The 57671-nt window shown below is 67.4% G+C and carries 49 protein-coding genes, 2 tRNA genes and 3 pseudogenes (1 of these 54 running past the window's edge); 19 read left to right on the top strand and 35 right to left on the bottom strand.

Annotated elements, in window-relative coordinates; genetic code table 11:
* Nucleotides 1-1309: the 3' portion of a bifunctional proline dehydrogenase/L-glutamate gamma-semialdehyde dehydrogenase gene (locus M3G03_RS06650; RefSeq protein WP_259808905.1), read on the top strand. 2093 nt of this gene lie to the left of the window's left edge; only the last 1309 of its 3402 coding nucleotides appear in the window; its start codon lies beyond the left edge, outside the window; its stop codon occupies nucleotides 1307-1309.
* 185 nt (nucleotides 1310-1494) lie between these two features.
* Here the strand turns inward: M3G03_RS06650 and M3G03_RS06645 are convergent, their stop codons facing one another.
* Nucleotides 1495-1998 carry a DUF3253 domain-containing protein gene (locus tag M3G03_RS06645; RefSeq protein WP_259808904.1) on the bottom strand — a complete coding sequence of 168 codons (504 nt, stop codon included), beginning with the start codon at nucleotides 1996-1998 and terminating at the stop codon, nucleotides 1495-1497.
* A gap of 98 nt (nucleotides 1999-2096) precedes the next feature.
* Here M3G03_RS06645 and M3G03_RS06640 point away from each other — a divergent pair, with 98 nt between their 5' ends.
* The 4 genes from M3G03_RS06640 (at nucleotide 2097) to M3G03_RS06625 (ending at nucleotide 5579) form a co-directional block, all read left to right on the top strand.
* Entirely contained in the window at nucleotides 2097-2264 is a 168-nt protein-coding gene (locus M3G03_RS06640; protein WP_259808903.1) for a hypothetical protein, read from the top strand.
* A 60-nt stretch (nucleotides 2265-2324) separates the two neighbouring features.
* On the top strand, nucleotides 2325-3521 hold the full coding sequence (locus M3G03_RS06635) for an NAD(P)/FAD-dependent oxidoreductase (RefSeq protein ID WP_259808902.1): 1197 nt from the start codon (nucleotides 2325-2327) through the stop codon (nucleotides 3519-3521).
* 74 nt (nucleotides 3522-3595) lie between these two features.
* A complete protein-coding gene (locus tag M3G03_RS06630; RefSeq protein ID WP_259808901.1) occupies nucleotides 3596-4309 on the top strand; it encodes a class I SAM-dependent methyltransferase in 714 nt (237 codons plus the stop codon).
* Nucleotides 4310-4322: 13 nt separating this feature from the next.
* Nucleotides 4323-5579, top strand: coding sequence for a glycosyltransferase (locus M3G03_RS06625; RefSeq protein ID WP_259808900.1), 1257 nt, complete (start codon nucleotides 4323-4325; stop codon nucleotides 5577-5579).
* On the opposite strand, the gene M3G03_RS06620 is transcribed toward M3G03_RS06625, so the two are convergent.
* The 5 genes from M3G03_RS06620 to M3G03_RS06600 all read right to left on the bottom strand — a co-directional run bounded on the left by M3G03_RS06620 (nucleotide 5576) and on the right by M3G03_RS06600 (nucleotide 10645).
* Nucleotides 5576-6322 carry an ABC transporter permease gene (locus tag M3G03_RS06620; protein ID WP_259808899.1) on the bottom strand — a complete coding sequence of 249 codons (747 nt, stop codon included), beginning with the start codon at nucleotides 6320-6322 and terminating at the stop codon, nucleotides 5576-5578. The two genes, M3G03_RS06625 and M3G03_RS06620, sit on opposite strands and share 4 nt — an antisense overlap.
* On the bottom strand, nucleotides 6319-7074 hold the full coding sequence (locus M3G03_RS06615) for an ABC transporter ATP-binding protein (RefSeq protein ID WP_259808898.1): 756 nt from the start codon (nucleotides 7072-7074) through the stop codon (nucleotides 6319-6321). Before M3G03_RS06615 ends, M3G03_RS06620 begins: the two co-directional genes overlap by 4 nt.
* Complete coding sequence (locus M3G03_RS06610) at nucleotides 7067-8329, bottom strand: glycosyltransferase (protein WP_259808897.1); 1263 nt, start codon at nucleotides 8327-8329, stop codon at nucleotides 7067-7069. The genes M3G03_RS06615 and M3G03_RS06610 overlap by 8 nt, the downstream gene beginning before the upstream one ends.
* Entirely contained in the window at nucleotides 8326-9831 is a 1506-nt protein-coding gene (locus M3G03_RS06605) for a deoxyribodipyrimidine photo-lyase (protein ID WP_259808896.1), read from the bottom strand. Before M3G03_RS06605 ends, M3G03_RS06610 begins: the two co-directional genes overlap by 4 nt.
* Nucleotides 9832-9919: 88 nt before the next feature.
* Nucleotides 9920-10645 carry a CPBP family intramembrane glutamic endopeptidase gene (locus M3G03_RS06600; protein ID WP_259808895.1) on the bottom strand — a complete coding sequence of 242 codons (726 nt, stop codon included), beginning with the start codon at nucleotides 10643-10645 and terminating at the stop codon, nucleotides 9920-9922.
* A gap of 123 nt (nucleotides 10646-10768) precedes the next feature.
* On the opposite strand from M3G03_RS06600, the gene M3G03_RS06595 reads away from it, so the two are divergent.
* The 3 genes from M3G03_RS06595 (at nucleotide 10769) to M3G03_RS06585 (ending at nucleotide 14525) form a co-directional block, all read left to right on the top strand.
* Nucleotides 10769-12205 (top strand): tryptophan-rich sensory protein, encoded by a 1437-nt coding sequence (locus M3G03_RS06595; RefSeq protein WP_259808894.1) that lies wholly within the window; start codon nucleotides 10769-10771, stop codon nucleotides 12203-12205.
* Nucleotides 12206-12282: 77 nt separating this feature from the next.
* Complete coding sequence (locus tag M3G03_RS06590) at nucleotides 12283-14034, top strand: hypothetical protein (RefSeq protein WP_259808893.1); 1752 nt, start codon at nucleotides 12283-12285, stop codon at nucleotides 14032-14034.
* A complete protein-coding gene (locus M3G03_RS06585) occupies nucleotides 14031-14525 on the top strand; it encodes a hypothetical protein (protein ID WP_259808892.1) in 495 nt (164 codons plus the stop codon). The genes M3G03_RS06590 and M3G03_RS06585 overlap by 4 nt, the downstream gene beginning before the upstream one ends.
* A gap of 258 nt (nucleotides 14526-14783) precedes the next feature.
* Here the strand turns inward: M3G03_RS06585 and M3G03_RS06580 are convergent, their stop codons facing one another.
* From M3G03_RS06580 to M3G03_RS06505, 16 genes and pseudogenes are all read right to left on the bottom strand, one after another.
* Nucleotides 14784-16097, bottom strand: a complete 1314-nt coding sequence (locus M3G03_RS06580; RefSeq protein ID WP_259808891.1) for a DUF6884 domain-containing protein — start codon at nucleotides 16095-16097, stop codon at nucleotides 14784-14786.
* An 82-nt stretch (nucleotides 16098-16179) separates the two neighbouring features.
* Entirely contained in the window at nucleotides 16180-16410 is a 231-nt protein-coding gene (locus tag M3G03_RS06575; protein ID WP_259808890.1) for a hypothetical protein, read from the bottom strand.
* Nucleotides 16411-17246: 836 nt separating this feature from the next.
* Nucleotides 17247-20816, bottom strand: coding sequence for an SIR2 family protein (locus M3G03_RS06570; protein WP_259808889.1), 3570 nt, complete (start codon nucleotides 20814-20816; stop codon nucleotides 17247-17249).
* Nucleotides 20817-20991: 175 nt separating this feature from the next.
* Nucleotides 20992-21594: a hypothetical protein gene (locus tag M3G03_RS06565; RefSeq protein ID WP_259808888.1), complete on the bottom strand. Its 603-nt coding sequence runs from the start codon at nucleotides 21592-21594 to the stop codon at nucleotides 20992-20994.
* A 214-nt stretch (nucleotides 21595-21808) separates the two neighbouring features.
* A tRNA-Ala gene (locus M3G03_RS06560) sits at nucleotides 21809-21884 on the bottom strand.
* Between the two features lie 128 nt (nucleotides 21885-22012).
* Complete coding sequence (locus M3G03_RS06555) at nucleotides 22013-22660, bottom strand: histidine phosphatase family protein (protein WP_259808887.1); 648 nt, start codon at nucleotides 22658-22660, stop codon at nucleotides 22013-22015.
* 57 nt (nucleotides 22661-22717) lie between these two features.
* The gene (rsfS, locus tag M3G03_RS06550) at nucleotides 22718-23194 is read right to left on the bottom strand and encodes a ribosome silencing factor (protein ID WP_259809048.1); all 477 of its coding nucleotides are present in this window, start codon (nucleotides 23192-23194) and stop codon (nucleotides 22718-22720) included.
* 59 nt (nucleotides 23195-23253) lie between these two features.
* Nucleotides 23254-23937, bottom strand: a complete 684-nt coding sequence (gene nadD / locus M3G03_RS06545; protein ID WP_259808886.1) for a nicotinate-nucleotide adenylyltransferase — start codon at nucleotides 23935-23937, stop codon at nucleotides 23254-23256.
* Between the two features lie 143 nt (nucleotides 23938-24080).
* Complete coding sequence (locus M3G03_RS06540) at nucleotides 24081-25376, bottom strand: glutamate-5-semialdehyde dehydrogenase (protein WP_259808885.1); 1296 nt, start codon at nucleotides 25374-25376, stop codon at nucleotides 24081-24083.
* Nucleotides 25377-25419: 43 nt separating this feature from the next.
* Entirely contained in the window at nucleotides 25420-26028 is a 609-nt protein-coding gene (locus tag M3G03_RS06535; protein WP_259808884.1) for a PQ-loop domain-containing transporter, read from the bottom strand.
* A 16-nt stretch (nucleotides 26029-26044) separates the two neighbouring features.
* Complete coding sequence (gene proB, locus M3G03_RS06530) at nucleotides 26045-27217, bottom strand: glutamate 5-kinase (protein ID WP_259808883.1); 1173 nt, start codon at nucleotides 27215-27217, stop codon at nucleotides 26045-26047.
* Nucleotides 27207-28835, bottom strand: coding sequence for a GTPase ObgE (gene obgE, locus M3G03_RS06525; protein ID WP_259808882.1), 1629 nt, complete (start codon nucleotides 28833-28835; stop codon nucleotides 27207-27209). Before obgE ends, proB begins: the two co-directional genes overlap by 11 nt.
* 130 nt (nucleotides 28836-28965) lie before the next feature.
* A complete protein-coding gene (rpmA, locus tag M3G03_RS06520) occupies nucleotides 28966-29226 on the bottom strand; it encodes a 50S ribosomal protein L27 (RefSeq protein WP_259808881.1) in 261 nt (86 codons plus the stop codon).
* A gap of 11 nt (nucleotides 29227-29237) precedes the next feature.
* Nucleotides 29238-29546: a 50S ribosomal protein L21 gene (gene rplU / locus M3G03_RS06515; protein ID WP_259808880.1), complete on the bottom strand. Its 309-nt coding sequence runs from the start codon at nucleotides 29544-29546 to the stop codon at nucleotides 29238-29240.
* 455 nt (nucleotides 29547-30001) lie between these two features.
* A pseudogene (locus M3G03_RS06510) lies at nucleotides 30002-32976 on the bottom strand (Rne/Rng family ribonuclease).
* 230 nt (nucleotides 32977-33206) lie between these two features.
* Entirely contained in the window at nucleotides 33207-33959 is a 753-nt protein-coding gene (locus M3G03_RS06505; RefSeq protein ID WP_259808879.1) for a TIGR03936 family radical SAM-associated protein, read from the bottom strand.
* A gap of 81 nt (nucleotides 33960-34040) precedes the next feature.
* Between M3G03_RS06505 and M3G03_RS06500 the strand changes: the two genes are divergently transcribed.
* From M3G03_RS06500 to M3G03_RS06495, 3 genes and pseudogenes are all read left to right on the top strand, one after another.
* Nucleotides 34041-35231 (top strand): CynX/NimT family MFS transporter, encoded by a 1191-nt coding sequence (locus M3G03_RS06500; protein WP_259808878.1) that lies wholly within the window; start codon nucleotides 34041-34043, stop codon nucleotides 35229-35231.
* Nucleotides 35232-35735: 504 nt separating this feature from the next.
* Nucleotides 35736-35906: pseudogene (locus M3G03_RS12935) on the top strand (helix-turn-helix domain-containing protein); the annotation flags it as partial.
* Nucleotides 35907-36023: 117 nt separating this feature from the next.
* Nucleotides 36024-36500 carry a hypothetical protein gene (locus M3G03_RS06495; protein WP_259808877.1) on the top strand — a complete coding sequence of 159 codons (477 nt, stop codon included), beginning with the start codon at nucleotides 36024-36026 and terminating at the stop codon, nucleotides 36498-36500.
* 49 nt (nucleotides 36501-36549) lie between these two features.
* Here M3G03_RS06495 and M3G03_RS06490 read toward each other — a convergent pair whose 3' ends face one another.
* The 4 genes from M3G03_RS06490 to M3G03_RS06475 form a co-directional block, all read right to left on the bottom strand.
* The gene (locus tag M3G03_RS06490; protein ID WP_259808876.1) at nucleotides 36550-38529 is read right to left on the bottom strand and encodes a TIGR03960 family B12-binding radical SAM protein; all 1980 of its coding nucleotides are present in this window, start codon (nucleotides 38527-38529) and stop codon (nucleotides 36550-36552) included.
* A gap of 255 nt (nucleotides 38530-38784) precedes the next feature.
* Complete coding sequence (ndk, locus tag M3G03_RS06485) at nucleotides 38785-39234, bottom strand: nucleoside-diphosphate kinase (protein WP_259808875.1); 450 nt, start codon at nucleotides 39232-39234, stop codon at nucleotides 38785-38787.
* 85 nt (nucleotides 39235-39319) lie between these two features.
* Nucleotides 39320-39661, bottom strand: a complete 342-nt coding sequence (locus M3G03_RS06480) for a DUF4233 domain-containing protein (protein WP_259808874.1) — start codon at nucleotides 39659-39661, stop codon at nucleotides 39320-39322.
* Nucleotides 39658-41085 (bottom strand): folylpolyglutamate synthase/dihydrofolate synthase family protein, encoded by a 1428-nt coding sequence (locus M3G03_RS06475; protein ID WP_259808873.1) that lies wholly within the window; start codon nucleotides 41083-41085, stop codon nucleotides 39658-39660. Before M3G03_RS06475 ends, M3G03_RS06480 begins: the two co-directional genes overlap by 4 nt.
* A gap of 127 nt (nucleotides 41086-41212) precedes the next feature.
* Between M3G03_RS06475 and M3G03_RS06470 the strand changes: the two genes are divergently transcribed.
* From M3G03_RS06470 to M3G03_RS06455, 4 genes are all read left to right on the top strand, one after another.
* Nucleotides 41213-41749 (top strand): DoxX family protein, encoded by a 537-nt coding sequence (locus M3G03_RS06470; RefSeq protein ID WP_396121908.1) that lies wholly within the window; start codon nucleotides 41213-41215, stop codon nucleotides 41747-41749.
* Nucleotides 41750-41774: 25 nt separating this feature from the next.
* Entirely contained in the window at nucleotides 41775-42677 is a 903-nt protein-coding gene (locus M3G03_RS06465) for a DsbA family protein (protein ID WP_259808872.1), read from the top strand.
* Between the two features lie 216 nt (nucleotides 42678-42893).
* The gene (gene valS, locus M3G03_RS06460; RefSeq protein WP_259808871.1) at nucleotides 42894-45464 is read left to right on the top strand and encodes a valine--tRNA ligase; all 2571 of its coding nucleotides are present in this window, start codon (nucleotides 42894-42896) and stop codon (nucleotides 45462-45464) included.
* Nucleotides 45465-45569: 105 nt separating this feature from the next.
* Nucleotides 45570-45980: a hypothetical protein gene (locus M3G03_RS06455; RefSeq protein ID WP_259808870.1), complete on the top strand. Its 411-nt coding sequence runs from the start codon at nucleotides 45570-45572 to the stop codon at nucleotides 45978-45980.
* A gap of 69 nt (nucleotides 45981-46049) precedes the next feature.
* On the opposite strand, the gene M3G03_RS06450 is transcribed toward M3G03_RS06455, so the two are convergent.
* From M3G03_RS06450 to M3G03_RS06415, 8 genes are all read right to left on the bottom strand, one after another.
* Nucleotides 46050-47921 (bottom strand): long-chain fatty acid--CoA ligase, encoded by a 1872-nt coding sequence (locus M3G03_RS06450; protein WP_259808869.1) that lies wholly within the window; start codon nucleotides 47919-47921, stop codon nucleotides 46050-46052.
* A 137-nt stretch (nucleotides 47922-48058) separates the two neighbouring features.
* On the bottom strand, nucleotides 48059-48856 hold the full coding sequence (locus M3G03_RS06445) for a carbon-nitrogen hydrolase family protein (protein WP_259808868.1): 798 nt from the start codon (nucleotides 48854-48856) through the stop codon (nucleotides 48059-48061).
* An 11-nt stretch (nucleotides 48857-48867) separates the two neighbouring features.
* A complete protein-coding gene (gene clpX / locus M3G03_RS06440) occupies nucleotides 48868-50172 on the bottom strand; it encodes an ATP-dependent Clp protease ATP-binding subunit ClpX (RefSeq protein WP_259808867.1) in 1305 nt (434 codons plus the stop codon).
* A 142-nt stretch (nucleotides 50173-50314) separates the two neighbouring features.
* Nucleotides 50315-50965 (bottom strand): ATP-dependent Clp protease proteolytic subunit, encoded by a 651-nt coding sequence (locus M3G03_RS06435; RefSeq protein ID WP_311197497.1) that lies wholly within the window; start codon nucleotides 50963-50965, stop codon nucleotides 50315-50317.
* Between the two features lie 17 nt (nucleotides 50966-50982).
* Nucleotides 50983-51591 carry an ATP-dependent Clp protease proteolytic subunit gene (locus M3G03_RS06430; protein ID WP_259809045.1) on the bottom strand — a complete coding sequence of 203 codons (609 nt, stop codon included), beginning with the start codon at nucleotides 51589-51591 and terminating at the stop codon, nucleotides 50983-50985.
* 145 nt (nucleotides 51592-51736) lie between these two features.
* On the bottom strand, nucleotides 51737-53062 hold the full coding sequence (locus M3G03_RS06425; protein ID WP_259808866.1) for an AI-2E family transporter: 1326 nt from the start codon (nucleotides 53060-53062) through the stop codon (nucleotides 51737-51739).
* A 164-nt stretch (nucleotides 53063-53226) separates the two neighbouring features.
* Entirely contained in the window at nucleotides 53227-54888 is a 1662-nt protein-coding gene (gene tig / locus M3G03_RS06420) for a trigger factor (protein ID WP_259808865.1), read from the bottom strand.
* Between the two features lie 323 nt (nucleotides 54889-55211).
* Nucleotides 55212-55285, bottom strand: a tRNA-Gly gene (locus M3G03_RS06415).
* A 444-nt stretch (nucleotides 55286-55729) separates the two neighbouring features.
* Here M3G03_RS06415 and M3G03_RS06410 point away from each other — a divergent pair.
* From M3G03_RS06410 to M3G03_RS12930, 4 genes and pseudogenes are all read left to right on the top strand, one after another.
* Nucleotides 55730-56098 (top strand): hypothetical protein, encoded by a 369-nt coding sequence (locus tag M3G03_RS06410; RefSeq protein WP_259808864.1) that lies wholly within the window; start codon nucleotides 55730-55732, stop codon nucleotides 56096-56098.
* Between the two features lie 37 nt (nucleotides 56099-56135).
* Complete coding sequence (locus M3G03_RS06405) at nucleotides 56136-56447, top strand: hypothetical protein (protein ID WP_259808863.1); 312 nt, start codon at nucleotides 56136-56138, stop codon at nucleotides 56445-56447.
* Nucleotides 56448-56596: 149 nt separating this feature from the next.
* Nucleotides 56597-57025 (top strand): hypothetical protein, encoded by a 429-nt coding sequence (locus M3G03_RS06400; protein ID WP_259808862.1) that lies wholly within the window; start codon nucleotides 56597-56599, stop codon nucleotides 57023-57025.
* Nucleotides 57022-57228, top strand: a pseudogene (locus tag M3G03_RS12930) (hypothetical protein); the annotation flags it as partial. The gene M3G03_RS06400 and the pseudogene M3G03_RS12930, both read left to right, overlap by 4 nt.
* A 194-nt stretch (nucleotides 57229-57422) precedes the next feature.
* On the opposite strand, the gene M3G03_RS06395 reads toward M3G03_RS12930, so the two are convergent.
* A partial coding sequence (locus tag M3G03_RS06395; RefSeq protein WP_259808861.1) for a cadmium resistance transporter occupies nucleotides 57423-57671 on the bottom strand: 249 nt, incomplete at its 5' end.

Genomic DNA, 57671 nt, shown 5'->3' with positions numbered 1-57671 from the left:
CCGCAGCGTCCGCCCCGGTCTGGAGGTGCTCGCCGAAACCAGCGGCAAGAACGCCATCATCGTCACCCCCAGCGCCGACCTGGACCTGGCGGCCGCCGACGTTGCGGCATCCGCGTTCGGCCACGCTGGTCAGAAGTGCTCGGCAGCCTCTTTGGTGGTTTTGGTGGGACCGGTGGCACGCTCACGACGCTTCCGTGAGCAGCTGCTGGACGCGGTCACCTCGCTGCGAGTCGGCTGGCCGGAGAATGCGTCCAGCCAGATGGGTCCGCTGGTGACCCCGCCCGGGCAGAAGCTCCGTCGCGGCCTCACCGAACTGGGTGAGGGCGAGAACTGGGTGCTCCAGCCGCAGAAGCTGGACGACACCGACCGCCTGTGGTCCCCCGGTATCCGCGCCCACGTACAGCCGGGATCGGAATTCCACTGCACCGAGTACTTCGGGCCGGTGCTGGGGGTGATGAGCGCGCGCGACCTTGCCGAGGCGATCGACATCGTCAACGGCACCGACTTCGGCCTCACGTCAGGCCTGCATTCCCTCGACAGCGCCGAGATCGAGCAGTGGCTCGCCGGGGTCAAGGCGGGCAACCTGTACGTCAATCGCGGCACCACCGGCGCGATCGTGCAGCGCCAACCCTTCGGCGGCTGGAAGAAGTCGGCGGTGGGCCCGACCGCGAAGGCCGGAGGCGTGAACACGCTGGTGCCGCTGGTGCGTTGGTGTACTGCCGAGGCGGCCGCTGACCCTGCCCTCGTCCTTGACCAGCGGGTTCGCCGTGTGGTCCGCGCGCACCCCCACCCCATGCTGGACCGCGCCGCCGCCAGCGACGAACGTGCCTGGCAGGCCGAGTTCGGCATCGCACGGGATGTGCAGGGCCTGGCCGGGGAGCGCAACATCGTGCGCTACCTGCCGTGGGATGGCCCGGCACTCGTGCGCGCATCCGACCCGGACGCGACGGTGAGGGCACTGCGCAGCGTGATCGCAGCGCTCCGTGCGGGGGTCACGCCAGCGCTCTCGGTCAGCTCCGAGCTCCCGGACGCCACTCAGCAGGCGCTGCGTGCTCTTGGCGTGGAGGTTCGAATCGAGAGCCGGGACGAGTTCCTCCGGCGCGTGGGGAAGCTGACCGGTCGCCTGCGCCATGTCGGCGCGGGAGGTGACGCCGTGGCTGCTGCGGCGTCCCAGGAATTGACCATCTACCGGGGTGAACTGGTCGAGGCAGGGCGCGTGGAGATGCTGCCCTGGTTGCTGGAGCAGGCCGTCTCGATCACTGCACATCGGTTCGGAAGCCCGGACCACCTGACGGACGCGCTGCTCTGAGCCGGTGCCCCGCTGCGCTCAGCGGAGTTCCAGCACCAGCTTCAGCGTTGCCTCGACGGTATCCAGCTCGGCTCGGGTGAGTTGACCACACCATTCCCCAGCCGGGTTGGATCCACAGCTGTCGTCTGTTCCACCAACACCAGGGTTTCTCGGCCACGCACCGAGACAGGCTCGCCCGAACGGTCTCAACGTCCCAAACAGGGACCCGGAGCCAGCCTGATCGGCCCCTTGGCATCGGCCAGCTGCACCTCAGCGCCCTGCTGCTGTACCACGACCTCACCGGCGGCGACCAGGTCGCCGGTCACCTCGAGGGCCACGTTCATCAGGTCACGCCATCGCTCGCCCCCGACGACACGGGCGGCATCGCTGGGGCAGATGGTGCTGCCACTGCGGTGGCGCAGCAGCGTGCGCATCGTCGCCGCCAACCTCACCCTGGTACCTTGAGGCGTGCCCTCCCACCACGGGTCGCCGCGCTCACCCAGGGCCAGTTTCGCGTCGTGCACGTATGGCCTCACCGCATCGCCGCGGGTACGCAACTCGCGGCGAGCCCGCATCAACTCCGCCACCAGCTCGGCTCTCAGCAACGGGGGGATGCGCGGGTCGCTGGCTCGCCACCTGCGGCCGTCAACCACGATGTGGTGCCCGTCAGGCGTGGTCTCGACGGCCTTGCGGGGCGCTGGTTCAGCCATGACAAAAGTCTGCCCCATTGAATCGGCCGACTGGTGCATGATGTCCTTGACACGCTCACCGCGCCAACTGGGTGCGTCCGAAGCCATGAGGAGTTGCGATGGACGAGCTGGCCGACCACCAGAAGGTGCATGACCTGGTCAGGGACATCCGCTTCGCGATGATGTCGAGCTCAAGAAGCAGCTGTGGAGCGTTGCCACGAGAGTGCCTACACCGAGAGCGGCCCGGAAGGCCCCAGGCCGGGGAACACGACACCGTCGAGCTGTGACCCATCATCCACCACGAACCGACCCGACCAACCTCCCCAACCAACCCCTGGAGGACATTCATGACCGCTCACGACGTGATTGTGGTGGGAGCTGGCCTGGCCGGCCTCGCCTGCGCCCGAACGCTGCGCGCCCGTGGGCTGCGCCCCGTGGTGCTGGAGACCGAGCGGCAGGTCGGCGGGCGTGCCACCAGCGAGGAGGTGGACGGGTTTGTGGTGGAACGCGGCTTCCAAGTGCTCAACCCTGCCTACCCGCACCTTCGCGCCACCGGTGTGCTGGAGCAGCTGGGGATGAACGCCTTCCCCCGTGCGGTGCGGGTGCGACACGACGGGCGGCTGGACGAGCTCGTTGACCCGACACGCCACCCCACCGCCCTACCACGCGACCTGCGCACCGGCCTGGTGGGACCACGCGACGTGGCGGCGGCCCGCTTCGTTACCAGCCTGGTGGGAGCCGACCGTCGTCGCGGTGATGCTTTCGACGCGGCCGGATTCACCGGACCGCTGCGCCACAAGGTCGTCGATCCCTTCTTGGCGGGCGTGGTGTGCGAGGACGAGGGTTCCACCTCGGCGCGCTTCACAGCCTGGCTCGCGTCGATGTTCCTGCTGGGCACCCCCGGTTTGCCGACCGGTGGCATGCGTCGGCTGGGTGAGGCGCTCGCCGGGGGTCTCGATGTCCGTCTTGGGCATCCGGTGACCGCTGTCGACACCGATGCAGGCCGGGTCGAGACCCCGCACGGCAGCTTCACCGGCCGCGCCGTGGTGCTGGCCGCCGGGCCGGTGTCCTCCGCCGAACTGGCCCGCCAAGGCCGCCCCAGCACGCACCCCACCACCACTTGGTGGTTCGCCACCCACCAGGCGCCCAGCCCGAGCGGGGCGATCCACGCGGACGCAGAACGACGCGGGCCCATCGTCACCACCGCGGTGGTCAGCCACACCGCCCCCGACCATGCCCCCGCCGGGCAGCATCTGGTGGCGGCGCTCACACTGGCCGACGGCGAAGTGGACGAGCAGGCCGTGCGCGCCCACGCCAGCCACATCTACGGCACCGAGACCGAGGCTTGGCGCACCCTGGCCGTGCACCACATTCCCCACAGCCTGCCGGCCGTGGCCCCCGGCCAGTTCGCCCGGGGCCGCATCGGCTTCCAGGGTGAGGCCGTGCTGTGTGGTGACCAGTTCGGCAATGCCTCCGTCGATGGGGCGCTCGGTTCTGGCCAGGCGGCCGCGGCCGAGGTAGCGCGTCGACTCGGTGGCCGCTGAGCAGGCCCCTCCACCACATCCCCGCCCCAGGCCACTCCACGACGCCCCCTGTAGGCACCCTGCCAAGGAGTCCCATGCGCGACACGCCCTTCAGCCTGTCCACCGGCTTCGACCAGGCCTCAGCCCGATATGACCTGATGGTGGCGCTCAACCCGGGATACCGTCGTCATCTGCGCCTAGCGGCGGAGGCCGTCGTGAACGAGGTGACCGATCCGATGCCCACGCTCTTCGACCTGGGATGTGGCTCGGGGTTGAGCACCCGGGAACTGCTGCGAGCCGCCCGTCGCCGGGGCCTCACCCCTCGCATCATCGGTGTGGATGCCTCCGAGGGGATGCTGGACCGGGCCCGCGCCAAGCACTGGCCCGAGGGCGTGGTCTTCGTCCAGGGGCGCGGCGAGGCCTTGGACGAGCTGGGGCTGCCGCCGGGCGACGGGGCACTGGCCTGCTACCTGCTGCGCAATGTCGACGACCTCGACGCCACCCTGGCCGGGATCCGTCGCGCACTGCGCCCCGGGGCGCGCCTGGTCGCCGAGGACTACTCGGTGCGCGAGTCCCCGGCCGCCGCCCGACGGTGGGGACGCGTCAACCGCACGGTGATCGAACCCCTGGCCGCCCTGGTCGGTGGTGAACGAGAGTTGTATCGCTACCTGCACCGCTCCGTGGAGGACTTCTGCGGTGTCGGCGAGCTCGCCGCGCGATTCTCGGCGGCGGGCTTCCACGACGTCGCCGCGCGCACCGTGGACGGCTGGCAACGAGACATCCTGCACCTGGTGCGCGGCCGCGCATGAGGGAAGTGGTCAGGTGAAGTGCTGTCTGGTCGCCCTGGGCTCCCGCGGTGATGTGGCCCCCTTCGTCGCCATCGGTGCGCGACTGGCGGCGGCTGGGCACCAAGTCCGCTTGGTCGTGCTCGCCGACTACGCCCACCTCGCCGAGGGCACCGGCATGGTTGTGCACCCGGCGTCGGCCGGATCATCCCGGGCCCTGTGGCCCGAGAACTCCTGGCTGCGACGGGCCGCGCTGGCCCAGCCGGGGATCATGTACCTAATGATGCGCCGCAACCTGTCCGTGACCGCGGCGGCACTGGCGGATGCGGTGGTCGAGGCCTCTGAGGCCTGTGAGGTCATCGTGGCCGGCACTGCCTCCCGCCGGATGGTGCGACGTCTGGCGGCGGCCCGCGGCAGTGCGATGGTGACGGTGCTGATGGCGCCGTTGCGTCCCTCGACCCGGGCTGACCAGTCCGTTCTGGCGCCAAGGCTCGCCCCACCGGCGGCGGCTTGGCTGGTCTCGACGGTGATGTGGCGACTCACCTCGGGCCTGGGCGCCGGGCCCGACCAGGCGATACGCAGCCGCCTGAGCCACAGCAGGCAGCGCACCAACCGCCACCGTGACCTCGTCGAGTCCCTGGTGTGCGCCACCAGCACCACGCTCTCGGCCGGCGCCGCCGATGCGGGCTGGATCGACACCGGCCCCGTCACCCCCCAGCCGCTGGACGCGGGCCTGGCGAGCTTCCTCGACAACCATCCCGACGCGGTGCTGATGGGTTTCGGCTCCTGCCCCTCCCCGGATCCGCAGGCCGACGTGTCGCTCTTTCGACGCGCCGCGCGCCGCGTGGGGCGTCCGCTGGTGCTGCAGACTCCGTTGCTGCCAACCGGCCGGGTTGACGAAGTGACCTGGAATGCGCCGGGTACCGACCACCGTCAGCTGCTGGGACGTGTGGCGGCCGTAGTTCACCACGGTGGGGCCGGCACCACCCTGACCACGCTGGCCTCGGGCACCCCGGCAGTGGTCGTCCCCCATCTGGGCGACCAGGCCTGGCATGCCCGACGGGTGGCCGAGCTGGGCGTCGGGATCTCCGCGCCGCCCCGCTGGCGCCTCACCTGCCGCGCCCTTACTGCCTGTCTGAAGCGGGCGCTCGAAGAACCCATCCCTGACACCGCATCCCGGCTGGCCCCCGTGATCGCCGCCGAGGCGGGAGGCGCCGACCAGCTCGCCGAGATCATCATTGAGGCCAGCCACACCCGGCCAGGAGCGCCTGACACCGAGGGCGCAGGAAGCTAGCCGCGCTCCCGGGAGCGCGCCACCTGCCGCACTGCAAGCAGGGCAAAGATGGCCCCCCAGGCCACGGCCACCAGCAGTGACTGCCACCAGGGATCGGCGAGTTGGCCGTCGAAAAGTGGCCGTCCCCGATCGATGGGAAAGCGTGCAAGCTGCACCGAGCCGTACATCGGGCTCAGCCGGCCAAGCTGCTGCATGACCCCGGACAGGGGCAGGAAGACGTCTCCGACGAAGGCGAACAGCACCAGTCCGGCCGAGGCGGCGGCCGTGGCCGACTGGGTGCGTCCGGCCAGCCCGACGGCCATCCCGTACAGCGCCCATGGCCAGGCCCCCAGGACCACGAGCGCGCCGCTGAGCAGCCATGCCGTCGGCGACATCCGGACCCCGGTGAGGGCTCCGGTCAGGTAGACCACGACGGTGGGCAGCAGTCCCGCCCCTGCCGCGGTAGCGCCTCTCACCAGGACGTGGTCCACGTCTCGTAGTCGGGTGAGTGCCAGCTGGCGGCCCCATCCTTGCACCCGGTCGACCGCCGCCTGCCCTGCAAGGGAGGAGGCAGCGGTGGCAGCCCCGTAGGAGGCCATGCCCACCATCAAGTTGGCCCGCACCACCGCCCGGTCGGCGCCGGGGGACGGCACCCCGAGGGCGAAGCCAAGGTAGAAAACCACGGGGAGGGCGATGATCACGAGCAGGCCCACCGGGTCGCGCCGCAGTCTGAGCAGCTCGACCCGCAGCAGTGCACGCCTCATGACCGGTGACCTTCGGTGCGGGCTGGCTTCTGGTCGCTCAGCCTGTGCCCGGCCAGGGCTGCGAGGCCGGTGAACAGCCCAGCTCCTCCCACTTCCTGGGTGCCGGCTGCGCGGACCTGGGCTGGGGTGGCGAGCGAGACCAGCCTTCCGGCTTCGAGCTGTGCTACCAGGTCGGCGGTGCCGTCGACCTCGTCGGCGTAGTGGGTGGCGTAGAGCACGGTGGTGCCGAGGTCGCGGTGATGGCGCACCTGCCTCCAGAAGCGCAGCCTGCTGTGCCAGTCCATGCCGGCGGTGGGCTCGTCCAGGACGAGCAGCCGGGGGTTGCCAAGGATGGCGAGGGCCCATTTCACGCGTTGGCGTTCTCCGCCGGAGAGGGCACCCACGCGTCGGTCGGCCAGTGGCAGGAGGTCCTCGTCCAGCGTGGGGCGGGGCACGCGATGGAGTGCGGCGATGGTGCGGATGGTCTCGGCGACGGTCAGTTCTGGCAGCAGGCTGCCGCCTTGCACCATGGCGCCGATCCCGCCGGCACGGATCGCCGCGCGGGGTGGGTGGCCGTGGATCGTCACACGGCCGCTGGTGGGGGTGGTTAGACCACAAACCAGGTCGAGCAGGGTGGACTTGCCGGCCCCGTTGCCGCCCATCAGCGCCATCATCTGCCCGGCTTCCAGGGTGAGGGTGACGTCGTGAAGGATCACGGTGCCGTCGTGGGTGCGCTTGCCGACCTGTTCCAGGTGCAGGGCGGTCTCAGCCATGCCGGCTGTCCTCCAGCAGGGACAGTAGGTGGTCGGTGAGCAGTTGGCTGGTCGGGTGCTCGGCGAACTCCTCGGCGATGCGCTGGCGGGCCTGCCGACGCTGCGGGTCGTCCAGGCAGCGTCGTATGGCCCGGCGCAGCAGCCAGCGCGGCGGCCGGACCAGGGGTATGGACTCTCCGGCACCGGTGGCGGCCAGCCGCCTGCCGATGTCGGCCTTCTCCTCGGTGGCACCGCACTGCACCACGGGGGTGCCGGTGGCCAGTGCCAGGGTGACGCCGGTGTAGCCGCCGTTGGTGACGAACAGCTCCGCCTGGGGCATCGCGTCATGGTAGTCCACCCGCGTCATGGCGTGGACGCGGGAGTGCTGCACTCTGCTGGGGGTCACCCCGGCGACGAGTACCTCGAAGCCCTCTGCGAGCAGCACGTCGATGGCTGGGTCCACAAGTTCGCGGGGGTCGTCGCGGCGGGTCCCCTGGCTGACGAAGGCGAGCCGGCTTCTTCGGCGGGGTCGGCGCAACGCCTCGGGCAGTGGCGGAGCGGCACCCGGCCCGGGTCCCAGGGCGCCGACGAAGTGGATGTGCTCGGGCCATGGATCGCGGGGCTGTTCGAATGACGGTACACAGCCCTGCAGGTGCAGCTGGCGGGAGACGCCAGCGGTGAGCAGGTCGGCGGCCGGCCACAACCCGAGCCTGTGCCGCGTCCGGTTGAGAATGCCCAGGGCTTGGGAGAACAACACCGCGTCGATGGCGCGTTTGACGTTGCGGTTGCGGTGCCGACCGGCAGGGCCGTGCATCGGCGGCAGTCCGGTGCCAAAGGGGGGCACGTCAGGGTGGGGCCACTGCAGTGGGCCATCGCCAATCGTCGCCCACGGCAGGCCCAGGCTCTCGGTGACCAGGCCTGCCGCCAGCATCAGCGTGTCGGAGACCACCAGGTCGACGTCATGCGTGACGACCAGCTGGTGCAGTATCGGCAGGTGGTCGTCCACGGGTGCCACCAGGGCGTCGCGGTAGAGCCGTCTCACCCCTGCCAGCGATCCCATCACTCCCCGCGATGCGGGGTCGTGTTCGGCCAGGGCCGCCACGCCGTGGTCCATCACCACCACGTCGTCGGTGACGCGGCGGGCGTGCGCCGCGAATGCGGGTGCCACGTACCAGACCACCCGCACCCCGGCTGCGACCAGTGCCTGCACCACTGGCGTCGCATTCAACGTGTGGGCGACGATCGGTGAGCTCGCCACCAGGGCGGTGCGGGTCACGCCTGGCCCCTGGTGCCAGCGGAGGGAAGGACGGGTTGGGTGGCCTGCTTGGCGTGGCTGCCGCCCCTGCGTATCTGCTGGTAGGCGGCCAGGGCCACGGCGCGCGAATTCTTCAGGTCCACCACCGGCGTCCGCGGGCGAACCGTTCCCTGAGGCAGCCAGCGGCTGGTGTAGCTGGCCCCGGGATCGAAGCGTTCGCGTTGGAGCTCGGGATTAAAGACCCGAAAGTAGGGTGCGGCATCGGCGCCGCAGCCGGCCACCCACTGCCAAGAGACGGGATTGTTGGCCTCGTCGGCGTCCACCAGCGTGTCCCAGAACCACTGCTCGCCCTCCTGCCAGGGCAGCAGCAGGTTCTTGGTGAACAGTGAGGCGGCCAACATCCGCACCCGGTTGTGCATCCAGCCGGTCTGCCACAGCTGCCGCATGCCGGCATCGACGAGGTCGATGCCAGTGGCGCCCTCCCGCCAGGCCCGTGCCAGATTTTCGTCGTGCTGGTAAGGGAAGCGGGCGAAGTTCGGTCGCATCGGCACAGTGGAGACGTCAGGGCGGTGGAAGGCCAGGTGCCAGCAGAACTCCCGCCAGTAGAGCTGGCGCACCCACGCGGCCGCATCCGCGGCCCCCACCCGGCCCTCATCCCGGGCGGTGCGGGCCACGTGCAGCAGCTGACGGGGTGACAGTTCCCCGGCGCGCAGATGCGGCGACAGGCGGCTGGTGGACTCGGGATCGCCAGGGCGATCACGCGAGCTGCGGTAGCCGACCATCCACTGTTCGAGGTGATCGAGCCGCTCGCTGGCCGAGGGCTCCCCTGGTATCCAGTGCCGCTCGACGGTCTCGGCCCACCAGGCGGGATGCCGGTCCAGCAGACCCAGGGCATCGAGGTCAACCAGCAGGCCGTCACGACGCATGGCCTCCAGGGCCGGGGCCAGTGAGCGTGACTGAAGGACCACTGGGTCTGGGGCGAGCAGTGGGGCAGCCACCGGGATGTCGGACGCGGCCCGGTAAAAAGGGGTGAAGACGCCATAGGGCTCACCGGCGTGGGTGGTGAGCATCCACGGTTCGACGAGCAGGGCCCCGGCATGGCTGTGGGCCTGCAGGCCGTCGTTGAGCAGGGCTGCCTTGACCTGGGCGTCCAGTGCGCGCGCGGCGGGGGCATGGCGACGCTGCCAGCGAACGACCCCCGCCCCCAGCCGGTGCGCAACCGCGGGGATGATCATGCGGGCATCTCCCCGGGCGAAGAGCAGCGGGATGCCGAGCTCCTCGAGCTGGCCGGTCAGCGCCTCCAGGCTGCGGTGGGTCCACCAGCGAACGGCAGCACCTGGTGGGCGTGGGCCCACGACGTCACCACCGGGCCCCCGGGCGCATTCCTCCCGGATCCACAACGCCACCACCGGACCACCATCGGCGCAGGCGACCATCAGGGCTTCATGGTCCGAGGTGCGCAGGTCCTCTCGCAGCCACAGCAAGGTGGGCGAGGGGTCGTGGACACAAGAGGCGGGTGTCATCGGCTTTCCTGGGGCGGCGTGCGATGTTCTATCGTCTCATGCGCCACCCCGGCAGAGGCCGCCCTCCGCAATGGCCCAGAGATGGAACTCACGACAGCAATCGTGCCCCCATCGCCAGTGCGCCGGGCAGCAGAAAGAGCATGCCGAGCGACCAGACCAGGTGAGTGACTGTGGGGACGAGGTAACCGCCCGTGGCGCGACGTTGCAAGCCGACGAGTGTCCCAAGGATCGCGGCAGCGAGAACCAGCAGCGGGATGCCGCTGAAGGAGGTCACGACGGCGTAGAGGACGGTGCTGGCCCCCACGCGCCAGCGCGACGGTAGCGCCTGGAAGAGGGCTCCACGGAAGAAGTACTCCTCGGCCAGCCCGTTGACGGCGGTGAGCAATGCCACAAGCGGCAGGGAGCCGCGGCGGGCGTGGTCGAGCAGACCCTGCACCGGGCCGGCCAGTGGGGGGATGCGCGACACCACGACGGCACCGACGAGGAAGAGCACGAGCAACAGCCCGCCCCACAACACCGACTCCGCAATGCGGTGGTTCTCGGACGCACCGTCGGCACGGCGGTCGGCGCGCCGGGTGACTGGCCCCGACAGTCGGCCTCCCACCAGCCACACCAGGGCCAGGGCCGACGTGGCCGGGTAGAACAGGGGGTCACCGGGGGGCACCCGGAGCGACCAGCGCAGCGTCAGGGCCCCGGCCAGCAGGGTGAAAGCGCACACGGTGGCACGACGAGCGCGATTTTCGCGTGGTTCGGCGTTGGCCGCTGGCTGCAGCAACGACGCGTAGACGAAGCGCCGCACGGGAATGGGGACCATCGGGGTCACCTCTCGTCGGGGTGGTCTTCAGGCTATCTGGGCAACGCCATGGAGCAGGCCATCCGCGCTCCTTCGAGGCGGAAGTGCTGCGGGTCGGGGCCCAACCGGGGCAGGATGGGGTATGTGAGCTCTGACGACACTTCTGACCGTTCCTCTACCGGCGTCCGCCACCGGCAGCGCACCGCCCTGGTCACTGGCGCCTCCGGTTACATCGGCGGTCGCGTCACCGAACGACTTCTCGGCGAGGGCTGGCGGGTGAGGGTGCTGGCTCGCAGCCCGGAGAAGCTGCCCGATGCCTGGCGCGAGCGGGTGGAGGTCGCCGAGGGTGACGCGAACTCCGCCGCCGACCTGGCCCGCGCCCTGGAGGGCGTCGACGTGGCCTGGTTCCTGATCCACTCCATGGGCGGTGATGACGACTTCGCCGCCACCGACCGCCGGATCGCCACCGCTTTCGCCGACGCCGCGAAAAAGGCGGGCGTGCAGCGCATCGTCTATCTCGGTGGTTTGCACCCCGAGGGGGAGCAGCTGTCCCCTCATCTCGCCAGCCGGGTGGAGGTGGGCCGGATCCTGATGGACAGCGGGGTTCCGACCGCCGCCGTTCAGGCCGGGGTGGTGCTGGGCAACGGCTCGGCCTCGTTCGACATGCTGCGCACGCTCTCGGAGAGGTTACCCGGCTCGGTGGGGCCGCGCTGGTTGCAGAACCGCATCCAACCGATCCACGTCGATGACATCATCCACTACCTGATCCGAGCTGCCGACCTGCCGCGCGAGCTGACCCGCTCCTTCGATGTGGGCGGTCCCGACGTGCTCAGCTACGCCGACATGATGAGCCGCTATGCCGCCATCCAAGGCCTTGGGCCGCGGCCATCGGTCACTGCGCCGGTGTGGACCCCGAGGCTGGCCTCCTATTGGATCAGCCTGGTGACGCCCATAGCGGCGAACATGGCCCGGCCACTGGTCGAGTCGCTGCACCACGACAACGTGGTCCTCGAACGCGACCTCGACAAGCTCGTGGGAGCCCCCCAGGGCGGGACGATCGGTTTCGATGAAGCCGTACGCCGGGAGACCGTCGGCGTTGACCAGTACCGCTTCTGGAAGCTCCTGGGCGCCACGGGGGCCGCGGTGGCCGTCACGGCTGCCGCCGGTGTCGCCGCAACAGTGCCTGCCACCCGCTGGTTCAAGAGCTTGGACAAGCCCGTCTGGCAGCCGCCGAACCAGGTTTTTGGGCCCGTATGGACGGCGCTCTATGCCGACCTCGCCTTCGTCTCCGCCGTCCACCTCGCCGACCTGCTCGACGAAGAAAAGGCCGACGAGGCCAGGGAGTATGCCGCAGCGCTCGGCGTAAACCTCGTCCTCAATGGCGGATGGTCGTGGGTGTTCTGGCAGTTGCGTTCGATGCCGGCCGCCACCGGCGTGGCCGCGGCCCTAGCCGCGAGCTCCGCAGACTTGGTGCGACGGGTCGGTCGACACAAAGAGCGTGGGTTCGTCCTTGCGCCCTATGCCGCTTGGGCCGTCTTCGCCACCGCTCTCACCGCCGAGCTGTGGCGCCGCAACCGCTGACCTCCTCGCCACCGCACCATTTCCACCGACTTCGTGATCGTCCCGGCAATGGCCCCTCGAGGGGCGAGAATCGTGACGTGCAATACAACATGGACTCCCCCGCAGCGTTCCGGCTCCGCGCGACCGGCACACCGGGCACCGACACCTACGTCGCGAGTGGGCCGCGCGGCAGCCGGGCCACGTTCGACGGGTTCCGCGACGGCGAATTCCTATTCGTCGTGCCGTATGCAGGCCTGTCCGCCCTGGGCGCAACGGCCCGAACCGAAGCGCTGCGCTACTACCTGTCGATCGCCCTGCAGCAGGTCTGGGCCTCAGCCGGCAGCCGGATCGCCTGGCTGTTCCAGAGCGCCTCGGACGCGGACGTACTGCGTGACCACGTCATCTCTCTGGTGGCCTCCCAGCGCAAGCACTTCCCCGAGGCATCGATCGACATTCGCGTCCCCGAGGTGAGCGGGCTGCTCGGTGAGCAGACCTCCCCCGGCCGCCGCACGGTACGCGCCGAGGAGCTGTTCGCTGCCGCCGGGGAGTTGACCGATGCCGACCTGGCGCCCACCATGCTGTTGCCCCTGGGCCGTCCACTCGGGTACCTGGACGCACAGTGCGAGCGTTACAGCGTCGAGTTCGGTGGGCGCTCGCGCGCGATCCCGGCACCCGCGGCGCGCATCTGGCTGGCCCTACGGCACCGACCGGCCGACCTGGGACGCCCACTCGGTGCGCTCGACCTCGAACGGCTCCCGTGGCCGTACGAGGTGACCCGCGAGGACGCGGTGGAGGACCTGACCCGTCAGGGGCTCGTCGTCCAGGCGTGGGCCCAGGACACCACCCTGGGCGACCAACTGTCCCGGCTCCGCCTGCTGCCCCTGCGCACCTTCGCCTCCGACACCAGTTCACCGACCGGCATCGTCGCCAGGGCTCGAGCCGCCCGCGGTCTCGATCACGCGACCACTCCGGTGAGCCAGCTGATCCGAGACGTCCTGGCATTGGGCCCGACCCATGACGGCCTGTTCGACGCCATCGGGGCCGCCTGGGTGGAGGGTGCCACGACAGAGCGGTCCACCCACCGGACCGCCGACCGGATCGCCGAAGAGCTGCTGCCATTGCTTGCCGAGGATGTGGCCTACCTCGACGTGCCGGCACAGTCCTGCGCCCCGAACAATGTCGTCGACCCGGCACGGCTCACCCTCACGGCCGGCGCTGACACCGATCTGTGTGTGCTGCCGATCGGGTTCCAGGTCGATGCGACCGACGACGTCCCCACCATGGTGCGCGTGGCCGGACGTCCGGAAGTCCTCGATGCCGATGAGGGGGCGTTGTGGGCCCTCGTGCGCGACCTCGACACCCTCGCGCCCTCCGGTGAGCGCCAGGTGCAAGAACTGCTGGCCGCAGCCCGGGAACGGGGGCTGCGCAACACCGAATACGCCCTGGACCGTCTCGAACAGCGCGCACTGGTGCACCGGGTGCGCGGCCCGAGCGCCCTGCAGGACCTGCGGAGGCTTGTGTTCCGCCCGCTGCTGGCCGGGTTGTCCACCACCGAGATGCTGAGCCGTTCGGGCCCGGCACCCCTGCGCAGCCTGGGCGCGGCTCGTGATGGCTCCGGTCGGCCACAACACGGCATCACCCAGATCGACATCGTTGCCACCGCACTGTGGGGTTCGGCCGGGGCGGAACTGCCGACGCTGGCCCACGCCGTCGCGCTGCTGTTTCCGCCCGGTGGTGACCTCGGGGCAGTCAGGTTCGTGCTCGACCGGATCCGCGATCATGTCCGGGACGGGGCGGCCTATCTCGATGCCCTGGAGGCCGACCCCACCGGAACGGGGGCAACACCATGACCGGTCGTCCGCGCACGGTGTCCCCGATGCGCTACGTGACCGCGCTCACCGGGATGTACGGCGACACCCGGCTTGAGGTCTCGGATCCCGACAGCGCCGCCAAGTACGTCTTCGACGGATTACGCGGGGACGCCCTGGTCGTGGCGTTCCCCTCCCTCGGGCCCACGCACGCCATGGACCCCGGACGCTTGGACGAGCATGGACGCCTCACCCCCGAGGCCACCTCGAAGCTGATCGGGGACGCCCACGCCCAGGTGTCCGTCGCGAACGGTCGGCACATCCTGTGGGCCTGTGCCCGTGCCGAGGATGCCGAACGACTGCAGGAACTGGTGTCCGGTCCGCTGGCGGACCTGCGTACCGCCGGCGGGATCGTCGGCATCGAGGTGGCCCACCTTCCGGTCAACCTGCTGCGCCGGCAGTGGTTGGAGCGCGCCGAGCGGGGACAGTGGACGCCCCCACTTGGTCAGTTGCCCGAACCCGAGGACGAATAGGCGCCAGCATCCGCACCTCCACCGGCGCCCGGACCCGCACCGACGCCGGGCCTTGTTCGCGTCTACGGCGGTGCCCTCGTCGATGAAGACCTTCGTGCAGAACGCCCGGTTGCACCCACCGGTCTGGCGTCAGTTCCCATGACGCGTCACCGATAGCAAGCAGACCCTCCGTCTGTTTCGCCGCCAGCTCTTGCTCGGATGCGGAGGACACCGACAGAGTCACTATTGACATCCCGCACCGGCGCTCATGCCGTCACGTCACTCCCTGGCGGGGGCCTCCGCAATCCTGTCCGTTGACGAGTATTGCTTTCGCAGCGCCGATATCCGAGCACGCAGCGGAGTCTTCGCGACCTTGGCCAGGTTGAGCGGTGGGTCGAGTGCCACGAGCAGCTCCGTCTCAATCTGATCCAACGTGTCACCATCAGCGACCGGAATCGCCACAACCTTGAGATGCGCGTGCATCCACCGCGACAGTTCTGCCTCGTCGATCGCTACCAACCCATGGGTTTCCGCGAGAATAGATCCGAGGGTCCGACGCAGGGTCGAGAACTCATGTCGGGTACCAAGGTGCATGGTGGCGATCCGGCCCCACAGCGTGTTCGACGATGCGGCTCCGCCGCTCCGAGTCGCGCCAGCGAGCCCGGCATAGACAAGCCCCGCTGGAATGTGGTGCCCCAGACCCCGGCTCAGGTCGTCGGCGCCCATCTCGTCGACCCACCAGCTGTACATCCCTGCGGAGCGCAATCCGTCGCCGTTGGTTGCAAGGAACGCTGGCAGCGACCATGCCCGCAAGGAGTCTTTGAGTTGCTCCGCGACCGCTCCCACGCTCACCTCAGTAGTCTGCCCGCGCTGCAGGTACCAGGAGAGTCGGCGGCCGAAGGACAGGCCCTTTCGATCGTCGATCACCACAGCTCCAAGGGCGACGAGGGCCGGTTCAGCCGAGTCGACGTAGGTCGAGCCTGCATGGATATCGATGACCAGACCCCCCAGCGATCCGATAGTCTGGGACAGCTGGGCGGCCACGCGCTGCCCCCAACTGCGGCGGTACTCAACGCTCATGTCGGGTAGGTAGCAATCGTAAGGCTCAAGCCACTCTTCCGGGGTGACCAGCCCATGCTCGGCCGACAGGATGAACCACGGCCGACCCATGCGCTCGGCGTACGCACGCATCTTGGCGAAGTAGTCAGACGTATAGAGATCCTTCGCCAACGCCCCCTGTGACCGCTTGCTCTTGACGCACCCGACCAGCACGACGTCGGCTGTTTGGCTCTCCCATGGCGGAAGCTGTCGGCGGCAGCGCTCAGCCTGTCGCTTCGGCGCTGGCACACTCAGCGGCGAACCGCCCTTGCCGATCGTGAAACCGAGCTTCGCGAGGAGCCGTCGACAGTTCTGTGACTGAAAATCGCCCTTGCTGAGACCAGTGGCAACTGCCATGACCTGCTTGACCGGCCAGCGGACTCCGTCGACGTCAACCCAGTACTGGTGGATAGAGTCGGGCTGGCAGCCAACAAGCCGATCCCGCACGTCATCGGCCGTCAACTCAAACTGCTGACGAGCCAGAGTGAACCTCATGGACCCTTCCTATCGCGATGCACCGACACCGATACGCAGTTGAGTGGGGACACCAGCCCGCGTGACCCATGTCGAGCGGGAACTACAACGGCTGGTTCGAGGCGCAGTAGTAGCCACCACTTTCAAGCTTGATGGTGAAGGTTCCCACGGGCCCAGTTCCTAGGATGTCAACGATCGTGCCGTCAGTGCCGCATCGAGCCCAAAAGCCATAGGCAATATCACCACGCTCGATTGAGCCCTGCTTCATCCAGGAGATCAGTCGATACGGCTCGCCCGTGCTGGGGTCGGCATGGTCATCAACGTAGGTACTCATGAAGGTGTCCATGGCGACCTGAGACGATGCTTGGCTGTTGTCAGGCAGGAGTGCTCGACGCGTATTCACATTCCGCTGCTCGAATACGGCAATCAACTCGAGGCTCGAGGCAGAGCTCGACGCCTTGGAGCGTGCGGGCATTGATACCCAGGCCACCCTCGACGCCGTGCTGGCACTCATCACCGATCCCGTGCCCACCTGCCAGCAACTGAGCGACGGAGACCGCCGCCGGTTTCATCACGCATGGTTCAGCCGGATCTACATCGATGCCGTACCGGAGTGCCCCAACGAGCCTCCGCTGACCGAGGCAGAGCGCACCGTATTCGCCGAGGCGATCCAAGCCGCGCGGAGCTTGCCGAGCACAGACTGGAGGAAGAAAACGCAGAACCGCCGGACTCGACTGAGTCCGGCGGTTATGACTATCTCGGGTCTTGCCACCCAAGCGGTTCCAGTAAGAACCCTTTGGTGGCCTCCGGTGGACTCAGCCCGAACACGTGGCAGCGGTTGGAACGGCTGAGTTCCGCTTGGGAACAGGCGAAACGGGATGACGCGAGCAAGGAGCGGCCGGCTGCCGAGCCGGATCCTGGGGCGTGGCGAACCCAACGAGACGGTCACGAACACCATTGGCTCCGGAAGAAGTGAACGCAATCCGAACCGCCCGCGCAAACGGAGAGGAAGAGGCTGCCGACGGTTCAATATTCACCGAACAACCGTCTGGACGAACACATAAGGCTTACACGATCCGCGACAGGAATCCACACAAACCGTCTACTGGCAAGAAGGACAGGCTCCAGACAAACGCACCAACGGCCAACCTAATCCATTCGAGGTTTTGCTCACCTGTTCGAGTCGAGGAAGCCCATTTCTTCCGCGGCTTCGACCAGCGGTTGTGCAACTGCAGCGCCGACCGCGCTCTGTATCGTCTCAGCCAACTGCTGCACCCGGAACCTCACCATGTGTTCAGAGCTGATCGTGTTTCGAACACGCTCGGCGAAGAAGGCAACGAGCTCAGGGCCATAAGCGGCGAGAACTCCATCCGGAAACTCTCGATTGAAGAATCGCTCACCCAGACCGATACCGTGTCCGCCGAAAAGGATCGCTGCGGCAGGGACGAATTCACCCACGACAGGAACGACGTCCGCCCAGCATGCAAGCTCTTCTGCGGATGCGACCCGCGGCTGCCCGCTGAGTCGGCGTTCCAGATGCTCGCCGAGCCACCGGCGCCAGACATCGGCCCCGTCGACGCCATCTTCGCGGAGGAATCGGGCGACCGCTTCAGCGAAGCCATCGGCGTGCGAGCCGTTTGACGCGAGCACTGTCTGATCAAGCAGGCGCTTCCGGTCGGTACTCGTGATGCCTGCGTATGACACCACGGAGGTTATGAACCCTAGGAAGATGTGATGCAGTTGTTGGTCTGGCAATTCGTCGATACGGCTGAGTTCGGCGACCATGCTGTCAAACAGCCCGGCCGCGAGGAGCCGGTCGTTCCACCGAGGATGGTGCAGGAACGGGTACCAGCCAAAGGCGTGTCGCTGCGGGTCGTTGAAGAGAGGGAGCAAATGCGCCGCCGCGAAGTCAGCGTCCGCGGCAAAGTAGAAGAACACCTGACCAGCAATCGCGGGTTGTGTAGCGTCCAGTGCATCCTCGTTGCCGTTCAGCAGCGCGACGAGCGCCTCCGACTCCTCGTCGTTGAGTCCAGCCCAATCCTCACGTGAGTGTCGCCAGCGACGATCGACCTCGCTATTCCAGTACTCGGCCACGAAGCCCGGCCAAGAGTTCAAGTAGAGCGGTGCGAACGACAGGGGGGGCGAATCTTCTCGATGCTTGAACCCTGCGCCCTGCTCACGCCAGAGTGCTCGCGCCAGATCGCGCATGGCCGCGAGCACCGGCGACTCATCTGCGTCGATCTGCTGTCGAATCTGCTCAAGCAGGAACCGCCCTAATGCATAGGCGGAGTTCTTGTCCGCAAGCAGCGTGGTGAGGCGCTGGAGAGCCCTGAGGCCAAAATCTCGCAGCTGGGCTTTCCCCCATCCCTCGGCGATCGCGCGCCATAGGTCGACCTGCTTCTCGTCACGCTCGTCGCGGCTGATGACGGCGTCCCAGAGTTGAACGCCAAGGTCCGCGCGTTGCTCGACGGCCTGTTGCACAAGCCCGAGCGCATCTCGCCAGTCGGGCTGATCGAAGTGGCGTTCGGAGTAGTCGTGGGACAGCAGCTCATCGAGTGCAGCACTCACGTTCTGATCGAGCGCCTGGATAAACTCCTCGATGTCCATCGGCGGCTTCCCACCCCAGGTTCCGCTCGTCATCCACGTGTCGAAATCAGGATGTTCTCGCACCCTGAAACCAGAGTTCTCAGCTTGGATCGCGTCGAACGCGGCCTGCGCCTCCGCCCAGTCAGGGTCGGCTTGCGTTAACCATGCGAGCAAGTTGTACTTCGCGTACGCGAAGTGACGGTCGCGGTCGGGAATCTCTTCGGGATAGTCGGGTCCAGCGTCGGCAGCGTCTAAGACTCGCTGTTTGAGCGGTGGCGTCGCAGTACCGGCTGCGGCGGCGAGTATCTGATAGGTCTCATGTTTCAGATCGTGTGCGTATAGTCCAGTTCGATCGAGGAGCCACGAGAGCTTGTCATCCCCACTCCGTTCCGGGTCGATCGCTACCAGATGCAAGGCCAGGCGCTGCATGAGCGCACGGTCGAGATTCCACCATCGATCGGGCAGGTCTGGCCAGAGGGGCAGCGCCTTGATCCCGTATTCGCGGAGGCCGTCTATGACTGCGTCAAGCGGCTCCCGGAATGCATCTTGGGGGTGTGGTTCGATTGCAGATCGGTGATGCGTGAGGGGGTCCCAATTTCGGTCGCCGTGATACGCATCGAGCAGGTCGTACGCCGCCGCGATGGCATCTTCCAGGACACCACCGAGAGAGCGATCTGCCGGGGCAGATTTCTGCAAGATAAGCATGATGTGCTGGGTCAGCGCGTACTCTTCCGAGTTCCAGGTGACCCTTGCATCGGGAAGGACCGTGCGTTCCGTCGACTCATCGACGAACCAACGCCGTTCCAGCTTGAGGAACGGCCGCAGCGCGGCACGCAGCACAGCCGTGCTGCGTGCCGTCGAATCGGGCAGGAACGGCATGAGGAACTCGGTTCCTAGCGGAGCCGACTGTCCGTGTATCGATGTAGCCAGAAGCACTTGCCACCGTTCTCCGGCAGACGAGTCTTGTTTGCTGAGATCGTCAGCGAGCCAGCAGGCGGTCCGGTAGAGCGAAGCCGTCATCGATTGCCCGAGTCGTTGCATGGTCTGGAGTGCCGCACCGTTCAGCGTCGTTGACTCGATGAAGGTCCGTGCGAGCCAGTTGCCTAGCACCGCCGTCGCGGCAGGCACGTCCCGCGGCGAGAATAGGCCCTTGAACTCAGGGTTGTCCTCCATCCAAGTCAGCCATTCGAGCTTGGTCTCGTCGGGCAGCGATTCCGTCGCAAGCGCGAAGTCGCGGGCGCCGTCTGTCGTCCGGAGACGACCATGGAGGTAGTCGCGGTCGGGCAATGGCATTGCAGTACCGCCGCCAACGATCTCCTGGACACGCGACCGGTGGTCAGTCTGCCCCATCTTCGCTCGATCCGCCCACGCGGTAAGCGCCGCCACGAGCGCATGATGATCGCGCCCGACCACCGGGTATGCGATCGGCCGTATCCCCAGATATCCCCACTTGCTGTTCGTCGGGTCGCTCGTAAACGCGAACCGCCTGGAGGGCTTGCCGTTGCCACTGGAGGGCAGCCCGAGCGCGAGGTACCGCATGATCACGTCGTCATGGCTGTAGCCGACGAACACCACTGTGAATCGATCGAACATGGGAAGGAGGAACCGTGCTGCCCACGCATCGGTGATGTATGCATGGCCGAAGTCACGGTCGGTGAGGATCATCTCCTCCTTCGGGCGCCGTATTGAACCATGCAGATGCACGAGCCCAGCAAAGTCATGTCCGAGAGGCAACGCCGGGGCGTACCAGGTGTCAGGTACCGCGATCGATTCGCTTCTTGCAGCAGAGGCAAGGTGATCGTCGTAGTTAGTGGTCACCACGCGGAACGCTCCTCCGATTGCCGCGAGGTCCACAACCGCACTATGTAGCGAATTGAATCGTGACCTCGGATCAGAAATCAGCGTGTGGGCGTGCTGATGGGCGTCGAATCCCTGAGGGAGCGACTCCAGCTGCCCAATAAAAAAGTCCAGCCCGCCGCTCCCTGAGAATGGGTGCGAAGCCAGTCCCGCAAGTTCCTCCGCGAGGCTCTCAAAGAGTGGAAGGTTCGACGGTTTGCCCACCGAAGCCCCTGCACCGACGAAGAACACCAGCTCCCCATGCTCGTGGGCATCGAGGATCTCGTCAGGTAACTCGACGTCGCCAGTAATCCACATCAGGCCACAAACTCTCGATAGCCACTCGACGCGCCCACCAACCCACCCTGAAGGCGCAGTAGAGCGAATCCAAACGACAGTTCAACGGCCGCGTGGGCTAGATTCCTTGTAGCGGTGCAGGCTAATGACATCTTGTCTCCTTGCGCTCTACCGACGAAGCGCCCTGATGCCGCGCTCAGATACAAGTATCCTGCAGCCCAGCGCCGACAAGCGAGATGAACCCGCCCATTCGCATGACAAGACCCCCACCCACGGGCCACGTACCGCGGTGACGTGACCTCAACTTCGTGGCTGGTTGAAACGTACTGAGTTTGTTGGAGACACCTGGTCTTGGAAACGAGGATGGAGTCATGCCGAAGGAACAGGTGCTGGTAGGAATCAAATAGGGCGAGTCTCCATCAAACCCAGTGCGGTTCACTACTACATCTGCACCGGCCGAGCCACCAAACGCACCCGCTGCACGAGGAAGGCTGTGCCCGTCGGCATCGCCGAACAACTCGTCACCGACTGCTACCAACAGATCGCCACCACCCCGACCACCTACGCACAGCTCGCAGAACGGGTCGAAGCGGCCTTCGATGAGCGCCTGGCTGAACGGTCCCAAGCCATCGACGACCTCACCGCCACCAAACAGCGGCTGGAAGCCGAAGCAGACAAACTCCTCGAAGCCCACTTCGCCGACGCCATCGACCTCGACACCCTGAAACGACACCAGGACCGGATCAGGATCGCTCTGGCCGATGTCACCCGCCGCCTGGAAGCTGAGCGGCACGACCACGACGGCCCCCGCCAGCACCTCGCCACCGCACTACGGCTGCTGGCCGACTGCGCCACCATGTACGAGCGCACCGACGACCTGGGCAAGCGCCTCGCAAACCAAGCCTTCTACCAATGCGTCCTCATCACCGAAGACGAAAAAGCGGCGATCCAGCTCAACGAGCCGTTCGCCGCCCTCGCACCCAACGATGTCAGGTGTTCTACTACGTCCGATCTGGTGGAGCTAAGGGGATTCGAACCCCTGGCCTCTTCCATGCCATGGAAGCGCGCTACCAACTGCGCCATAGCCCCAAGCCTTGCGGCGGGTGGCCCCTCGTTTCGGTCTTCCGACCTCCGCTTGGGACTAGAAGAGATTAGCGCACTCCGAACCGGTTTGTGAAATCGAGCCCGGAACCACCCGCTGACAAGGTATTCAAGCCCTAGGCTTGTTCCGGGGACGGGTCGTCCATGAGCGCCATCATCGAGGACACGTTTTCGTTGTAGGTGGCCAGCCGCCACCGGCCGTGACGATCCTCCAGCGTCGCCCACGAGCAGTTGTCAAAGCTGCCCAGCTGCTGGCTGACCTCCCAGCTCCAGCCCAGGAAGGCGCAGACGCCCTGCCGCAGCGCCAGGCCGTGGCTGACGACCACCACCAGCTGGCCCTCATGCGCTGTGGAGATGTCGCTGATGGCGGACGCCCAACGCAATCCGGTCTCGGTGGCGGTCTCCCCCTGCGGTGAACGGCGGTAATCGCGAGCCTCCGCCAGCGCGCGTCGGAACCCGGGGTCGACCTGGTCGACGGTCTCCATCGTCAGCCCCTCCCAGCTGCCGACGTGGATCTCCTTGAGCCGGTCGTCGTAGCTGACGGGCAACCCGGTGCGTTGCGCCAGTGGAGCCATGGTCTCGCGCGTCCTGGTCAGCGGTGAACACCACAGGGCATCGGGATTCATGGCCGCCAGCGCGCGGGCCGCCACAGCAGCCTGTTGGTGCCCGGTGGAGTTGAGCGGGACGTCCTTCTGGCCCTGGAAACGGCCGGAGGCGTTCCAGTCGGTCTGGCCGTGTCGGAGCAGGAGCAGGGTGGTGGTCATGGGCGTCCTATCGCTTGTGGCCAGTGGTGTGGGAGCCGAGTGGGCGGCGGGGCTGGATCAGTGCTGCGGGGTTCCCCAGCCCCAGGCGCGGGCCTGCTCGTCGTCCATCGTGTCGGGCTCGGGTTCGGCCTCGACGTCGTCCAGGTCGAGTTCGATGCGGGGGCAGTCACGCCACAGGCGCTCCAGGGAGTAGAGCTCGCGCTCCTCGTCGTGCTGGACATGGACCACGATGTCGATGTAGTCCAGCAGCACCCAGCGGTTCTCGCGGTCGCCCTCGCGGCGGGTCGGCTTTCGTCGCTCGGGAGCCTTGAGAAGCGCCTCCTCGATGGCGTCCACGATGGCACCGACCTGGCGCTCGTTGCTGGCCGACACGACCAGGAAGACATCGGTGATCGCCAGGTGCTGGCTGACATCGAAGGCAATGACGTTCTTGCCGCGCTTGGCTGCTGCCGCTCGGGCAGCAACCTGCGTGGCGGCGATCGCCTCAGTGGCAGCCCCGGACGCTGGCGCCGCCGGTGCCTGCCCATCGGTCACCGCAGGCTCGTGGGCCGGATGCGTGGGTTCGGTGATGTCAGTCGGCTCGGTCATGGCTTTCAGCTCCTTGTGGCGCCGGGATCGGTGTCGTCATTGTCGGGGTTGGCGAAGCCCACCTTGTAGAGGCCCCGCTTGGCGATGTACTGCACGATGCCGTCGGGCACCAGGTACCAGATCGGCAGCCCTTCGCTGACGCGTTCGCGGCAGGCCGTGGAGGAGATCGCCATGGCAGGAATCTCCACCAGGGTGACCTTTTCGGCTGGCAGGTGCGAGATGTCCTTCTCCCCCAGGTCCACCCCCGGCCGCGACACCCCGACGAAGTGGGCGAGGTCGAACAGCTCCTCCGCGCCATGCCAGGTCAGGATCTGGGCCAGGGCGTCCGCACCGGTGATGAAGAACAAATCAGTGTCGCGACCGCGCAGGGCATGCAGGTCCCGCAACGTGTCGACGGTGTAGGTGTCACCGGGGCGGTCGATGTCCACCCGGCTCACCGAGAACTGCGGGTTGGACGCGGTCGCGATGACCGTCATCAGGTATCTGTCCTCGGGTCCGGACACCGTGCGCCCGGCCTTCTGCCAGGGCACGCCGGTGGGCACGAAGACGACCTCGTCGAGGTCGAAACGGGCCGCCACCTCACTGGCGGCGACCAGGTGACCGTGGTGGATGGGGTCGAAGGTGCCACCCATGACGCCCAGACGACGGCGTCCGGGCCGGGTGGCGACAATCGAGGTGTCGCTGACCACAGGCTCAGGAATGCGGCCGGCTGGAACCGACGTAGAGCACGATCGACAGGCCGATCATGAGCAGGAGCAGGGCGATGCCCGCGATCACGAAGGGCATGTACTCAGTCTCAAGGGCAAGTAGCATGTCGACAGCCTAGCGAACCTCAGCCCCGCACCTGCCCTCGTCCGGTCACCACGTACTTGGTCGAGGTCATCTCCTCCAGCCCCATCGGCCCGCGCGCGTGCAGCTTCTGGGTGGAGATGCCGATTTCGGCGCCGAAGCCGAACTCTCCCCCGTCGACGAAGCGACTGGAGGCGTTGACCAGGACCGCGGCGGCATCGACGCGCCCGACGAACTCCTCGATGGCCCTGGCATCCTCGCTCACGATGGTCTCCGAGTGCCCCGTGGTGTGGGCCTGGATGTGTTCGATGGCCTGGTCGATCGAACCCACCACGCGGGCGGACAGGTCCAGTGACAGCGCCTCGGCCAGATAGTCCTCCTCGGTGGCCGCGACTGCTCCAGGCACCAGGTCGACGGTTCCCGGGTCGGCATGGACGGTCACCCCCGCCCCGGACAGGGCCGGCCCGGCGGCAGCCCAGAACTCCCCGGCCACGTCCTGGTGGACCAGAACGGTCTCCAGGGCATTGCACACGCTGGGGCGCTGGGTCTTGGCATTCAGCGCGATCTCCAGCGCCATCTCCAGGTCGGCCGACGCGTCGACGTAGAGGTGGCAGTTGCCGGTGCCGGTCTCGATCACCGGGACCTGGGAGTTCTCGACGACGTGGTTGATCAGCCCTGCTCCCCCTCGAGGAATGAGCACGTCGACCAGACCGCGTGCTCGCATCATCGTGGTGGTGACCTCGCGGCCGCCCTCGACCAGGTTGACGGCATCGGCGGGCAGCCCGGCAGCCTCCAGGCCAGCACGCAGGGCGGCCACGATCACACGGTTGGACTCCAGGGCCGAGCTGGAACCGCGCAGCAGGGTCGCATTGCCCGACTTGAGGCAGATCCCGGCGGCATCGGCAGTGACATTGGGCCGGGCCTCATAGATGATGCCGACCACGCCCAGCGGGACGCGCACCTGCTCGATGCGGACACCAGCACCTGTCTTCCAGCCGCGCAGCACCTCACCGACAGGGTCGGGCAGCATGGCCAGGTCACGCAGGCCCTGCGTCATCGCCTCGAGGCGGGCATCGGTGAGGGCGAGCCGATCGACCATGGCCTCGCTGGTGCCCTGCTCACGGGCGGTGGCGACGTCGCGACCATTGGCTCCCAGCACCTCCCGACGCGCTTCGAGCAGGGCGTCGGCCATCGCGTGCAGCGCCGCGTCCTTGGTTTGGCGGGAGGCGGTGGCCAGCTCGCGCGCTGCTCGGCGTGCACCCTGCGCCTGGGCCTGGAAGGGCGTCACCCCGGCGGACTGGTCGCCGGTGTGGGGAACGTGCGTGGCTGCGGACTCCATGCGTCCCAGACTAGTGCTGCCGTCCGCCTCGACTGGACGCTGCTCAGACCGTGCCACCCAGCGGCATCGCACGCAGCAACCCGGCGCGACGCAACAGGTACCAGAGGTAGGTGACCAGCACCACGGCACCATTGCAGGTTGCCGAAACGACCACCGATACTTCTCCGGCGAGCGCTCCCCAGATCAGCCACAGGGCTTGCACCACGACGGAGAACCCGAGGAAGACCACGCTCACCCCGGCAATGTCGATGCTGCGGATCACGTCCAGCAGCTGGGCCGCAGCACCGATCACCTGTGGAATGGAGGTGGCGATGCCGTAGGCGAGCGCGCCGAAGGTCAGGTCGATGCCGATCAGCACTCCCGAGAGCACCAGCGGCAGGATCCACACCGTGGATCGCAGCCCGCGGTCCTTGGCGAGGAAGCGGACCAGCAGGGCGCTGGTGATCGCTGTCGCCAGGTTCGGCAACCAGATGTTGGGTCGGTGGGTGACCAGCAGGCCGTGGTGGGTCCACCCGATGCTGGCGGCCATCAGCAGCTGCCAGAGCAACAGCGAGAGGCCGGCCGAGGTCTTGGCACGCAGGATGCGCACCAGTTGCGGCAACGACAGTGCGCTGCCGCAGGCAGCGGCGACCCATCCCAGCACGGTCAGCATGATGCCCTCCCGAGTCTCAGGAGGCAGCGCGCGTCCGCGCGCCCCGCAGCAGGACGAGGGCGTCACGGTGGACGACCTCACGTTCGTATTCCGCGCCCAGCTTGTCGGCCAGTTCCCTTGAGCTGAGCCCCAACATGGTGGGCAGTTCCTCGGCGGAGAAACCGACCAGCCCGCGGGCAATGGTGCGTCCGGTGGGAGCGACGATGTCGACCGGGTCACCGGCCACGAAGTCCCCGTCGATTCCGGTGATGCCGATCGCGAGCAGGGACGCCTTCCGTTGGGTCAGGGCCCGGGCCGCGCCCTCGTCGACCAGCAGGGTGCCCCGTGCGTGGGAGGCGTGCGCCAGCCAGAGCAGCCGGCGGGGGCGGCGCTTGCCGCTGGGCTCGAACCAGGTGCCCACCCGCTGCCCGAAGACGGCCTCACGCGCATGGGCAGCCGAGGTCAGCACCACCGGGATACCGGCAGAGGTGGCGATCTGGGCGGCCTGCAGCTTGGTGACCATGCCACCGGTGCCCACGGCACTGCCGATGCGGGACGTGTCGACCTGCAACTGGTCCATGTCGGTGACCAGGTGGATCGGCTCGGCACCGGGCTCGTCGGGGTGTGCGGTGTAGAGGGAATCGACATCGCTGAGCAGCACGAGCGCGTCCGCGCGAACGAGCTGGGCCACCAGAGCCGCCAGGCGGTCGTTGTCACCGAAATGCACCTCATGGGTGGCGACGGTGTCGTTCTCGTTCACGATCGGCACCGCCTGCAGGCGCAACAGCCTCCCCAGGGTGCGGACCGCATTCTTGTAGCTCGTGCGCCGGGTGAGGTCGTCGACCGTCAACAGCACCTGCCCGACCTGCAGCCCGTGCTGGTTGAAGGCCTCGGTGTAGGCGCGTACGAGCAACCCCTGCCCCACGGACGCGGCAGCCTGCTGGCTGGCCAGGTCTCGCGGTCGGCGCCGGAAGCCCAGTGGCGCCAGACCTGCGGCAATCGCGCCGGAGGAGATCAGCACCACCTGCTTGCCCGAGGCGCGCAGGTCGGCGAGCGTGTCGACCAACTGGCGCAGGCGCTCGGGGTCCAGTGTGCCGCCCTGTTCCCGGGTGAGCGAGGAGGAGCCGACCTTGACCACGATCCGTTCGGCGGACCGGATCGACTGCCGGACGGGATCGGGTTCGGCCGGGGCCAGGGGGTCAGTCCTCATCGGGCTGGCCCACCCACTCGACCTCGACGTCCTCGTCCTGCCACTCCTGGTCCCACAGTTCGCGGGGGTCGCGGCGCGGGCTGCGCTCGTCCTCGTCAAGCCCGGTGAGGGCGTAGTCGACCGCCCGCCAGGAGCGTCCGGTGGTGTCGCGACCCACCACGCCGTGGTCGGCCCGAGCCTCGTGGTACTCCTTGTCCTCCTGGCGTCGACGGGTCGCGGAGGGGCGCTCCCGCTCCAGGCGCTGGTCCTCGCCGCGACGGGCCAGGATCTCAGCACCGGTGTCGATCTGGGGGGCAAAGTCGAAGACCACGGCGTCCTCACCGCCGATGGCGACCGCATCGCCGGCGACGGCACCCTGCGTGGCCAGGGCGTCCTCGACACCGAGCCGGTTGAGGCGATCGGCCAGGTAGCCCACGGCCTCGGGGTTGTTGAAATCGGTCTGGCGCACCCAGCGTTCGGGCTTGGTGCCACGAACCCGCCACACGAAGCCCCCTTCACCATCGCCCTGCCGTCTGATGGTGAACTCCGCCCCTCCGGCGGTCGGGGACTTGCTGCCAACGGGGGCCGGGGTGAGGACCGTGGGTGCGGCAGCCTTCTCCGGACGCATCGCACGGCGTGCGGCGACCAGTTGGGCCATGGCAAAGACGAGCTGCTTCAGACCCTCGCCGGACTTGGTGGAGACCTGGTAGACCGGCAGGCCACGCTCGCGGATCTGGTCGGCGACCATCTCGGCGATCTCGGCCCCATCGGGCACGTCAACCTTGTTCAGGGCGACGATGCGCGGGCGGTCCTCCAGACCACCGTGGGCGGTGAGTTCGGCCTCAATGGTGTCCAGGTCGCTGAGCGGGTCGCGTCCGGGTTCGAAGGTGGCGGTGTCGATGACGTGCACCAGCGCCTCGCAGCGCTCGATGTGGCGCAGGAAGTCAAAGCCCAGCCCACGGCCCTCGGAGGCGCCCTCAATCAGGCCCGGGACGTCGGCGACGGTGAAGGTGACATCCTCGGCGACCACCACACCCAGGTTGGGCACCAGCGTGGTGAACGGGTAGTCGGCGATCTTGGGACGCGCCCGGCTGATCGCGGCGATCAGGCTCGACTTGCCGGCGCTGGGGAAGCCGACCAGGCCGATGTCGGCGAGCACCTTCAGCTCCAGGCGAAGCGTCCTCTCGTCCCCGTCCTCGCCGAGCAGGGCGAAACCGGGGGCCTTGCGGGCCGCGGACGCGAGCGCGGCATTGCCCAGTCCGCCCTTTCCGCCCTGCGCCACCACCAGGCGCGAGCCGGGACCGGTCAGGTCGGCCAGAACTTCGCCGGTGGTGGCGTCGCTGACGATGGTGCCCTCGGGGACGCCGAGGATGATGTCCTCGCCCACCGACCCGTTCTGGTGGTCACCCTTGCCAGGCTGTCCGTTCTGGGCCTTGCGGTGGGACTGGTGGTGGTAGTCGACCAAGGTGGTGACCTGCGGGTCGACCTCGAGGATCACCGAGCCACCGTCGCCACCGTTGCCGCCATCGGGGCCGCCGAGGGGCTTGAACTTCTCCCGGTGCACGGACGCACAGCCGTGGCCGCCGTTGCCGGCGCTGACCTTCAGGGTCACACGGTCGACGAAGGAGGGGATGGCCATGGTGCTACCTCGTTCCGGGCCCGCCGGGCCCTGGGGTTCTACCGCGAGTCTAGTGACCCGGCGGAGGGATGAAATGACTGACGGGCCGACCCCGAAGTGGGGTGGCCCGTCAGCGACGTTCTGGGGAGGTTCAGGCCATCTCGGCCGGAACGATGTTGACGACACGACGTCCGCGGCGGGTGCCGAACTCGACGCTGCCCTCCGCGAGGGCGAACAGGGTGTCGTCGCCGCCACGTCCGACGTTCACGCCGGGGTGGAAGTGGGTGCCGCGCTGGCGGACGATGATCTCACCGGCGTTGACCTGCTCGCCGCCAAAGCGCTTCACGCCCAGGCGCTGCGAGTTGGAGTCACGACCGTTCTTGGAGGACGATGCGCCCTTCTTGTGTGCCATGGTTCAGCTCCTCAGCCTTCGATCCCGGTGACCTTGACCTGGGTGTACCGCTGGCGGTGCCCCTGGCGCTTCTTGTAACCGGTCTTGTTCTTGTACTTCAGGATGCGGATCTTGGGACCCTTGGTCTCAGCCAGCACCTCTGCGGTGACCTCGACCTTGTCAAGATCAGCCTTCGCCGAGGTCACGGCATCGCCGTCGACCAGCAGGAGGGGCTGGAGCTTGACGCTGCTGCCGACCTTGTCATCGATCTTGTCGATCTCAAGAACATCGCCGACGGCAACCTTGTGCTGGCGTCCGCCGCTGCGCACGATTGCGTACACGTGACCACTTCCTCTGAATGAAAAACTCTGATGTGTCGGGCCTCGTCACGGACGCCTGGCCCCAGTTCCCCTGAGTAGCGAATGACCCGGTCGGAACACCGAGGGTCAACTCTACGTCGGTGCGCCCTCCCGGGTCAAACTCGCCTACCTACTCCCCCGACTCCTCGGTGGGAGTCTCGTCCTCTGCGGGTGTCGGCTGTGCGGCGGGGATCTCACCCGACTCTCCGGTCGACTGATCGGACAACTCCGCGGTCGCGTCCCGCTCCTCGGCCGTCTGGCTGGGCTCCTCGTTGAGAGGGGCGTCCTCGATCGGGTCAACCTCGGCCTGCTCGGCTTCCGCGACGACCTCGGCCGCCTCCTGGCGGTCCTCCCCGGGAGCTTCCCCCTCGTGCGGGGCCTCGTGGGCCTCGACCTGCTTGCGGACGCGGCGGCCGCGGCGACGGACGGGCTTCTCCTCAGGCAGCTGCTCGCCCGCGACCTCGGTGGACGCCTCCTGCTCGGTGGCCGCCTCCTGCTCGGTGCGCTCCTGAGTCTTCAGCTGCTCCTCGGTGGGAGCCTCCTCGACCTGTCCGCGGCGCGAACGCGACCTGGGCTGGCGGGCCGACCCGGAGCCGGAAGTGTTCGCGTCCTCAGCAGCTGCTGCCGCGGCGCCGTCCTGCGCCGAGGACTGACCCGAACCACCCCCGGAGGACCCGTGGCGGCCGCGACCGCGGCGTCCCCCACGGTCGCCCCCGTCGGCAGGGGCCTGGGATTCGACAGGCTCCTCGAAACGGTGGTAGCCGCGCCCACCACAGTGGGTGCACTCCTCGGTGAACGCCTCGGCCAGCCCGGTGCCGATCTTCTTGCGAGTCATCTGGACCAGGCCAAGGCTGGACACCTCGGCGACCTGGTGGCGGGTCCGGTCACGGGAGAGGCATTCGACCAGGCGACGCACCAACAGCTCACGGTTGCTGGGGAGCACCATGTCGATGAAGTCGATGACGATGATGCCGCCGATGTCGCGCAGGCGGAGCTGGCGGACGACCTCCTCAGCAGCCTCCAGGTTGTTGGAGGTGACGGTCGCCTCGAGGTTGCCCGCAGTGCCGGTGAAGCGCCCGGTGTTGACGTCGATGACCGTCATCGCCTCGGTGCGGTCGATGACCAGCGAGCCGCCGGAGGGCAGGAAAACCTTGCGCTCCAGGGCCTTGGCGATCTGCTCGTCGATGCGGTACTTGCCGAAGACATCGCCGTCGGCAGAGTCCCAGCGGACCAGGCGGTCGGCCAGATGCGGAGCGACGTGGTCGACGTAGTTGCGGATCGACTCACCGATGTCCTCGGTGCCACCAGAACCCTGGACGACCAGCTCGTCAAAGTCCTCGGTGAACAGGTCCCGGACGATGCGCAGGGTGAGGTCGGGCTCGGAGTAGAGCAGCTGGGGGGCAGAGCCCTGCTTCACCTTCTTCTCGATGGACTCCCACTGGGCTCGCAACCGGGTCACGTCGCGCACCAGCTCATCCTCCGAGGCGCCCTCGGCGGCGGTGCGGACGATGACGGAGGCGTCGTCCTCGATGAGGTTGCCCAGGATCTCCTTGAGACGGTGGCGCTCGGTGTCGGCAAGCTTGCGGCTGATGCCGGACAGCTGGCCGCCCGGGGAGTAGACGACATAGCGTCCGGGCAGGGAAATGTGGCCGGTCAGACGAGCTCCCTTGGCGCCAACGGGATCCTTGGACACCTGGACCAGCACCGTCTGGCCGGACTTGTAGACCTGTTCGATCTTGCGCTGGTCACCCTGGGCACCCAGACCGTCCCAGTCCACCTCGCCGGCGTAGAGGACGGCATTGCGGCCACGGCCGATGTCGACAAAGGCGGCTTCCATGCTGGGCAGGACGTTCTGGACGCGTCCCAGGTAGATGTTGCCGATCAGCGAGGTCGCGGAGGCGCGGTCGACATAGTGCTCGACCAGAATGTCGTCCTCCAGGACGGCCAGCTGGGTGTAGTCCTCGCGCTGGCGGATCAGCATGGAGCGCTTCACCGACTCGCGACGAGCCAGGAACTCTGCCTCGGAAAGGATCGGGGTGCGGCGGCGCCCGGCGGCGCGTCCCTCGCGGCGACGCTGGCGCTTGGCCTCGAGGCGGGTCGACCCCTCGATACCGGTGACCTCATCGGACGCCGAACGTCGGCTGGCTCGCGGCTCCCGCACCCGGACGACGACCTCGTTCGGGTCATCATCGGAACCGCCGTTGTCCTCACCACGACGGCGACGGCGACGACGGCGACGACGACCCGAGTCGCTGGCCTCACTGTTGTCGGAGTCATCGGAGTCCTGGGAGTCCTCGTCCTGGTCGGACTCGCCGTTGTCGTCCTGGTCGGAACCGTTGGTGTCCGAGTCATCGTCGGACTCATCGGAACTGCTGCGGCGACGACGGCGTCCCCCGCGACGACGGCGACGGCGGCGGGGGCCCTCGGAGTCGTCGGAATCCTCGCCTGAATCCTCTCCGTTGTCGGCACCCTCGCCGTTGTCAGAGTCGTCAGCAGTATCAGGATCCTCGTCGTTGTCGGGATCCTCGTCGTTGTCGGGATCCTCTTCGTTGTCGGGCACGTCGGTGTCGACGTCATCGTCGGCTTCCCCGGAGCTCACCGCGCCCGCCGGGGCGGCGGAATCGGAGTCGGAAGCCTCCACGGGCTCGGTGGACTGCCCGTCAACGGCTGCGGCGTCCGGCTCGCTGTCCGCGGGCAGTTCTTCGGGGCTGGCGCTGTCGCCGGTGTCCCCCGGGGTCACCGGCGGCTCTCCCGCAGGAGCGGCGGTGCCAGCGATGGAGGCGGCGAGGGACTGCAAAACGGCATCAGGGTCGGCGTCCGCGTCGGCGCCGAAGGGACTGGCGACGACGCCGGTCACCTTGCGGCGGCGCCCCCGTCCGACAGCAGCAGCCTCGGCGGCAGCACGGAGGCGAGCGCCCAGTTCGTCCTCCTCACCGACGGCCGACTGCGCGAAGTCAGGCATGGGAGCAGGAGCTTCTGCGACCTGCTCGGAGCGACCACGACGACGGGGGGTCGCGGCACCAGCGTCGCGAGTGACGCGCTTGCGGGCAGGGCGGCGCGCGGTCCTCTCCTCCACAGCAGGCTGTTCGTCCGCAACCGGCTTCCCGCCCTCGGGCGATGCCGCGGTATCCGGCTGCTCCCCTGCCTCGGCGGCCATGACGGGCTCGACCACCCGCTGCGGCTGGGTGACAGTGTCGATCCTCTCGCCGGACGCCGGCTCGGCGTCCTGCTGGGGGGCGCTCGCCAGCTCCTCGCCATGTGCTGCCGCAGAGGCAGCAGATCGTGAGGGGGCAGGAGAAGGGGGTCCTGCGGGGCGACTGGCGGCCCGGCGGCGGCGCGGGCGGGCAGGTGCCTGGTCAGGGGTTTCGGCGGAGGTTTCCGGGTTCACCGAATCGGCGTTGTCGTCGAGCATGGAGGCTCCTCGGCACCACGTGGGTGCGATCGTGGCCACGGCATGGCCGTGACGAATGCTGGCGGGTGGCATCGTTCCGGCGGCCCCCGCGGTCGAGGTCTCGTCGCGGTACGGCGGCAGAACTGGTGCCTGCCCAGACATGTCGGATGTCGTGGGTCCCTGCCGCTCAGTATGTCACAAATGCGCAACGGGACGCGGAACATCCACTGCGGGCATCCCTGCTCGCAGCGTCAGAAGAGCTGAGCGAGCTCCCCGGAGAATGGGTCCACCAGCGTGCCGGCGGCGTGCGGTTCTGCCACCACGCCCTGACCCAACCGGGTCAGCATCGCCGGACGCTCCCCGCCCAGACCGGGGACGAGCAGGCGCAGGGCTGTCACCACATCATCAGGCCTGACCAGCGGCACCTCATGGCGTCCCAGGAAGAGAAGAGCCCCCTCGGGGGTCACGCGCAGCTCGACGATCGCACCGCGGACGTCGAAGTCGCGCAGGCCGGTCTTCGTCATGCGTTGGACGACGAGTTCGTCGCGGGAGAGGAGTTGTCCCACGGCGCTGGCCAGGGCCTCGGGATCAGACTGTCCGAGTTCAATGCGCCAGGCGGAGGCAGCCAGCAGGTCGTTGAGGGATGCGGCACCCGGGAGCACTTCGGAAACCTCCACCACATCGAGGCCGGGGCCCAGGACCTCATGGAGGGCGGCACCGACCTTGGCAGGATCGCAGCGGTCGCTGAGACCGAGCTCCAAGTACTCAGCCTCACTGGCAGCTGAGGTGGGGGAAGCGTTGGCATAGGAGATGCGCGGATGCGGATTGAAACCCGAGGAGTAGGCCATCGGGATCTCCGCGCGCCGCAGCGCCCGTTCCAGGGCGCGACCGACGTCGCGGTGGCTGGTGAAGCGGGCTGGTCCGCGCTTGGCATAGCGCACCCGGAGTCGTTGCACCGGAGGCGCTTGCTGCTCGGGCTGGCGTCGCTTGTTGGGCTCGGTCACCGGACTAGGGTACTGCCCTGCTGCGGGCGTCCCCCCACGGCGCAGCGGGCCGGGCTGACAGGCTGGGTTAGGCTCCCTGCGGTGACGTGGCGAGGGCGAGGACTGATCCTGCTGGCACTTCTGGTGCTCAGCTACAACCTGCGTCCCACCGCGACCCAGATCGGCCCGGTGCTGCCCAACCTGCAGCGGGACCTGACGATGGGACCAGTAACCTCCGGGATCCTGACCTCGCTGCCGACCCTCTGTTTCGCAGTCTTCGGGATCGTCACGCCCTGGCTGGCCGCACGCTGGGGGGTCCACCGGACGCTGCTGATCGGTGTGTCCACGCTCTGCGCCGGGGCGATCGGGCGCACCCTGGCCCAGGACGCCGGGACCTTCCTCGCCCTCTCGACGCTTGCGCTGGCCGGGCTGGCGATGGGCAACATCCTGGCCCCCAGCATTGTGCGCCACCACTTCCCCGACAAGGTCGGGCTGGTGACCGCGCTGTACTCGCTGATGTTGTCCATCGGTGTGACGGCGGCAAGCGCACTGACTGTCCCCATGGCGACGAAGCTGGGTGGATGGCGCGCCGCATACCTGGGTTCGACCTCCGTCGCGGTATTGGCGATGGTGCCCTGGATCTGGATCGTACTGAGCTCCCCGGACTTCCGTCCCCACACCACGGGCGGCTCACGCATCGCCCTCTCCGCGGTGGTCCGGACGCCCCTGGGGCTGGCCATGATGGTCTTCTTCGGCCTGCAATCGGCCCAGGCGTACTCCGTCTTCGGTTGGCTGCCCACGATCTACATGGCGGCGGGCCTGAGCCAGGGTGAGGCGGGCTGGATGCTGGGCGTCGCCACTGGTGCGGGGATCCCGCTGGCGTTCTTGTTCCCAGCCTGGGTGGGGCGGCATCCACGGCCGATCGGTCTGCAGGTGGTGGTGTGTCTCTGCGGAGCCGCCGGATACCTGGGGCTGATCTTCGCACCCTCCGTGATGCCCTGGCTGTGGGCGGTGTTGATCGCGATCGGCACGGCCAGCTTCCCCATCGTCTTGGCGTTGTTCGGGCTGAAGGCACGATCCTCGGCGGGGACCACGGCGCTGAGTGCACTCGGCCAGAGTGGAGGTTACGTGATCGCCCTCCTTGGACCGCTGCTGATGGGGATCCTGCACGACCAGACCGGCTCCTGGTCGGCGTCCCTGGCCTTCATGACCACGGTGAATCTGGTGATGGGAGCGGTGGCGATTGTCGCCATGACCAGGCCCTTCATTGAGGACGAACTTGGACTCGCATAGCCTGGCTGGGGGCCGACGATGCGATGGCACGACAGAGAGGAAACAAGGCTGCCTCGTCGCTACCAGCTCATGCTCGCCTCCGTGCCTGTCGGCGGCCGCAAAAGCCGTGCTCGGCCACGGGGCCCAAAAGTACCGCGTAGCGATCACGCCGACTGCGGCCCGCTGCCGCATGCCCGCGGAAGTTCCAACGAACTGCCCCCATAGACGCAGGGCCTGACGCTCCGGACAGCTGTCTCCTTGCCCTCACCATGTGCTGCCGCAGGAGCAGCAGATGGCGAGGGGCCTGGAGACCATGCGCGGGCAGACTGTTGATTCGGGCACGAGGCGAGCAGCCGGTGTCGCTCCCCGGGACACCGGTTGCGTCGCGGCGGGGTGGCCCATGGTGTCTCTTCTGGAAGAGTGTTGTCCGTTGGGGCGGAAGTGTTGTCCATCTGAATCATCACGTCGTTTCCCGTCCATAACACTCCCGAAGCATTCGTGACTGGGAGACGGGTGGTGGAGGGGATGTGTGACGTCGTGGGGTTCATCCTGCGGTGCCGGAGAATCGCTGACCTGAGTCAGCGTGACCTGGCTCGCGCGTTGGGCGTCTGCCATTCGACAGTGGCGCGTTGGGAGACGGGTGAACGGGAGCCCGTTGCTTCCATGTTGGCTCGCATCGCACGCCTCGCAGGTCTGAAGCTGGCCCTGGTGGTTCCAGCCCTGGCCACGTGCGAACCCGAATCCTCCCAGTTGGAGGTCGATGCACGGGACGAGGGACCGGCTTCGCAACCCGATCTGGCGGGAGATGCCTCAGTGCCCGACGCGCCAGCGCATCTGGCTGAGCCGTGGCCCGACAACACCGTGCGGGACAGCCTGGGACGAAGGCTCCCCGCCCATCTGGACGCCTTCCTGACATCGTGGGATGAGTCGCCCAGCCGCGGCCGGGAGACCCCCGGGCGCTACCTCCACGTGCCCTATCGGCCCGGACGGCGACGACTGCGGAGGCTTGTTCCGTGCTACCAGCCCGGCGAACGGATCCAGGTCCCGGGACCGCCGGTGGTGAGGCGGCTCCCGGAACCCGCCACCAGCACGATTCATGATGCGTGGCTGGCTGAGGTCCACCGCTCCCGTCAGGCCTGGCGTGAAGAGCAGTGGGCCCGGTACCGGGCTCGTCCCGACTTCGTGGAGACCCCACCTTGCCTGTGCGAAATGGAGTGCCACGAGGAGATCACCTGCATCCCCGAGTGCACCTGCCAGTGCGAGGTCACCAGTCCGCTACCGGTGCTGTAAGCGCTCAGACCTCTCGCTTGGTCGGGCACCCGTAGGGACTCCATCAGGCTCAGTTCGCGGCACGTCCCAGGTCACGGCTTACCACCGTGAGCGGCAGTAGGGTGCGACCGGTGGGGCCGATCTGGATCTCGGTCTGCATCTGCGGGCACACGCCGCAGTCGTAGCACGGGGTCCAGCGGCAGTCCTCGACCTCAGTCTCGTCGAGAGCGTCCTGCCAGTCCTCCCACAGCCAGTCACGGTCGAGGCCAGCATCCAGGTGGTCCCAAGGAAGCACCTCGTCGTACTCGCGCTCGCGCACGGTGTACCAGTCCAGGTCGACGCCTTGGTCGGCGAGTGCCGTGGAGCAGGCCTCCACCCAGCGGTCGTAGCTGAAGTGTTCGCTCCAGCCGTCGAAGATGCCGCCCGAACGCCAGACCTGCTCGATCACCCGGCCGACGCGACGATCCCCGCGAGAGAGCAACCCCTCGATGATGCCGGGGCGTCCGTCGTGGTAGCGCAGGCCGATCGCCTTGCCGTACTGCCGGTTGGCCTTGATCTTGTCGCGCAGCGCGAACAGACGGTGGTCGATGGTCTCGGCGGAAGCCTGTCCGGCCCACTGGAACGGGGTGTGCGGTTTGGGCACGAACCCACCGATGGAGACGGTGCACCGAATGTCGCGCGTCCCCGAGACCTCCCGGCCGGTCTCGATGACGCGGGCGGCCATGTCGGCGATTGCCAGGACGTCCTCGTCGGTCTCGGTGGGCAGCCCGCACATGAAGTACAGCTTCACTTGGCGCCAGCCATTGCCGAAGGCAGTGGCGACCGTCTGGATGAGGTCGTCCTCACTGACCATCTTGTTGATGACCTTGCGCATCCGCTCACTGCCGCCCTCAGGGGCGAAGGTGAGACCCGAGCGACGCCCGTTGCGGGACAGCTCGTTCGCGAGGTCAATATTGAAGGCGTCCACGCGGGTGGAGGGCAGTGAGAGCGAGACGTTGGTGCCTTCGTACCAGTCAGCGAGCTGCTTGGTGATGTCACCGATCTCGGAGTGGTCAGCAGAGCTCAACGACAGCAGTCCCACTTCCTCCAGACCGGTGGAACGCAGCCCCTCGGCGACCATGTGCCCGACCGTTTCGATGGATCGCTCTCGGACTGGCCGGGTGATCATTCCTGCCTGGCAGAAGCGGCAACCGCGGGTGCAGCCGCGGAAGATCTCCACTGAGTAGCGTTCGTGGACGGTCTCCGCGAGCGGGACGATCGGCTTCTTCGGGTAGGGCCACTGGTCCAGGTCCATCAGCGTGTGCTTGCGGACCTGGAAGGGCACGCTCGGGAGGGTCGGCGCTACGCGCTGGATGCGTCCGTCGGGTAGGTAGGTGACCTCGTAGAACTTCGGCACGTAGACCGCGCCGGTCTCGGCCAGGCGTAGCAGGAGCCCATCACGCCCCTCGGGACGCCCTTCGGCCTTCCACTCCTGGATGATCTCGCTGACCAGCAGGGACGCTTCCTCGCCGTCGCCGATCACCGCGGCGTCGACGAAGTCGGCGATGGGCTCCGGGTTGAAGGCGGCGTGGCCACCGGCGAGGACGATGGGGTCCTGCTCCCGGCGATCGACGGCATGCAGGGGCATCTGCGCCAAGTCAATGGCCTGGAGCAGGTTGGTGTAACCAAGTTCGGTGGCGAAGCTGACGCCCAGCACATCGAACTCGGCCACGCTGCGGTGGGAATCCAGAGTGAACTGGGGCAGGTTGTGCTCCCGCATGAGTGCCGCGAGATCGGGCCACACGGCATAGGTGCGCTCAGCAAGGATCCAGTCGCGCTCGTTGAGGATCTCGTAGAGGATCGCAACACCCTGGTTGGGTTGCCCCACCTCATACGCGTCCGGGTACATCAGAGCCCAGCGGACGGTCTCGTGCCCGGCTTCTGCGCCGCAGTTCCAGTCCTTGCGCACCGAGTTGTGCTCACCGCCGACATACTGGATCGGCTTGCTCACCTGGGCAAGCAGCGGTTCCAGCTCGGCGAAGAGGCTTCGGGGCTCATATGTCGTGCTCATCGCAGACAAGGATACGGCGGTGCTCCGGCATTCAACGACTCGCGCACCTGCAGACCCACGCGCAGGCGGCGGCTTCACCCCCTGATGATGCCGCTTGGCCTCCTGCCGCTGCGCCAGTTCACAGGCCGGAGGAGACCCTTTCCAGGTGCTCGCCATGTGCTGCCTCTGCGGCAGCACATGGCGAGCGACGAGATCAAGACCTCCTGGGTGAGCTTGGCTCCGGGGTGGGAAGCGCTCCAGGGGAGATCAGCAGCGTCAGAGGTGGGGGAACCAGAGCGAAATCTCGCGCTCGGCGGTCTGCGGGGCATCCGAGGCGTGGACGATGTTGTGCTGGTAGTAGATCGAGAAGTCGCCACGGATGGTGCCAGAAGCGGCGGTACCGGCATCGGTGGAACCGTTCATGGCACGGACGATCTCGATGGCGCGGGGTCCCTGCAGCACCAGCGCCACCACCGGGCCGGAAGTGATGAACTCGATCAGGCTTGGGTAGTAGGGGCGCCCCTCGTGCTCGGCGTAATGAGCCTGCGCCTGCTCGGGGGTGACGTGGATGAACTCCATCGCGGCCAAGGTCAGCCCGCGGGTGAGGTAACGGTCGAGAATGGCTCCCGTCAGGCCGCGGCGCACGGCGTCCGGCTTGAGGATGACCAGGGTCTGGGAACCGTCGGCGGGGCTGAAGGAGGCGTGGGGATCGGGGCTCTGCGTCATGGCACAAACCCTACTGATGGGCGGCCCGGGTCACCATTCAGGGTTGAGCGGCGCTGGGGTACGCCATCACCTGCCGCCCGGTCCGTCAGGCAGTGGGTCGCTGCTCGATGCGGCGGCCCATCACGAAGCTCATCACCCAGATGGCCAGGAAGACGATGCCGACTGCGTACATCATTGAGGTCATCAGCCCCATCGCGACAGCGCCGAGCTGGACGAGCCATCCCAGTGGGTAGCCCCAGGACTTTGTGAGTCCCCCACTGGCCAGGATCGCGGCCACACTTGCGGCGCCCACCGCGAGCAGGACAGGAGTCCAATCCAGATGCTCCACCAGGACCATGCCGGGGAGGGCCAGCAGGAAGACCAGGACCTCGAAGATGAGGATCATCTGCATGGGCCGGTTCATGGGGTTGTCGGGACGCAGCCTCACCAGTCCGACTCACTTTCACTCAGCGACGGGACGTCTGCCCTCGTCGGTCCCACGCGCAGGATCGAGTCGTGTGCGGCCTCTGCCTGCTCACGCAACTTGCCCGGCAACAGGATGGCCCGTGCCTCCCCGGCGGCGATCACCGAGCCAATGACCAGCACACCCGCCGACGCGCCGGTCTGGTCTGCGATCGACAGGGCAAGCTCGAGGGCCTGGTCCATCGTGGGTGCGCTGTCGACCCGGGCAGTCCCGAAAATGCCTTCGGCGACCTCGACCAGCTCAGCCACGGGCATGCCGCGGTCGGTCGAGCTCACGGTTGTCACCACGATGCGATCCAAGGTCTGCGAGAGCAGGTCCAACACGGTGTCGATGTCCTTGTCGCGCATCATCGCCACCACGCCGATGAGCGGCTGGAAACCGTAGGCCTCCTCGGCCGCAGCGAGTGTCGCTCGGACGCCGTGGGGGTTGTGGGCGGTGTCGACTACCACCGACGGGGAGGTCCGCATGAGTTCCAGCCTGGCCGGCGCCTCGAGCGCGGAGAACGCGTCGCTGATCACCTCGGCCTCCAGCGGGTGGCCCCCAAGGAATGCCTCGACTGCAGCCACGGCCTGGGCGGCGTTCGCGGCCATGTGCTCACCGTGCAGCGGCAGGTGGAGGTCACCCACCGGTCCACCCGCCGTGTTGATCCGCAGCACCTGGCCCCCGACCGCGCGTTGACGTTCGAACAGACCGAAGCCCGGACCCTCCAGCACTGGCATCGCACCGACTTCCGCGCAGCGCTCCATCAGGACGCGCGCAGCCTCGGGCTGCTGACCGGCGATCACAGCCGTGGCGTCGGGCTTGATGATGCCTGCCTTCTCGGTGGCGATCGCGGCGATGGTGGTGCCCAGATGGTTGGTGTGGTCAAGATCGATCGGGGTGATCACGGCGACCTGGGCGTCGGCGACATTGGACGCATCCCACGTGCCTCCCATGCCGACCTCGAGGATGATCACGTCGACGGGGGCGTCCGCGAAGGCGGCGAAGGCCATGCCGGTGATGACCTCGAAGAAGGTCATCGGGATCCCGTCGATCTGCTGTTCGTCGACCATCCTCACCATCGGCTCGACCTGCGCCCAGATCTCGTCGAAGGTCTGCGGGGCGATCGGCTCCCCGTCGATACAGATGCGCTCGGTCACATCGGTGAGATGCGGACTCGCGGTACGTCCGGTACGGAGCCCCTGCGCACGAAGCAGCGCATCGATCACGATCGCGGTCGACCCCTTGCCGTTGGTCCCCGTGACCTGGATCACGGGGGCGCTGCGCTCGGGGTTGCCCAGGAGGTCGCACAGGGCCCGGACGCGTGCCAGCCCTGGGCCGATGCGGTGTTCGGGCCAGCGGGCCTGGAGCTGGGCCACCAGCTCGGTGTGGGTGGGGGTGTTCGCCATGATGGCGCCATCCTAGTGCGCGCCGCCCGGACATCCCCATGGCCGGAGCGAGCCGCGTCGACGTGTGCGGTGCCCGCCGCGGAGCGCTGCATCCGTGCGTCCTTGGGGTTGCCGATATGATCACCGTGTGCCCGCCACCGACACCGCAAGCATCGAGGACGCCGACTTTGACGCGGACCTCAGTTCCCCGCGACCCAGCTGGAAGGATTGGGTCGGCCTGCTGGCGCGCCTCATCCTGGGCGGCGTACTCCTGGTCGCAGGCCTGACCAAAGTCGGGTCGCTGGAGCAGAGTGTCGACGCCGTGCGCGCCTACCAGCTGCTGCCCTACGACCTGGCGAAGTACATCGGCTATGGCCTGCCCATCTTCGAGATCATCCTGGGCGCCATGATCATCGTCGGCTTCCTGACTCGCTGGACCGCGCTGCTCGGCACGCTGTTGATGGCGGCCTTCGTGTTTGGTATCGCCTCGGCCTGGGCACGTGGCCTGACGATCGACTGCGGCTGTTTCGGTGGGGGCGGCGAAGTGGCCGCGAGCCAGACCAAGTACCCGCAGGCGATCGCCCGGGACGCCGGCTTCATGCTGGCTGGCCTCTGGCTGATCATCCGACCCCGCAGCAGGTTTGCGGTCGACAACTACCTGTTCCCTGACGAAGACTTCTCCTGACCCCCACCCGAGAACGAGGACACGAATGAGCACGAAGAAGCCGGCCAGCCAGGAAAGCGGCAAGAAGACCGCCGCGAAGAAGTCGGGAGCGCGCGCCGCAGGGGCGTCCGAGTCGCGTCGTGAGGCCCTGCGCCAGCAGCAGGCCGCGCAGGCCCGCTCGCAGCGCAATTCGCGCATCATGATGATCGTCGCCGGCATCGTGGCGCTGGCCATTCTGGCTGTCGTGGGCACCGTCATCTGGCAGGACCAGGCCGCCAAGCGAGAGCGCGAACGCCTTGAGGCGGGCAGTCAGATCACCCCGCCCAATGCCGCGGACAAGGAGGGCGTGGGCGGCATCACGGTCAACCCGAAGACCGCCGACAAGGCCAAGTACACGATGGACCTGTTCATCGACTACCAGTGCCCCTACTGCGCTGAAACCGAGAAGGCCTACGGCGCGGTGTGGAAGGAGCTGGCCGATGAGGGCTTCATCAAGCTGCGCGTCCACACCATGACCTTCATGGACGAGAAGACGAAGACCGACCACTCCACCCAGCTCGCCATCGGCGCCGCCTGTGCCGACACCCGCGGCAAGTACTGGCAGTTCCACACGGCAGCGTTTAACAACCAGAACGCCACGATGCCGCTGTACACCGACGAGGTGACCCAGAAGACCGTCCCGCAGGAGGCCGGCCTCACCGGCGCCGACCTCGACGCCTGGAAGAAGTGCTTCGAGAACAAGTCGACCGCGACCTTCGTCCGATTGGTCGATGAGCAGTCCGGCAAGCAGGGCGTCACCGGAACCCCGACCCTCAAGATCAACGGCAAGAACCCCCAGATCAAGGACGCTGACGGCAAGGACGTCGCCTGGTGGACCGAACTCGACCCGAACACCCAGGCCACCACTGCTGACTGGAAGAAGCTGATCGAGAAGCACGCCAAGGCCTGATCTCCTGACCCGAACACTGGACGCCCCTGCCTCGCTGCGGGGGCGTTCTGCGTCCCCGGGGGTCTGTGTCCCGGCGCTCGCCATGTGCTGCCTCTGCGGCAGCACCTGCTGAGTGTTCGCCATGTGCTGCCTGTACGGCAGCACATCGCGAGTGGCGAAGAACACCCTCCCGAAAGCGATTCGATGCCACTGGTCACCTTCACTAGGCTTGGACGCATGACTGACCCCGCGAACGCGACCGCTCCCGACGCCCCGATCGTGAACCTGCCCGAGAAGCCGGTTCTGGAAGGTCTCGAGGCAAAGTGGGCGCAGGTATGGAAGGCGAATGAGACCTTCGCGTTCCGGCGTCCGGAGACCCGCGAGGACGTGTTCTCGATTGACACTCCCCCGCCGACCGTCTCCGGGTCGCTGCACGTGGGCCACATCTTCAGTTACACCCACACCGACCTGATCGCCCGCTACCAGCGGATGACCGGCAAGCGCGTCTTCTACCCGATGGGCTGGGACGACAACGGCCTGCCCACCGAACGCCGCGTGCAGAACTACTACGGGGTGCGCTGCGACCCCTCGGTGCCCTACGACTCCGACTTCACTCCCCCCGCCAAGCCCGACCCGAAGAAGCAGGTGCCCATCAGCCGCCGCAACTTCATCGAGCTCTGCCACGAGCTGACCGCGATCGACGAGCAGGCCTTTGAGGACATGTGGCGACAGGTCGGCCTGTCGGTCGACTGGAACACTCTCTACACGACCATCAGCGAAGAGTCCCAGGTCGTGGCCCAGAAGGCCTTCCTGCGCAACCACGCCCGCGGCGAGGCCTACCTCTCCGAGGCTCCCACCATGTGGGACGTCACCTTCCAGACCGCGGTGGCCCAGGCAGAGCTCGAGGCCCGCGAGTACCCGGGCGCCTACCACCGCGTGGGCTTCTCGCGCCCGAACGGGGAGAAAGTGTGGATCGAGACCACCCGCCCGGAGCTGATCCCTGCCGTCTGCGCCCTGGTCGCCCACCCCGACGACGAGCGCTACCAACCGCTGTTCGGTACCACCGTCAGCTCCCCCATCTTCGGGGTGGAGATCCCGGTCCTGGCCCACGAGGCCGCCGAGAAGGACAAGGGCGCCGGCATCGCGATGTGCTGCACCTTCGGCGACCAGACCGACGTGACGTGGTGGCGTGAGCTCAACCTGCCCACCCGCACCGTCATCGGACGCGATGGCCGCCTGCTGCGCGAGACCCCCGAGTGGCTCACCCACGCCGACTTCTACGGCGAGCTCGCCGGCAAGACCACCTTCAGCGCCCGCGAGGCCATCGTGGGAAAGCTCCGGGAGACCGGCGAGCTGGACGGTGAGCCCAAGCCCACCCAGCGCATGGCCAATTTCTACGAGAAGGGCGACAAGCCGCTCGAGATCGTCTCCACCCGCCAGTGGTACATCACCAACGGGGGACGCTCCGATGACCTCAAGGAGCAGCTCCTGCGCCGGGGCGACGAACTGCAGTGGACTCCTGAGCACATGCGCCACCGCTACTCCAACTGGGTCAACGGCCTCAACGGCGACTGGCTGATCAGCCGCCAGCGCTTCTTCGGCGTCCCCTTCCCCGTCTGGTACCGCCTGGACGAGGACGGCGAGCCGAACTACGACGAGCCGATCATGGCCGAGGAGGCCTCGCTGCCGGTGGACCCGCAGTCGCAGTGCCCGCCCGGCTTCGACGAGTCCCAGCGCGGCGAGACCGGCGGCTTCATCGGTGACCCGGATGTGATGGACACCTGGGCGACCTCCTCGCTGAGCCCGCAGATCGCCACCGGCTGGGAGCGTGACCCCGAGCTGTTCGAGCTCACCTTCCCGATGGACATGGCCCCGCAGGCCCACGACATCATCCGCACCTGGCTGTTCAGCCGGGTGGTGCGGGCGAACTTCGAGAACCACAGCCTGCCCTGGAAGCGTGCCACGATTTCCGGCTTCGTGGTCGACCCCGACCGCAAAAAGATGAGCAAGTCCAAGGGCAATGTGGTCGTCCCCACCGAGATCCTGGACAAGTACGGCGCGGACGCGGTGCGTTGGCGCGCTGCCATGGCGCGTCCGGGCCTGGACTCGCCCTTCGACGAGACCCAGATGAAGGTGGGCCGCCGCCTCGCCATGAAGGTGCTCAACGCGTCAAAGTTCGTGCTCGGCTACGGCATCACGGACGCCGAGGTGACCAATCCGCTCGACCTCGCCATGCTGGCTCAGCTCGCCCAGGTGGTCACCACCGCGACCAGCGCCTTCGAGGACTTCGACTACACCTCCGCGCTGGAGACGACCGAGTCCTTCTTCTGGCGTTTCTGCGATGACTACCTCGAGGTGGTCAAGGAGCGCGCCTACGGCGCCCAGGGTGAGGAGGCCGCCGCTTCCGCGCGTGCTGCCCTGCAGCAGGCGCTGGACGTGATGCTGCGCCTGTTCGCGCCCTTCCTGCCCTTCGTCACCGAGGAGGTCTGGTCCTGGAGCCACTCCGAGTCGGTGCACCACGCCCCGTGGCCGAAGGCCGAGGAACTCACGACCAGCGGCGACCCGGCCGTGCTGGACGCGGTCGAGGCCGCGCTGGTCGGCATCCGTGGCGCCAAGTCGACCGCCAAGGTCTCGATGAAGACCGAGGTGGCCCGGGCAGTGTTCAGCGGCCCCGAGGCCGATGTCGAGCGACTGACCAAGGTCGAGGGTGATCTTCGGGCGGTCGGCCGCATCACCGGCGACGCGGAATGGATGGTCAGCGACCAGCCCATCGCCGTCGAGGTCGAGTTGGTCCCCACCGAAAGCTGACCCCGGAGCAGCCCGCCGCACCCCTCGGCAGGCTGTCCGCGGTGTTCTGACATCGTCGAAGTGCGTCGCAGCGTTCCGCAGGCGGCGCACTTCTACACTGGGAGCATGGCAGCAAAGAAGCTCGACAAGAACCAGATCGCCGCGATCAGCAGCCTGATCGTCGTGGGCACCAAGGGCGCAGCCGAGGTCTGGGACGTCATCAACAAGGACGACCGCATCAGCAACACGATCCGCAATCTGGGCGGGCAACTCGCCCACGCCGTGAGCAGCGGCAGCCCCCAGGCCCGCCTGGAGAAGCAGCTCGACCTGATCGAGGAGTACTCCTTCAAAGCCGCCGAGCGCCCCGAGCAGGCCGGTGATGCCACCCGGTGGCTCCGTCAGGCCAGCTCCATCCGCGAGCGCCTCCCGCTGGTGGCCAGCATGAAGGGACGTTCCGGCAAGAACACCATGCGTGAGCTGCAGCGCCGGACTTCCGACCTGCTCGGGGAGATCATCAGCCGCGACCTCGACGACTGACCAGCCGTCCACACCACCACGGCCGCCCGGATGATCCGGGCGGCCGTTGCGCAGGTGCGGTGGAGGGGGCTACTTGCGGTACAGGTCCTCGATCACCGGCGCCATGTGCTCGATGAACTTGGGCCGCTTCAGCTTCATCGTGGGGGTGGTGTAGCCGGCCTCCTCGGAAACGTCGACCATCACGGCAGCGAAGTCATTGATGCGCTCGGCGTGGTTGCCTCCCTTGTTCGCCTCGGCCACGACCTCCTGCAGTGCGGCCCGCAACTGCTCGTCGGTGACCACCTCGCCGGGCACCGCGGGCAGCTTCTGGTCCCACTTGGACGCCAGGTCGGCGCGATTGTTGGCCTTCGCCCACTCCGTGACACCTTCGTGGTCCAGCACCAGCAGCGCCACTGGATGCGGGCGCTTGTCGCCGACGACGACCGCATTGGCGACCAGCGGGGAACGATCCACGATCCCCTGCCAGCGCTGCGGGGAGATGTTCTTTCCCGAATCGGTGATGATCATGTCCTTGGCGCGACCGGTGATCTTGAGGCGCCCGTCGGGCAGAAGCTGGCCCAGGTCACCCGTGGGGAACCAGCCGTCCTCGGTGAAGTTCTCCGCCGCGTCACTGTGGTGGTACCCAGCGAACACACCCAGCCCCTTGGCCTGGATCTCACCGTCGGGCGAGATGCGCACCGAGCTGCCCGGCATCGGGATGCCGACGCTGTCGCACTTGGCCCGGTGGGGTCGGTTGACGGTGATCGGGGCGGTGGTCTCGGTGAGCCCGTAGCCCTGCAGCACCTCAATGCCCGCACCCATGAAGAACTGCCCGAGCTCGGCATCCAAGGGGGCCGCGCCTGACACGAGGTATTCGAGCTTGCCACCCATGGTCTGGCGGATCCTGGAGTAGAACAGCTTGTCGAACAGGGCATGCTGGAGCTTCAGCCCCAGCCCGACGGGGCTGGGCTCGCCATTGTTGCTCCGCTCCAGGTGCTGGCCCCACGCGATGGCCACCTTCTGGGCGCGGTCGAAGACCTTGCCCATCTTCTTCTCGTCGGCACCCTTGCGGACGGCGGCGAGCACCTTGCTCATCACGCGCGGCACGACCACCATGAAGGTGGGCTGCGCTGCCGCCAGCACCGGGACGATGCGACTGGCGTCGCGGACGTGGGTGGTTTTGGCGCCTCCCCAGTAGACGGCCAGCTGCACGAAGCGGGCCAGGATATGGGCCAGTGGGAGCAGCAGCACGGTGCTGGCCCCGTCGTAGAAGATCTCGTTGAGCTCCTCGGTGGCGTTGACGCACAGATGCGCCAGGTTCCCGTGGGTGATAGCGGCACCGCGCGGGTCGCTGATGGTGCCCGAGGTGTAGACCAGGGACGCCACGGTGTCCGGGCGCGCAAGGCTCTCGCGCTCACGCACCTGTTCGTCGGAAACGTCCTTGCCGCTGGCTCGCAGCGCGTCCATGCTGTTCTCGACGTCGCCGGTCATGCGCCATATTCCGGACGCCAGAGGCCCGCCATTGGTCTCGGCGGCTGCGGCGAGCAGCTTGCCGTGGCGTGCGGTTTCGCCGAAGGCGAGCTTGGTGTCGGAGTCGCGCAGGATGAAAGCGACCTGGTCCTGGGAACTGGTCTCGTAGATGGGCACCACGACCCCTCCGACGAAAAGGGTGGCGAAGTCGCAGACGGTCCACTCGTAGCGGGTGGCGGACATGATGGCGACGTGGTCGCCCACCTGGATGCCCTGTGCGATCAGTCCCTTGGCCACGGCCACGACGTCAGCCACGAACTCGGTGGTGGTGACGTCATGGTAGGTCTTGTCGCGGAGCACCGCATAGGCGACCTGTTCTGGGGCGATCTCGGCACGCTTGCGGATCAGGTAGGGCACGTTGGGGACGTCATCGACGTCCACGAGCAGGGGGACGGACTTCTCCTCCATGGGGACCTCCGGATGGTGGGGCATTCTCCAGAACTCTAGTGGCGCTGGCTGTTGCCGTGCAGGAGCAGGGCTCTGAGGTCGAAAGGCTGTGGTTGTGGGAACCCCACATCCGCGGGCACTCAGCCCCTGGGACCCAGCCCGAGCCACCCCGCCCCACACATTCACCGCAGCGGCACGAGCTGTCTGGCCCGGTCCACCTCGGCCAGGTCGACCTCGGTGGCCAACAGCCCGTCCTCGCCGCCCAGCTCGGCCACGACCTCGCCGAGTGGACCGGCGACCATGGAGTGGCCGGCTCCCAGTGGCCTGCCGCCGTCATCTCTCGCCGGGTTCGCCGACTGGTCAGCGGTGACCAGGAAGGCCTGCGCATCCATGGCGCGGGAGCGGATCAGCAGTGACCACTGCTCGACCTTTGCCGGACCGTCCTGCCAGGATGCCGGGACGCACAGAAGTTTCGCCCCTGCCCTCCTCAGCGCCACGAACTGCTCGGCGACGCGGACGTCGAAGCAGGTGGACAGCCCGATCGTCGTCCCGAGGGCGTTGAAGGTCACCAACTCCTGGCCCGGGGCCACTGTGCGCGACTCCTGGCTGCTGTGGGCGTCGTAGAGGTTGATCTTGCGGTAGGCATGGAGTTCCTGGCCGTTGGTGGCGACGGCGGTGTTGAACACTCTTCCATCACCGCTGGGTTCGAAGACCCCCGCCACGAGCCACAGCGCGCTGTCGGTGGCGATCTGGCGCAGCCGAGTGACGAAAGGGCCATCGAGGGGCTCGGCGAAGGGGGCCAGCTTGGTGGCGAAGTTGACCATGGTCGCCTCAGGGCAGACCAGCAGCTGTGAACCATGGTCGGCCGCACGGCGCGCCCAGCGCTCGACCGCGAGCAGGTTCTCCTCCGGATCCCGCGTGCTGCGGAACTGGGCCGCAGCCACCCGCACGGTGGGTGCCTGGCCCGACGAGGCACTCATTGGCTGCGTCCTCAGGCGCTCATCTCGCCGCCCTTGCCACGCGACTTGCCGCGGGGGGCCAGCTTCGCGCGTGGCAGGAGCTTGGGCGACTCGGTGCCATTGATGGCCTCGGCCGTGACCAGGATTCCGGCGACATCGTCATCGCTGGGCACCTCGTACATGACCTCGAGCAGGGACTCCTCCAGGATGGCGCGCAGGCCACGGGCGCCGGTCCCGCGGAGCAAGGCCTTGTCGGCGACCGCCTCGATGGCCTCCTCGGTGAACTCCAGCTGCACGCCGTCGAGTTCGAACAGCTTGCGGAACTGCTTGGCCAGCGCGTTGCGCGGCTCCTCAAGAATCCGCATCAACGACGTCTTGTCCAGCGGCGAGACGGTGGCCATCATCGGCAGACGGCCGATGAACTCGGGGATGAGACCGAACTCGTGCAGGTCCTCGGGAGTCACCTGCGAGATCAGGTCCGCGTTCTCGACCTTGCGACTGGTCGCATCGTTGTTGAAGCCCAGGGGCCGTTTGCCGACACGCTGGCCGACGATGTGCTCCAGGCCCGCGAAAGCACCACCCACGATGAACAGAATGTTGGTGGTGTCGATCTGCAGGAACTCCTGGTGCGGGTGCTTGCGCCCTCCCTGCGGGGGTACCGCGGCAACAGTGCCCTCAAGGATTTTCAGCAGAGCCTGCTGCACGCCCTCACCGGAGACGTCGCGGGTGATCGAGGGGTTCTCCGCCTTGCGGGCGACCTTGTCGATCTCGTCGATGTAGATGATCCCGGTCTCGGCCTTCTTGATGTCGAAGTCGGCGGCCTGGATCAGTTTGAGAAGGATGTTCTCCACGTCCTCGCCGACATAGCCCGCCTCGGTCAGGGCAGTCGCATCGGCCATCGCGAAGGGAACGTTGAGCATCTTCGCCAGGGTCTGGGCGAGGTAGGTCTTCCCGCAGCCGGTGGGGCCGATCAGCAGGATGTTGGACTTGCCGAGCTCGACGCCGTCGTCCTCGGCGCGGCGGGCCGGAGTGCTGGACTGCACCTGAACCCGCTTGTAGTGGTTGTAGACCGCCACAGCCAGGGTCTTCTTCGCCGAGTCCTGCCCGATCACGTAGGTGTCGAGGAACTCGCGGATCTCCCGAGGTCGCGGCAGCTCGTCGAGAAGGCCGACGTCGCTGGCCTCGGAGAACTCCTCTTCGATGATCTCGTTGCACAGGTCGATGCACTCGTCGCAGATGTAGACGCCTGGTCCGGCGATCAGCTTCTTCACCTGCTTCTGCGATTTGCCGCAGAACGAGCACTTGAACAGGTCGCTGCTCTCACCAATACGGGCCATGACGTCCTCCTCTCCCCTGGTTGGGCCACTCACCCGGCCGGGATCCGTGGAACCTCCGTTCCATGAACCCTAACCCGTCGGGAACGCACCCCATGGGCACGCCACCCGAACGGATCAAAGTCTCCACCGGTGTGAACGCTGGTCAGTCCTGGATGTCCTTGAGCGAGGTCAGGACGTCGTCGATGATGCCGTACTCCACTGCCTCTTCGGCGGTGAGGTACTTGTCGCGCTCGATGTCCTTGCTGATCTTCTCCACCGGCTGGCCGGTGTCCTTGGCGAGCATGTTCTCCATGAGCTCACGGATGCGCAGGATCTCCTTGGCCTGAATCTCCAGGTCGGAGGACTGGCCATAGCCGCCCTCGGTGGCGGGCTGGTGGATCAGGATGCGGGAGTTCGGCAGGGCCAGGCGCTTGCCCTTGGTGCCGGCCGCAAGCAGGACCGCCGCCGCAGAGGCGGCCTGGCCCAGGCAGATGGTCTGGACGTCCGGCTTGATGTAGCGCATCGTGTCGTAGATGGCGGTCAGCGCAGTGAACGAGCCGCCGGGAGAGTTGATGTACATCGAGATCTGGCGATCGGCGTCCATCGATTGCAGGCAGAGCAGCTGGGCCATGACGGCATTGGCGATGTCATCGGTCACCGGGGTGCCGAGGAAGATGATCCGGTCCTCGAAGAGCTTCGTGTAGGGGTCGACTCGGCGCACGCCGTAGCTGGTGCGCTCCTCCCACTGGGGGATGTAGTAGTCCATCGAGGGACCGGCCGGGGCGGTGCCACCGGGAAGGAAAGGCGTGGTCATGGTGGTCCTCACTGGAGTCACTGGTTGGGGGCGTCGGTCTTGATCTGGCTGGCGCGCTCGTAGACGTGGTCAATGAACCCGTACTCGAGGGCCTGCTCAGCGGTGAACCAACGGTCGCGGTCGGAGTCGGCCTCGATCTGCTCGACGGTCTGGCCGGTGTGCTGGGCGATCAGTTTGGCCATCGTGCGCTTGATGTGCAGCGACTGCTCGGCCTGGATCCGGATGTCGGAGGCGGTGCCACCCAGGCCACCGGAGGGCTGGTGCATCATGATGCGGCTGTGTGGCAGGGCGAAACGCTTGCCCGGGGTGCCGGCCGAGAGCAGGAACTGGCCCATCGAGGCGGCCAGGCCCATGGCAACCGTGGCGACGTCATTGGAGATCCACTGCATGGTGTCGAAGATGGCCATGCCGGAGTCGACCGATCCGCCGGGTGAGTTGATGTAGAGGTAGATGTCCTTCTCGGGATCCTCCGCATTGAGCAGGAGCATCTGCGCGCAGATGGCGTTGGCGTTCTCATCCTTGACCTCGGAGCCGAGGAAGATGATGCGGTTGGCCAGCAGCGCCTGGTAGACGTTGTCGGACATCCCCATTCCGGGATTGGCGGCAGCGCGCAGCGGTGCGGCCATGGCCGCAGCGGCACTGGTCATGTCTGGAGTGTTCACGCTCTCGAACCTACCCGGTCGCACCGACAAAACCGGAGTGTTGGCTCCTTGTTTTCGCTGGGGGCGAGCGGAGCCCGCGGCACGCCGGCCCCCACGCCCCGCGAAGGGCTCAGTTGCTGTAGTGCACCGGTTCGGGGTCGATGGCGTCCTGCGGCCGCGAGGAGATCAGCGCGTTGACCCAGCGGGTCTCGGGGTCCGGGTCGACCAGGAAGGCCTTGACCAGCAGCGAGGCGGGGAGCGCCAGCAAGGCGCCCAGGGGGCCCAGGACGGCGGTCCACAACAGCAGCGAGATGAACGAGAGGGTGGGGGTCAGTCCCACCGCATTGCCCGCGAACTTCGGCTGGATGATTGACTGCACCACGAAGTTCAGCACTGAGTAGGCCACCACCACCGCGATCGCGGTCTTGGGCCCGTTCGCCAGCAGAGCCAGCAACGCCGGGGGCACCAGTCCGATCACGAAACCGATGTTGGGGATGTAGTTGGTCAGGAAGCTGAAGATCGCCCACACCAGCGCCAGCGGGACCCCCAGCCCCAGCAGCACAGCCCCGTCCAGGATGGCCACGATGAGTCCGAAGACGGTGGTCACGACCCAGTAGCGGCGAATGCCCTGGGCGAAATCGCCCAGCGAGTCCACGAAGCTGGAGTGGGTGGTGCGAGCCAGCTGCAGTCGCTCGTGGATCTCGGGGGTGTCCATTATCATGAAGATCATCGACGTGAGGATGATCAGCACCATGCTGCCCACCGAGGAGACATTGGAGAGCAGCCCGGCAGCGAACCCCGCCACCGACTTGGGGTCGATCTGCTTGATCTGCTTGGCGATGTTCGCCTCGTCCAGACCAAGGCGGGCGAGCTGGTCGATGATCTGGGTGTAGAACTGGTTGAACTGCTCGGAGTACTCAGGCAGCTTGTCCACCATCGACTGCACCGACCAGTACATGCCGTAGAGAAAGAGCGCGAGGATCGCGACCACGGTGAGGCCCGTGACGGTGGTCGCAACGGCCTTCGGGACGCGGTAGCGGGTGAGCAACCGGTAGAGCGGATAGGCCGTGATCATCAAGTTGAGCGTGAGGAAGATGGGGGCCACGAAGCTGGCGTAGTTGTGCATCATCGTCAACGACAGGCCGATGCCGGCCAGACCGAGGACGACCTTGAGCAACTTGTTGGAACCACCGCGCTCGGCGCTCGGCTGGTCGCCCGCCGGCGAAGTCGACGCCGACGGGGGCGGGGTCGAAGGGGACACCTGCCGGGCAGCCGCACGGGCAGCCTGCTGCATGTGCTTCTCTGCCTCCGCCTTCACCACGTCTCCGCGGGTTGCACCGGTTGCGGCGGGACGGTTCGCGGGCCCGGCATCGGGGCTGGGACGCTCGGCAACTGGCGCGGGGGCGGAATCGCTCCGGTCGATGCGCTTCCTGACGATCTCGGAAAACCGGCTCACTACTGCTCCTTCACTGCGTGGGTCGGGCGACCGCGTTCCATGGTCTCAGATCGAGGGGCGCCTGCCGGGCTTGCGTGCATGACATGAGCCAAGAAATGGACGCCTGCCGCACCCCTCGGGATGCGGCAGGCGTCCACTGTTCGGCGGCGCTTGGCTCAGGGAGCTCAGGCCTCGTCGGAGACCTCGGCCTTGTCGGCAGCGCCACCCTCGGTGGGAGCCTCGCCCTGGTCGGCGGCCGCAGCCTTCGTGGTGGCGGCCTTCTTGGTGGCGGCCTTCTTCGCAGCCGCCTTCTTGGCTGGCTTCTCCTCGGCGCCCTCGTCAGCAGCGCCACCCTCGGTCGGGGAGTCACCCTCGTCCTCGCCAGCAGGCTCCTGGGAGGCGGCAGCCTTCTTCGGAGCGGCCTTCTTGGTGGCGGCCTTCTTCGCAGCCGCCTTCTTGGCCGGCTTGGTGGGAGCCTCGTCGGCCGAATCCTCGTCGTCCCCCTCGGCCAGGGTGCCATCTTCCTGCAGGCGGGACAGCTCGACGACGTTGCCGTCGGCGTCGGTGACGGTGGCGGCGTTGACCATGTGGGCCAGCGCCTTGTTGCGGCGGATCTCAGCCATCCACTCCGGGGCGTGGTTGTGCTCCATCATGTGCTGCATCTCCTGCTCCGGAGTGGAGCCGGACTGGGCAGCCTTCTGGAAGAGCAGCTGGGTGAGCTCCTCCTGACCGACCTGGAAGTTCTGCTCCTCGGCAAGCTTGTCAAGCACGACCTGGGCGCGCAGGGCGTCGTGGGATCGCTTCTGAATGGTGGCCCAGAACTCCTCGGGGGTCTTGGCCTCCTCCTCCTCGACCTCCTCGAGGTAGCGCTCGACAGTCAGGCCGGCCTGGGCGAGCTGGGAGTTGATCTGCTGCTGCCGGGCCTCGAAGTCGCCGGCCACCAGGGACTCGGGCAGCTCGAAGTCGACCTTCTCCAGGATCGCCTCGAGGACCTTGTCACGGGCGGCGCCGGCCTGCTCGAGACGGGCCTGGCGGAGGATGGCCTCGGCCAGGTCGGCGCGCATCTCCTCGGCCGTGTCGAACTGGCTGACCATCTGGGCGAACTCGTCGTCGACCTCGGGCAGCTCCTGCTCGGCGACCTTGGTGACGGTGAGCTCGATGTCGCATTCCTGGCCCTTGAGGCTGCCGCCGACCAGGGTGGAGGTGAAGGTCTTGGACTCGCCTGCCTTGAGGCCGGTGGCGGCCTCGTCGAGGCCTTCGAGCATGCCGCCGGAGCCCAGCTTGTAGGTGATGCCGGAGGCCGTGGCCTCCTCGAGCTTCTCACCGTCCTGCGAACCGACCAGGTCGAGGGTCAGCACGTCGCCCTCCTGGGCGCCGCGGTCGACCTCGGTGGTGGTGGCGAAGCGCTGGCGAAGCATCTCGAGACGCTCGTCGAGCTGGGCCTCGTCGGACTCGAGGTTGGGGACCTCTGCGGTGATGGTGGAGAAGTCGGGCAGGTCAAAATCGGGACGCACGTCGACCTCAGCGGTGAACTCGACGAGCTCGCCGTCCTCCAGCTTGGTGACGTCGACCTCGGGCTGGCCGAGCGGGAAGATGCCCTGCTCCTCCACCGCAGCGGCGTAGGCCTGCGGGAGGGACTCGTTGATGGCCTGCTCGAGGACCGCACCGCGTCCGTAGCGCTGGTCGATGATCGCCGCGGGGACCTTGCCCTTGCGGAAGCCGGGAATGTTGACCTGGGCGGCAATGTCCTTGTAGGCCTTGTCGAGGGCCGGCTTGAGGTCGCTGAACGGCAGCTCGATGGTGAGCTTCACCCGGGTGGGGCTGAGCTGCTCAAGAGTGCTGGGCACGTGTTCTCCTGGATCGTCTTCGGGTGCCCCCGCGCGCAGCACTGGTGCGCACAAGGTTGGACCGTGCAATGGGGTCTGACCGTGCAATCCTAGCGATGCCCGCTCGGAGCCACCAACCATCGGCGCACCCTTCCTTGGCGCTCGCCATGTGCTGCCGCACAGGCAGCACATCGCGAGGGGCGCAGGGGACGCCCCCCGGCAGGGAGCTACTGGCGTCCGCGTCAGGAGTCGAGATCGTCCCTGGTGGCCCCAAAGAGCAGCGGGGCGGCTGCCACGAGCTGACAACGCAGAACGCCCGTGGCGCAGTGCCACGGGCGTCCGGGTGGAGCGGATGACGGGAATCGAACCCGCGTAGCTAGTTTGGAAGACTAGGGCTCTACCATTGAGCTACATCCGCATGCCGTCTCGCGACGGCGCACCAAGTATGCCACGTGATCGCGCGAGAATCATGTCGAGCGCGCTCAGGTGTCCAGATCGATGACCTCGACATCGGCCGGTTCGTACTTGACCTGAGCCACATCTCGGACTCCCCCCATGGCGCAGGAGCAGCGACTTGTGCTGCTTGACGCGAAACTCCAGGGGTTTCCGTTGATCGGTCGTGTGCCCACTGCTCCTTGCCCGCCTGCCAACGGGACCAGCGGCGCGTCTGGTGGTACTTGACCGCGATCGGGTAGAGCCACGGATGGCGTTCTGACAAGGGCGCGCCGACATGGAGTCGGGTGGGCAGTTCGAACGGGGTAACGGCTTCAGGCGCGGAGGTCATGTCCCCCATTACGTCGCGGGCGGGGGGCAGGGTGCGTCGACGCGGGGCGCCCCGGAGACGTTCGATACGGCAGGCTACGTGGCCGTGCTCGACGGTGCTCGGGCAGCCGGGCCGGAGACCGTGTACGCGCCGGCGTTCGAGCGAGACCTGGAGCAGCCGCTGGCCGGGGCGATCGCGGTCGAGCCCGGCGTGGAGTTCGTCATCACCGAGGGCAACTACCTGCTGCTCGACCAGGGGCCGTGGGCGGGTGTGCGCGATCGGCTCGACGTGGCGTGGTTCGTCGAGGTCGACGACGAGGTGCGCCGTGAGCGGCTCGTGGCGCGTCATGTCAGGTTCGGCAAAACACCCGAGCACGCCGAGGCGTGGGTGCGCGAGGTGGACGAGCCCAACGCCGTGTTGGTCGCAGGCTGCCGGGAGCGCGCAGACCGGGTGGTGCGCGGGGACTGACGCGTCCTGTGTGCCTGGCGAGTGCAACGATGGGGCCATGAACCGGCGACGCAGGACCCTGTGGACCCTCGTGCTGGCCCTCGCCACCGCGGCGCTTCTCGCAGCGGTCGCTTTCTTGCAGATCTCGCATGAACTCGGCAAGGACGGCGGCCCGTGCACGGTCGAGTTGCAGTATCTGGATCGGGAGCGCTGCGACCAGTGGCGGGCGGAGCAGGCGCTCTATCCGTGGACGGTGATCGGGGTCTGCTTCGTGGTGTGGCTGGGGGGCCTCATCGTGTTCCAGTGGCTGCTCTGGCGCCACCTGAGGCGGCGAGAAACGCGAGACACGCCACCACGTGGACGCGATTGAACCAGCCCAGCGGCCTGCCCTGCGACAGATTGCCCGGGTCGGGGCCAGCACGCGGATTCGACATCAGATTTCGCCTCGCCTGGATGTCGAGGATTCCGCCCCGGCTCCGACTCATGGGTGACACACCGTCACACCACCATGGAGGAGTCATGACAGACACGAAGATGACCACGCTGGAGTCCCTCATCGGCACGTGGAGGGTTGAGGGGGGCGCCGAGGGCACCGCCACGTACGAGTGGCTTCCGGGCCAGCACTTTCTGTTGCAGCACGTCGACCTCACCCAGGACGGCCATCGAATCCAGGGTCTCGCGGTGATCGGGCACCTGCGTCCTTTCGGTGAAGGGCCGAGCGCCGACATTCATTCCCGCTTCTATGACAACTCGGGCAACACGCTCGACTACGTCTACGGTTTTGACGGGTCGACGCTGCACATATGGGCCGGGGAGGCGGGCTCTCCGGTGGTGTACACCGGAACGGTGAGCCCGGACGGCAACCAGATCGTCGGAGAGTGGGACTATGCCGGGCAGGGCGGTTACCGTGCCACCATGACCCGCGTCGAGGAAGGATCACACCGATGAAGTACCTGTTGCTGGCCTACACCGGCGCGAGCCAGTGGGATGAGCATTCGGTGACCCAGGAGGAGGTCGCCAGGATCTGCCGCGAGTACGCGGCTTTCGAGGACGACCTGCGCCGGCGGGGCGAGTTCGTCGCTTCTGAGGGGCTGGCCGATCCTGGGCTGACCATGACTCTGTCCCATTCCGGCAATGAGGTCGTGGTGTCGGATGGCCCCTTCCTTGAGACGCGTGAATCGCTGGTCAGCTACGTTGTGGCTTCGTTCGCTTGGTGGCGGGGTATTTGCAGCGCTCCGTGGCGGTCTTGTTGCCGCGATCACGCAGGACTGGCTGCAGGTAGGTGTCGCGGTCTGAACCGAGAGGGGTGCGCCCGGTCGGGGCCGTTTGGATCGCTGCCGCTACGTCAGAGTCCGAAGGCTCCGCCGCTGACGAGGATCACGATGCCGAGGCCGATGAGAACGATGGGGAAGAGGATGTGCTCCCAGCGTTCGAGCACTTCGGCGATCGGGGGGCGGGTGGCGACGAACTTTGCCAGGGCCACCAGGACCGCGACGAGCGCGAGGAAGACGATGCAGTAGGCGACTACTGCGAGAGGTTCCACGCTGAGGAAGACAGGGGTGTAGACGCCGATGTTGTCGCCACCGTTGGCAAG

This window comes from Aestuariimicrobium sp. p3-SID1156, assembly GCF_025144225.1.
Taxonomy (GTDB): domain Bacteria; phylum Actinomycetota; class Actinomycetes; order Propionibacteriales; family Propionibacteriaceae; genus Aestuariimicrobium.
This window is presented reverse-complemented; position numbering and strand designations above follow the sequence as displayed.

What these genes read in the sequence shown, in the direction of transcription:
- M3G03_RS06405 (WP_259808863.1), top strand. Translation starts at nt 56,136, where the DNA reads ATGAACCGGCGACGCAGGACCCTGTGGACCCTCGTGCTGGCCCTCGCC.
- M3G03_RS06640 (WP_259808903.1), top strand. Translation starts at nt 2,097, where the DNA reads ATGGACGAGCTGGCCGACCACCAGAAGGTGCATGACCTGGTCAGGGAC.
- M3G03_RS06465 (WP_259808872.1), top strand. Translation starts at nt 41,775, where the DNA reads ATGAGCACGAAGAAGCCGGCCAGCCAGGAAAGCGGCAAGAAGACCGCC.
- rpmA (WP_259808881.1), bottom strand. Translation starts at nt 29,226, where the DNA reads ATGGCACACAAGAAGGGCGCATCGTCCTCCAAGAACGGTCGTGACTCC.
- M3G03_RS06570 (WP_259808889.1), bottom strand. Translation starts at nt 20,816, where the DNA reads ATGTGGATTACTGGCGACGTCGAGTTACCTGACGAGATCCTCGATGCC.
- M3G03_RS06445 (WP_259808868.1), bottom strand. Translation starts at nt 48,856, where the DNA reads ATGAGTGCCTCGTCGGGCCAGGCACCCACCGTGCGGGTGGCTGCGGCC.
- M3G03_RS06630 (WP_259808901.1), top strand. Translation starts at nt 3,596, where the DNA reads ATGCGCGACACGCCCTTCAGCCTGTCCACCGGCTTCGACCAGGCCTCA.
- M3G03_RS06455 (WP_259808870.1), top strand. Translation starts at nt 45,570, where the DNA reads ATGGCAGCAAAGAAGCTCGACAAGAACCAGATCGCCGCGATCAGCAGC.
- proB (WP_259808883.1), bottom strand. Translation starts at nt 27,217, where the DNA reads ATGAGGACTGACCCCCTGGCCCCGGCCGAACCCGATCCCGTCCGGCAG.
- M3G03_RS06435 (WP_311197497.1), bottom strand. Translation starts at nt 50,965, where the DNA reads ATGACCACGCCTTTCCTTCCCGGTGGCACCGCCCCGGCCGGTCCCTCG.
- M3G03_RS06555 (WP_259808887.1), bottom strand. Translation starts at nt 22,660, where the DNA reads ATGACCACCACCCTGCTCCTGCTCCGACACGGCCAGACCGACTGGAAC.
- M3G03_RS06400 (WP_259808862.1), top strand. Translation starts at nt 56,597, where the DNA reads ATGACAGACACGAAGATGACCACGCTGGAGTCCCTCATCGGCACGTGG.
- M3G03_RS06600 (WP_259808895.1), bottom strand. Translation starts at nt 10,645, where the DNA reads ATGGTCCCCATTCCCGTGCGGCGCTTCGTCTACGCGTCGTTGCTGCAG.
- M3G03_RS06580 (WP_259808891.1), bottom strand. Translation starts at nt 16,097, where the DNA reads ATGAGGTTCACTCTGGCTCGTCAGCAGTTTGAGTTGACGGCCGATGAC.
- M3G03_RS06450 (WP_259808869.1), bottom strand. Translation starts at nt 47,921, where the DNA reads ATGCCCCACCATCCGGAGGTCCCCATGGAGGAGAAGTCCGTCCCCCTG.
- M3G03_RS06620 (WP_259808899.1), bottom strand. Translation starts at nt 6,322, where the DNA reads ATGAGGCGTGCACTGCTGCGGGTCGAGCTGCTCAGACTGCGGCGCGAC.
- M3G03_RS06645 (WP_259808904.1), bottom strand. Translation starts at nt 1,998, where the DNA reads ATGGCTGAACCAGCGCCCCGCAAGGCCGTCGAGACCACGCCTGACGGG.
- ndk (WP_259808875.1), bottom strand. Translation starts at nt 39,234, where the DNA reads ATGACGCAGAGCCCCGATCCCCACGCCTCCTTCAGCCCCGCCGACGGT.
- valS (WP_259808871.1), top strand. Translation starts at nt 42,894, where the DNA reads ATGACTGACCCCGCGAACGCGACCGCTCCCGACGCCCCGATCGTGAAC.
- M3G03_RS06535 (WP_259808884.1), bottom strand. Translation starts at nt 26,028, where the DNA reads ATGCTGACCGTGCTGGGATGGGTCGCCGCTGCCTGCGGCAGCGCACTG.
- M3G03_RS06575 (WP_259808890.1), bottom strand. Translation starts at nt 16,410, where the DNA reads ATGAGTACCTACGTTGATGACCATGCCGACCCCAGCACGGGCGAGCCG.
- M3G03_RS06615 (WP_259808898.1), bottom strand. Translation starts at nt 7,074, where the DNA reads ATGGCTGAGACCGCCCTGCACCTGGAACAGGTCGGCAAGCGCACCCAC.
- obgE (WP_259808882.1), bottom strand. Translation starts at nt 28,835, where the DNA reads ATGGCCATCCCCTCCTTCGTCGACCGTGTGACCCTGAAGGTCAGCGCC.
- M3G03_RS06585 (WP_259808892.1), top strand. Translation starts at nt 14,031, where the DNA reads ATGACCGGTCGTCCGCGCACGGTGTCCCCGATGCGCTACGTGACCGCG.
- M3G03_RS06430 (WP_259809045.1), bottom strand. Translation starts at nt 51,591, where the DNA reads ATGGCCGCACCGCTGCGCGCTGCCGCCAATCCCGGAATGGGGATGTCC.
- clpX (WP_259808867.1), bottom strand. Translation starts at nt 50,172, where the DNA reads ATGGCCCGTATTGGTGAGAGCAGCGACCTGTTCAAGTGCTCGTTCTGC.
- M3G03_RS06540 (WP_259808885.1), bottom strand. Translation starts at nt 25,376, where the DNA reads ATGGAGTCCGCAGCCACGCACGTTCCCCACACCGGCGACCAGTCCGCC.
- M3G03_RS06605 (WP_259808896.1), bottom strand. Translation starts at nt 9,831, where the DNA reads ATGACACCCGCCTCTTGTGTCCACGACCCCTCGCCCACCTTGCTGTGG.
- M3G03_RS06635 (WP_259808902.1), top strand. Translation starts at nt 2,325, where the DNA reads ATGACCGCTCACGACGTGATTGTGGTGGGAGCTGGCCTGGCCGGCCTC.
- M3G03_RS06475 (WP_259808873.1), bottom strand. Translation starts at nt 41,085, where the DNA reads ATGGCGAACACCCCCACCCACACCGAGCTGGTGGCCCAGCTCCAGGCC.
- M3G03_RS06490 (WP_259808876.1), bottom strand. Translation starts at nt 38,529, where the DNA reads ATGAGCACGACATATGAGCCCCGAAGCCTCTTCGCCGAGCTGGAACCG.